Genomic DNA, 45,087 nt, shown 5'->3' on the forward strand with positions numbered 1-45,087 from the left:
CGTTTTACTGTTTTTTGGTTTATTCAACCGTTCTTAAAAATGTAAAGAATTTTCGAGAATCGTATGTGTTTCACTGTTTAGTTATCAAGGTTGTCTGTCTTGCGACAGCTTGTTTACTTTATCACATCTCTTTTTCTTTGTCAAGAACTTTTTTCAAGTTTTTTCAAAGTTTTTCGAACTCTTCCGAATTTCCGAACTGTTCTTCTGATCTGTGATTGTCGGCTCTGTTCAAGCGACTTGATTACTTTAACACGTTTGTTTCAAGTTGTCAAGCACTTTTTTAAATTTCTTTTTTCTTTCAGAAATCTATCTGAATTGTTTTTATCTAATAAACAATTATTTCCGACAACTCATCTAATATAACACCGAAAAGCCACAATGTCAACAGTTAATTTCATAATTTGACAAACTTTTTTATTTCTGCCTTACTACGGCAACCGAATTCGGGCAAAATATACCGCAAAGTGGGGCGTACACATTGTGGAAATGATTTTTTAAACACACTCCTGGATTCATCCAGTCCACATCAAACATTCATCCCATCCGACACCTGGATTCTATCCATCCACCTTCATCCTCCCCCGCCCTGCACACAGCACTCACATACCATATATACACAACGCCCCAGCTTTTCCGTCCCCTTCATACTATATAAGAAACTTTTCTATTCCACAAAACTAACAGATCACCATTCCTCTTCTCCCTCAGCCGCCCAGTCACAGCCAACTGCCAGCAAAGCCCAATAATTCCTATCGAGCGACATTTGCAGGATCTTTAGAAAATCTTAGCCCCGCAAGATCAGCGTTATTCGCAGATCACTCACTGTCTGAGCGCAGCGAGTTTGAGTTATCTGCGAATGCTTTTAGCTGATCTTGCGGGGCTTAGCTTTTCTTAAGGTCCGAAACCGAGCCGATAGGAATTATTGGGCTTTGCGTCCCCCTTTTAACTGATTTTATGAGAACTACTATAATCCCTGTCTGCTTTGTATAAATAAATCAACCTTTCAGTCTGCACACCATATCCCACAGTGCTTTTGCAGAGTTAAAATTCTCCGGGATAATATCTGCAGGAGTGATAGTAATGTCATAAGTATCCTGCAATTCACTCACAATAGACAGGATTGCAAAGGAATCAAGGATTCCATCGTCAATCAAAGTATCACAGTTTTCAAAGTCTGCATCCGGCTGGATCTCTTCCAGTAATTCAATTAATTCTTCCATTTTTTCATATCTCCTTATTTTTTGTTTTTTCAGCAATTCCATTATTTTTCGGTATTGCCATGGTCTTTTATTTCTCTGAATTTAAAAGATCTGTATGTACACCATCCCGCACCATGCGCAGTCCCTCTCCCTCTGTCCAGAAATAGATTCTCGGAAGAGGACGGCTCAGGAATAAATAGATTCCTTCTGTAACGGAATAAGCACCTACCCGTTCAAATACCAGTATATCATGAAGCTGCGGTTTGTGAAGTGGAAATCGCTTTACGACCACATCGCTGACCGTACAGAGTGCACCGCAAAGATTCCAGGATTCTTCTTCTCCCCCGGTCTTCTCATTACCATCTGTATCAAGCTGTGTACAGTATGGCTGCTTCATAGCCATTGCCTGACCATAATAATTCAGGTGATTGATCCCACCGTCCATGATCACATATGGCTGCTCTTTATTCACCTTCATATCCACGATTGATGTCACATAATATCCACAGGCTGCTGCCAGAAATCTTCCCATCTCAAGAACAACCTTACCCTTGAAATTAAGACTTTCCAGAAGTGCTCTGAACTCACTCAGAATATTCTCCACGTCCTCGCTCTTATCCTTCTTAAAATATGGGACAAAAAATCCCGGACCATACTCAAGCACCTGTGCTTCAAATCCACTCTCAGATTTCAGCTCCCCGATAAATTCATCCAGATGCTCCAGCTCTGTTTTCATCTGACTGAGATCTTTCTTCTGAGTTCCGGAATAAAACTGAAGTCCCTCTATCTCAACCCCCGGATAATCTGTTCTGTCAGAAATGATTTTCCTGATATCTGCTTCATCTACGCCAAACTGATTTCCGCTTGTCACGCGGATCAACACCGTAATCTTCATGCCAAGTCTCACTGCAGTATCATTCAGAATCTGTAAATGCTGCAAAGACTCTACAGTATACACTCCCTTTCCTCCATATGTAGAAAGTACATATTCCATATCTTCAGGGTTCTTATACACACCCGAAAGAACAATTCTCTCCATCGGCACACCAACACGCTCACAAATTCGAAATTCACCCGGTGAGCACACTTCAAATGTAGGAACCACATCCATCATGGGTCCTGTAAGAAAAGGGTTTGCTTTCATAGCATAACATAACTGTGCGCTCTCTCCAAGACAGCTCTGCACTTTTTTTACAAATTCCTTCATCTTATCCAGGTCAAAAACATAAGCTGGAGTTGGAGTATGTTCTTTCTTAATCAGTTCTTTTATAAATCCATAGGAACTCATTTCTTTTCCTCCTGATACATAGCTGTAAGAGCTTTTCTGTCAATCTTTCCATTCTTTGTAAGAGGCATGCTCTCCACCTGGCGGAATACATTCGGAACCATAAAAGCAGGTACATACTGCCCCAACGCTTTTGCCAGCGGTCTTCTCTCAATATCTCCTTCATAAAAAGCTACGATCTTGCTCTTAACTGTATCAAAAATACAGCAGCTTCTCACAATCTCCGGAACCTTATCCATAGCAGCTTCGATTTCTCCAAGCTCAATACGATGTCCCATATGCTTAATCTGGAAATCCTTACGTGTTGCAAAGCACAACTCACCACGTTCATTATAATAAGCAAGATCACCGGTTCTGTACATTGGCTCCAGATATCTGTCATTCAGTGGATTCTGAACAAAGACCTTCGCAGTCTGTTCTCTGTTTTTGTAATATCCCAGTGCAAGTGCACTTCCTGTTACACAGAGTTCACCATTTTTATTTTTCTCTGTGATCAGCTTGTCTTCTTCATCCAGAAGGAATACTTTTTCATTTGGAAATGCCTTGCCCATAGGAAGTACATCTCCAGGCTGGAACTCCCTGTCTACAATATAATACGTACAATTACATGTGATCTCAGTTGGTCCATAAATATTTACATACATAACATCCGGCAGATATTTTCTCCAGATATTCAGATGTTTCACAGGCATAGCCTCTCCTGAGAAAAGAATCTTCTTAATCTTATCCGGAACTTTATATTCAAATCCGTTCAAAGTTGAGATAATACACAGCGCAGATACCGCCCACACCAGCGTGGTCACTTCCCTCTCGATCAGATAGTCAATCAACTTCATCGGGAAAGAGAATAGCTGCTTCGGAATAATCTGGACAGTTGCTCCTGTCTTCAGTCCGGAATAAATATCTTTAACAGATACATCAAAATCCCAGGGTGCCTGATTTCCCATCACATCTTTATCTGTAATATCAAAAAGCTCTGTAAAACAATCGATAAAATCAAGCACCGAACGATGACCTACCACTACTCCCTTGGGAACGCCTGTTGACCCGGAAGTAAAAATTCCATACAGCGGGTCCACATCCAATGCCTGTTCTCTGATCTCATTCAGCACAGCTTCATTCTCCTGCTCAGCTGCAAGATCCGGAGCCATCAGAACCTTTCCTTTGAACTCCAGCTTCTCCAAATCCTTCAGATATTTCTCAGATGTAACGATCACATCACTGTCCAGAATTCCAAGGATCTGCTGAAGTCTGCTCGCCGGCTGTTTTGTATCCATCAGTACATAAAAGCATCCTGCATAAACAGCGCCCATGAAAACCCCGATGGTTTCTACGCTCTTCTCCATAAATACAGGCACCGGATTTCTCGGTGTGAAATGTTTCGCAAGTGCAGTTCCTGTTCTGCGTGCAGTCTGCTCCAGTTCCTTAAATGTGCAGGATGTATGTTCATCTGCAAAAGCTGTCTTATCCGGATATTTCCGTGCGGATTCTTCAAGATATTCCAGAATACTTGTCTTCATATGTAATTCCTCCCCTCTGTACTTCACAAGGTTTTTTATTCATTTTACTACTGTCTGTCCTATTTTCACAATATCAACAAGTAAATATTTACAATTAAAGCAGGATACTTATTCGATTCAAACTAAATCTGGTAAGTTCCTGCTTCAATTACCAGTAACGATAATCAGTAGTTACTATTAACTGATCAATTTTTCTGTCCAGTGCTCTCTAAAACTTGTGCCAGCACTTCAGAGTATTCTTTTGCAGCATCCCCATTCATATGTCCGTCATAATCTGTATATGCTTTCAGGTCATGTGTAAATGCCTTAAAATACTGCGTATTAAAGTTAAGATACTCTACGCCCTGTTCTTCAAAGAACTGCCCGAAATATTTCCATGCTGCATTATAACTGTCACTGTAATCCTTCAGAGTATTTATTGGAATTGGCGTAGTTACTGCAACAAACTCTATATCATTTTCCTTGCAGAATGTGATCAGCTTCTTCAGATATTCCATGTTCTCTTCGTTTACCTTACCCTCTTCATAGAGCTTAGGTTCTGATTTCTTAAGCTTTGTCACATCCACCGGATATCTCTCAATAAATCCACTTTCATGATATTCCTGAGAATCACTCTTCAGATGAGATACGTCATAATCACCCGTTACTTTCTGCGTAAATGTATCTTTGACTTTCGGCAATTCATAGCTGAGAGAATATTCATACCATGGGAAAAGCACAGTACGGAAATTACATTTCGCAATAGAATTCCAGAAATATTCCACCTTTGCTTTTGAAAATGGAAACTCATGATAAAAAAGCAGGTAGTTATTTCCTTCTTCCTTTTCAGATACAAAATATCCCGGGTCAACCTCATAGATAATTCTCTTCGGATTCTGTTTCTCTTTGATCAGTTTAGTCAGATAATACGCATCGATTCCATACTCGCCGCCAACGCAAAGATTATGTCCACTGCGTCCGGTAACTTCCTGCATCACCTCCGGATCAATATCCATCTTTCCATGGGAAGTTCCCACGATAATGTCATCAAACTGCTGTGTCACAACTGCATGCACATCATTTCTCATAAATGTACATGGATAAAGTGCCAGGTCAAGTGCTACCAGAAGAGCCACACACACGACCAATACCAGGAACGTTTTTAAAACTTTCTTAAAATTGTGCATAAATAAATCCTCTCGCTACTGCTGTTGATCCAAAGAATCCGATGGATGCCAGCAGACAAAAATAAATTGCTACAGTAATTGGCAGACTCAGTCCTGCAAGTGATTCTCTTATCTTCATGCCACGTTCCTGAAGGACACTTACAATAAACAGAATGATGCAGCCTGCTACCAGGATTGCCAGCGCATAAGGGGTAAAAGCAGTTCCTTCTTTACCGGCCGGGATCAGCAGTAACTGTGACGGTGCAAACTTTGTGACAGAAAGCTTCATCATATGAAAAGCCTGTCCTACTGTGTCCGCTCTGTCAAAAAACCAACTGATATTTACAAGGATAAAAGTACGGATGATCATAAATACATGATACCAGTTCTCTTTTCCAGTGATGTTGAATTTCTTTTTCCAGTTTCTGTAATGCTCTGCCATAAGTCCGCTGAAAGCAATGATAATACCATTGTACATACCGTATACAATGTACTTCCAGGCAGCACCATGCCATACACCAACAACGAAGAATACGATCAGATTCGCCAGACAGATTGGTAATGTACGTCCGGTCTTTTTGCCAAATACCTTCTTGCCCCATTTGCCAAATTTTCCCATCCACTTGGATAATGTCACAGGATAGAACACATAATCCTTCATCCAGGTACCAAGAGTAATGTGCCAGCGGTGCCAGAAATCTGTAATGGAAATGGAGAAGAACGGACGCTTGAAGTTCTCATCCAGCTCAATTCCAAACATAGACGCAATACCAATTACCACATCCATACCACCGGAAAAATCTGCATATAGCTGAACTGTGTAAAATAATACACCAAAGATTGCCAGTCCGCTGTACTGATCCGGATTGTCGAAAATCGCATCTACAAACACTGCTGCCCAGTCCGCCAGGATCATCTTCTTAAAAAATCCCCAGAGAATGCGCTCAAAGCCTCTGGTAATATTCTTACCTTCGAATTTATGAGGTTCATAAAGCTGATGTGCCAAACGACTGTATCTTCCGATTGGTCCCTGCAGAATCTGTGGAAAGAAAGAAACAAACAATGCATATTTTACAGGATTCCTCTCCGCATCACATCTCTTCCAGTACACATCCAGAAGATATCCGGAGGATTGGAAAGTGTAAAACGATATTCCCAATGGAAGCAGGATTTCCATTCCTCTTAAATTCATATGAAACAAAGCATTGAGGTTCTCAATCATAAAATTTGTATACTTTATCACTCCAAGCATACCAAAATTCAATATTAATCCAAGCACCAGAAAATTTCTTGCACTTTTGTGGCTTCCACCTGCCTCTGCCTTTTCAACTGCAAGTGCAATCCCCCAGGTAACCAATGTGGAAAACAGGATAAAGCCCACGTAACGGACGCCACCTGCCAGATAATATATATAGCTGAAACATAACAAAACCAGCCACTGAAATTTGTGCGGCACAATATAATAAACAAGCACACTCACCGCCACAAACAGTAAAAACAAGTTTGAAACTAATGACATGATCTTTCTCCCTAAATATGTACAATTCTTCAGTTGTACTTATAATAAGGGCACTGCACTATGTTATTTCCTCAGATAATGCAGTGCCCTGTTTTATTATACTTTTTAATGCATTTTCCCTTTACAACTGCTGAATCTGATTAATTTAATAACCCATCATCCAGACATCCGTCTCCACCGTCATCGGAACCACTATCATCAGAACCATCATAATCACCGGAATCATCATTACCATAATCATAATCATTACTGTAATCATAGTCATTATTGTAATCATAATCATTGCTGTAATCATAGTCATTGCTGTAATCACTACTGTTATCATAACTCTGAGTTGTTTCAGAAGCTGCCTGTGTAGCTGCCTCAGTTGGCTTCGGAGCTAATGCTTTCTCTGTTTCCAGAGTATTGTATTCTTTCTTCTGGCTGATACTGTCAAATACCAGATATGCTACTTCACCTTCCAACTTAAGTTCTGCTTCCTCTGTATCGCCAAATGGGAAAGTATGGATCTCAGCGGTTGTTCCATCCTCGAAAGTTAACTGAATGTTATATTTCGGGATTTCCTTCTCAGCATCATCCTTATCTTCGTCTTCTGCTTTTTCATCTGTTTTGGCATCTTCTGTTTTTGTTTCTTCAGTATCTGTGGTCTCTTTTGTATCATTTGAAGAATCCTTGTTTTCCTCATCTGCTTTATCTTTAGCACTCGGATCAAACCAGAGAACTCTTTCCTCATCTGCTTCGAACTTATCTTCTTCTTTCAGGAAATTATCCGGATATTCTTCGTCTTTTTCATTCTTAACAGTAACACCTGTGATAACTTTACCTGTAAGATTTTTCAGCTTTACAGAAAAAACACCTTCTGTGTCCTCTTCCGGTTTCTCACCAATTGTCTTTAAATCTTCTTTCTCTTCATCAGCTTTATCTGCATCTTCTGCTACATCTTTATCTTCAGATTCTGTGGCATCCTTATCCGCATCTTCTGAAGTTTCTGTTTTTGCTGTAGTATCTGCTGCCATAGCTGCCTGGCTGAATACAAGGCTGCTTCCAAGTGCTGCCATCATAAATGCTGTTACAACTTTTTTCTTCATTGTCTTTAAATCCTTTCTGGTCATTCTTTATAGTTCTTGTTTGCCTTACTGTTAAACAGATAAAATCATTCACTTCGTTACTTGCTCGTAACCAAAGTCAAAAACATTTCAATGCTTAGTTAACTCTCTTATAATTTACATATTTCAGAGTACGTTTCGCACCATATGTAAGTTTATAACCATTCAGTTTGTATTCCTTCTGGAAATTCGGATCATACACATAAGTTTTCTTTTTACCATTCACCTTCTGATCTATTTCAACCCACGCATGTGCTCCCTTCTTACCACCGGATTTCTGGAAATATCCTTTTACATAATGAGCATCATATCCTGCGACTTTAGCCATCCAGTAGAAAGTAGCTGCCATTACATAACAATCGCCACTGCCTGTTTTAAATCCATATAAACCATATTCTGTAGGTGTTTTTTTAGAAACCTTTACATTGCCTGCATACTGCAGAGAAACAGACCAGTTGAATGCCTTCTTCAGATTTCCTTTACACTTCTGAAGTCGGACTGCGGCCATTGTTTCAACTGTTGACAGCTTTGTTGCCTGTCCATTCTTTTTGATCTTATAATATGTTTTTGAATTGACCTTATAATACGGTTTATTAGTTACAAGCTTTCCGGTTTTATCAAAACAATAAGTGTATTTACCAATCTTCTTTACCTTATTTGTAATCTTCTCACCATTTACATAGTAATATTTAACTCCATCAACAGTTTCCCATCCTTCCTTCTTCTCCGGAAGTGGTGTCGGAGTTACATCTGGTGTCTCAACTGTACTATCAGTTGTTCCATCCACATAATTAACGATCGTTGACTGTTCTGCCATAGCCGGCATGGCAGGTGTAAGTGCCATTACTGAGCTAAGTAATAATGCTGTAATTTTTTTCTTGTTCATCACTCTGTTCCTTTCTTTTTTGTTAACTTACTATCTACAAATTGCTTCAGCTGCTTTATAATTTTTCACAGCCGAAGCAACCGATTAACCTGGATAATTATCGTCTTACCGTGATACTCGCAACAACTTCTGCGCTGCTTCCTTTTCCTGTAGGACGCACAACATTTAACTGTACATAATCGTATGTGTAGGTGACATCCTTGCCGTTTCCATCAAGCATACAGGTATTGCCCTTACTTATTGTACATTTTTTATATTTTCCCAGAACCTTCTTAATCTTTGACGCATTGTTCTGTTTTGCCAGAGTAGATGTTGCCGCATATTTTCTGTATAAAGACGTCTTCTTTTTATCTACGGCTCCTGTTTTTGGATTAAAGTAATACAGCTTCGGAATCTCATACATGCTGACACTTCCTACACGTATTCCCTTTACTGTATGACCACTTACATCAAACCCATAGTACTTACCATCAATCTTCTTCAGCAGAATACCATACTTACCAACCATATCCTGATCAGCCTGATAAGCAGCTCCGTTTTTTCCGAAATAATAACGGAAACCCTTTGCTGTTACTCCCCACTGCTGAGTAACCTTTTGGTTATTCTCATCATATCCATATCTCTTTCCTGTCTTTTTGTCCAGTTTTACCTTAACAGTCTGCGGTCCTGCCGCCTGTACTGTCACTGTTTCTGCTACAACAGCCAACGGTGTCAGCATAAGAAGCATACAAAGCACAACTGCAAGGAATCTCTTTGTTTTCTTCATTCTCCATACTCCTTTTCTTAAAATTTAATTTTATGTTCTATTGTATATGCAGGACGTGTAGCTGCGCCAAACAACGTTCCGTACATATTATCATAATAGAGCCCGTTAATCATAACAAAACTGTGTCCATCCGGAATTGTAATAACATAGGGTTCGTATCCCAGTTCCTTCGCGATTGCAGCCACACTGCTGGCAATTCCATAACAGTTTCCTGTAAGACCGTTCTGGAACATCTGAAGGGAATATTTATAAACCCAGTCTTTTGTCTTAAACTCCTGAGGTGTAGGATCCATGTATCCTACAAAGTTTGTATAGGCCATAATATAATAAAAGCAGGAACGGAATTTTTCATAATTACTTGCATTGGCATTACTGTGACGTGCAATAAAGTTCCTCGCTGCAAGCTTGCATCTCGCCTGTGTCAGATTTGAAGCATATCCGTTCTTATTAAATTTAATTCCACCTACTGTCTCATTTGTTGCGCATTTACCGTTCTTATATACATAGTACATTTTTCCATTTAGTTCATTCCATCCGGCAACAGCTCTTCCTTTTGCATCAACGAAATATTTGACGCCATTAACCTTTACAACTGCCTTCTTCCCCGGGGCCACTCTCCGGGCATATTTATCAAACACATAGTAAACACCTTTTACTTTATAATATCCATCATGAGCTGCAACTCCATTGGATTTAAACCAGTAGTATTTACCATTAATCTTTTTCCATTTATTTCTGACTGGTTTATTATTTACGTAATAGCGATATACTTTCCCTTCCTTCAACAGTCCATTTTTAGGCACGGGTGTTGGTTTCGGTGTTGATGTCGGTAATGGCAGTTCCGGTGTTACCTCCGGTGAAGGTGTTATTGTAACTGTCGGCTCACTTCCACCCTCCTGTGACAGGTCAGCCGCATAAGCACTTCCTGCTCCAGATGTAAGTGCTGCCGTCAGCATCATCGCTGTGAGTGTAACCTTCAGTGCTGTAAATCTTTTCCTCTTCATTTTCTATTCCTCCTGAGAAATTTTGCTCGAAGTTTCCTCCCTTCCTTTTGAAATATACTCTTCAGAGTACATTTGAATTTTATATTACAATTATAGTATATTGAAGAGTTCATTTCAATTAATACGACGACTTTTTATACAAAAACTTCCAGTTTTTTATAATCAACCTTTCACAAGATTCCACCACTTTTTTCTCTGTCTTTGTACAATTCTTCCATTGGCGCTAACTCCCTTTCAAGATATATCATAGTCCTGTGTGGAATCTTTACCTGTCCGCATATGCAGCTACTTTCCATAACGGAATCGTTGATCTTCACCAGATTCTTATGATCAAAGGAATTAATAATAATCTGCCAATGACACGCTGATACTAATTTACTAACAACTTACTAAAAAAAGAGGCTTCGTTACCACAAAGTTTAACGAAACCTCTTTTTTATATTGCCAAACATATATTCTCAATCGCCGCATCCATCCTGTCACAGTAACAGTCGCAGACTTCTTTCATTTTGGAAATATTCTTCCTGTTTTCTTCATCATAGACACCAATAACCACAAATCCTGCTTTTTTTGCAGTTTCCGCTGCGTGAAGCGCATCCTCAAATACAAGTGTCTCATTCGGTTCTGCCTGCATAGATTCTGCTGCCTTCAGGTAGATCAACGGTTCATCTTTTCCTGCACCTGTTTCTGTACAGGTGTAAATCTGCTCAAAATAATCCAGAATCCCGTTTCTCGCAAGTGCTGCTTCTGTCAGTTCCCGGTTTCCAGATGTTGCAACTGTCATCTGTATATTTCTCTCTTTAAACCATTCCAGAGTTTTCTTCACTCCTGGTTTCAACGGTGCTTCAAACCGGTAAAAATCACTTACAATTTTCAGAACCTCTTCTATAATCTGTGAAATGGACTTATCCAACTGATATTTTTCTTTCATCCAGGCGGCTCCCTGCTCCAGACTCATGGTGTGCAGAGCAGCCCGGAGATTTTTCTCCGCTGTGATATTCTGACTCGTAAGATAACGTTCTCCAATATCCTCCCACACAGACATAGAATCCAGCAGCGTTCCATCTACATCAAAAATCGCTGCCTTCATCAGTCTTCCATCATATGAATCGCATCTACTGTATTATTGTACTGCTCTTCCACTTTTGCCAGAAGTTCTTCACAGCCTTCAGTATCTCTTCCTCTGAGCTTCTCTGTAATATCAAAGCTTGCCTTATACAGATTATCAAATCCAAGGTTCTGGCATACACCTTTTAAGGTATGAGCTGCACGAAAAGCTTCTTCCCCATTTTTCTGTACCAGATTATCCTTCAGACTCCGGAAACTTCCATCATCCAGAAATTTCTTTGCAAATTTCTTAATAAGAACCTCACTTCTCAGTCTTCCAAGTACACCTTCATAATCTGCACCCATCTGTTCATAACATTCTTTTACTGTCATATTTTTCTCCTCTTTATCCCCATCTGCACTGTTAAACCTGCGTTTTCGCAATGATATTATTATATCACGCCATATAGCTGTTCTCAAGTGCTCTTTCACAAAAGCACCTTAGAATCTTTGTTACTGTTCACACACCACTATCCCGAGACATACAAGCCAAAATTCCATTGCCGCAGGCAATCTGGAATGAATTTTGGCTACGTTACTGTGAACGGAGTGAACAGTAACGAATCTTTTCCAAAATATAATCAACCCGCCGCAGTGTGATTCTGCCCGGAGGGCTTTATTATGCTATAAGAATATTATGGAATGGTTTCCCATAACATAATAAAGCACTTTCACATGTAATTCTCTCACATATGAAAGTGCTGATATCAGGCAGATGAAATCATCCGCATCACTACACACTATCACAGATTTTATATCCGGATATCATATAATTTTATTTTCTGCCGGTATTATCTGAAAAATCCCTGATTCTCAAAGTACTGGATAAATGGATTCTCACTTTCCTCTGTATCATCGGAGTCCATACTATCCTCACTGTCTGTATCTTCGTCTACATCTTCATCAGCATCTTTTGAGGATTTCTTAGAATCCTTTTTAGATTTCTTACTGTCTTTATCGTTATCATCACTGTCATCAGCATCTGTATTCTCATCCAGAGTTACTTTAACAGTCTCTTCTTTATAACTTGTTCCATGAGGAACCTGCACAGTCAGTTCTACCTCTTCATCTGGTTCATAATAGGAAAGATATTCGATCAGCTGATTAATACTTGAAACAGTTTTTCCATTAAATTCAGTAATAACGCTGTTTGCTTTCAGACCTGCTTTATCAGCAGCTCCACCTTCTGTTACTTCTTTTACAAAAACTCCTGCTGGAATGCCATACATCTGAACTGCCTCAGAACTTACAGAAGAACCTTTGATTCCAAGTACACCATGTTCAGAATCATCCAGTTTATCTCTTGATGTCTCATTCATCAGATTCTGAAGAATGTCAGTCACGTCTGAGATTGCAATTGCATAACCCATACCTTCTACTTCAGTAGAAGCAAGTTTTGCAGAGTTGATACCAACAACCTCGCCTTCCATATTCAGAAGAGCACCGCCACTGTTACCAGGGTTGATAGCCGCATCTGTCTGGATCAGGTTTACACCGTCACTGCTGTCATCACTTCCATCTGTTACTGTGTTATTGTCAGAATCCATTCTGCGGTTCTTGGCACTTACAATACCGGTTGTAACAGACTGTCCATATCCAAGAGCATTACCGATTGCAACTACCTGCTCGCCCACTTTCAGATCATCAGAACTGCCAATATTCGCAATTGAAATGGCGTCCATTGTATCATCTTCAACATCATCCAGAGATACAGATACAACTGCAAGATCTCTCTCTTCATCAAATCCCTTTACGGATGCCTCCACTGCATTTCCATCTGTAAATGCAACTGACAATGTATCCGCACCTTCTACTACATGATAATTTGTAGCAATCAGAAGTTCATCATCATTCTTACCAACAATAATACCGGAACCACTGCCCTCTACTTCCTGTTCCTGCTGCTGTGGCGCATATCCATACATTCCATACATTCCGAAGTAATTCTGTACCTCCTGAACTGACTTGGTTGTAATAGATACAATAGATGGAAGTGCTTCTGATACGATTTCAGACACATCAAGGCTTCCTTTTGCTGTGCTGCCTGTATCTTTGCCGGTATCTGATTTGGAATCACTGGCATCTGCATCCTTCTTCTCGGATTTTGCATATGTCAGGGTTGTCTCGTCCTTATTTGAAGCAGCTTCTACCGTTGTGGCTCCGCTCCATCCTGCAAGTTTATTTACTCCCTCAAAGCTTCCTGCTGCCAGTCCTCCTGCAAGTACTGCACATAAGCTGAATGTAAGGCCTTTCTTTGCAATCTTTCTGATTTTATCATTTCTGTTATCTTTGTTCATCATAATAAAGTCCCTCCATGAATCTATGTCATTTATCTATGTCATTTATTTATCTCTGTTTCCTTTTTATGCTTCTAAGTATAGGAATGATTTGTGTTCTTTGTGTGGGAAAAATGTGTTTAATTTGTGACAATTTTATACATTTCCAATATGACAGCAATTTTTAAAAACAGTCCTGTCTGTCAGTTACATCACTTTCGATACATGGAGGAAATTTTTCCGGTACTATATCCCGGAACCAGTGATTTCCAGTTTCCAACCTGACTTTTTAGTACCTTTTCTGTATATTTCAGGGAATTGGAACTATCCATATTTTTAAAGACATTATACGCTGTTTTCTTTTTCCCATTGGCATCCTTCAATCCCATTGCCAATCCCTGAGCCACCTCATGGGCTTCATCTTTATAGCTTCTTATAATAAATGCATCAATCATTGGATTGCAGGCAGCCTTATAATAGGCCAGTGCAATTGCTGCCGCCTGATTTGCCTGTCCTCCATAAGTGGAAGAAAATCCCTGTTCCGAAAGAATGATCCTTGTATTGGAACCAAATCTATTTTTCACATAATCTGTAAGTGTCTGGATATTACGCATAGTGATAAACGTGGTGGTGTTCGCATCACTGGTAAACATGGATGCATTTGCACCTGACCAGAACTGTGAATCTGAAAGCGGCTGATTATATGCATGATATGCCAGATTCCAGTTCACATCTTTCTGCATATCAGAAATTTTCGCCGCAAAGCTTTCCAGAGTTGATCTTGCACTATAGCAGATAGTAAAGGCATTTTTCTGATTCCAGCAATTATCCAGACAGATAAATACTTTGGAACTTCCCCGGCTGCTTTTCACTGCATTGTAAAGGCAGCGAAAAGCTTCACTGTACATGGAGATAAATTTTGAAAAACTGACATTCCCTACATAATAATATCCGCTTGCACTGTTTACTTCATTTCCCAGGATCCAGTTACTTATATAACAGTTATTTTTTCCAAACTTCTCTCCCAGATATGCAAACATTGCTTCCATAGTCTGTCTAGTTGTGCTGTTATCTGTGTTCCATCCATAATAAGCTGTTTCTGCATAAGGACTGTTTCCCGTAATAAAGCTCTGCGTACTGGCATTCCTGTCAATACTGATCTGTGCCGTCACCTGGATTCCCTTTGCATTACATTGCTGAACAAGATATACATATCCGTACAGACCATTAAAATGATATGTTTTCCCATTATATTTATATGTTTCCACACCACTGTCTTTTCGCATCAGGTCTGAAATATATAAGTTAAAAAATACTGTTTTGGATTTTGTATCTGTCAGCTCGTTGATATCTGTAGCCTGAATTCCTTTTTTGGTCCCCGGAACAAAATATGCTGCTGTATTTGTACTGAGTTTCTCCGGATTGCTGACATAGCTTTTCGGACTGATCACACTATACGCAGATTTAGATTTTTTTATCCCTATGGCAAATTTTCCCTGTGCATATTCCGGATGTCCGGAAATGTTCAGCTTAAATGTGATCTTCCCTTTTGCCTTCTCCGGCTTCTTTACTTTACCCACCGTTTTTTTCACTTTACCGGAATTAGAATCTACATACACCAGATAGTAATAACCATCCGAACTTTTCACATAATTTGAAACAGTTGCGGATACAGTGATGGTATTCGCCTTTGTTCCTTTTAAATAATCCAGTGATGCAGCTTTCGCCGAAGGACTGATTTCCTTTGTCCATTTTGCATATAAAGTAAGGGAACCTTCTGAACCCTTTTCAATCACGCTTATCTGATTTTTATACTTACTGTCTGTATACCATCCCACAAAATGATATCCGGAACGCGTCGGCTTTTTAAATTTAATCTCATCTTCTGAAGTATAAGTTTTGGGATTAGCAGTATTATTTTTTCCTTTATTAAGTTTATATGTGATTTTATATTCGGATGCTTTCTCCCAGATTGCATACAGGGTTATTGCTGTTGTATCTCCTGCTGCAATAGCCTTATCTGTAGATATATCCGGACTTGTTCCATCATTTTCTGTGTCTGATATCTGCATTTCTGCCTTATCAGTCTTTTCTTCCCATGATGCGCTGTCCGTCTGTGCCACATCATTTTCTTCCTGCATCACATCTTTTTCTGGTTTTATTTCTTCTCCGGCTTCTGTCCTCTCACTGGTTTCCTGAGCCTGCTTTGCCATATCTGCTGTTTCAAGAAGTTTCTTAATAGAGTCTCCCGGTTTATAGGTTTCACCGGTTCCATCTTCTTTCGTATTCCACTCTTTAAAAATGTACCCTGTCTTTCCCCTCAGTGCTTCCGGTACTTTAGCAGTATCCGCATCTGCATAGGGTATCACATATGTTTTTTCCAGTTTACCATCACTGTAAAGCAGAATGTTATAACCTTCCGCACTCTGTCCGGCATTTACTGAATCTTCTGTCTCCGACTGTTCCGGTTCCTGATCTTTTAACTCTCCTGTTCCAAACTCATCTCCACTGTTATTCTCATCAGATATTTTATTTCCTGACTCATTTCCTGTCTCATATCCGGCACCATCTTCAAAAACATCTGCTGCTGATTCAACACTTCCTGCCGAAAACTCTGAAGCCCACAATGTCTGCGGTATACAGGACGGAACTGTCATAGATACCGCCAGTCCCATTGCTATAAACTTTTTCCATCTTTTCATATTCGTCTTCCTTTCTCTTTTTACATTTTACGGAATTGTTGTAACTATCCAGCATTCCATTTTCTTTATTTTCCTCCTGTCTTACAGTATAACATTTGAAAAATCCACAGACAACAAAAGACTGTCAAAATCAGGACACTAATATGTGATTTTCCTGATTTTAACAGTCTTTTATAAAATTTCCAAACTGCCTGTAACTACCCGGCAGTTTAACCGAATCAAGTAAGTCCCCTGCGGAGGTTGCGAAAAGCAATAAGCAGTGGGTGGGACTTGCTTTTATCAGGAGGAGTGCAAGCTCCTTCTGATAAACTGCGAAGCGGATGATTTTATCCGCTTGACTTTTGAAAATATGGAACCGTCACGATTATTTTACAGTTCCTATCTTATTTAACGGCCAGTAACGAACTGCTACTTCTGCCTCTATTGCATCTTCCTCTACAAACGGATTTTGCCAGTATCTGGAATCCATACTGTGGTTTCTGTTATCTCCTAACATGAAATAACATCCCTCCGGAACTGTATACGGTCCAAAGCTTCCTTCCGGTGTTTCCGGACAAAAGCTGTCATCCAGCGGTTCTTCGGAATCATTGATATACACTTTTCCATCTACAATGTTTACTGTTTCTCCCGGAAGACCAATTACTCGTTTTACAAAAAGCTGAGATGGATCATCCGGATATTTAAATATTACAATATCAAATCTCTCCGGATCATCTTTTATATATGCCAGACGATTTCCAAATACTCTGTCACCTGTCATAATTGTTTCTTCCATAGAACCTGACGGCACTCGTGCATTAATATATACAAAGTGTCCCAACAGAAACGCTATAACAAAGACTGCAATGATAATCTTTGCATAGTCCCACAACTCCCTCCACACAGACCTGCTTTTGTCTGACTGTTCTGTCTGGTTTTTTTCCTCATTTTCCATTTTTCGTCATACCTCCAGAAATTTATATCACAGCATCATTTGATGATATCAGGGGCAAAATACTTTTAAACCTAACCTCATTTACTGTTATCAGAATAATAACTATTTCGCAAATAACGCATTAAACATAGTTTATCACATCTGATAGTTATTCACCACTTAATTTTTTATAAAATTTTGTCACCATTTGATTCTTGGTTACTGTTCACTCCGTTCTCAGCAACACGCTTCGCGATGCAGGAAATATGAACCTCCTTGTGCAATGCCCAAGGAGTATCGTTTGCTTCGCAAACTTAATTTATGCTAATCGCATAAATTCGCGCGGTATGTCTTGGGTTTTCTGTGACCTTCGCTCACAAAAAACACCTCGCGGGATATTACCAGTGAACAGTAACGATTCTTGGACAATCTTGTCGGCACATTATGTTTCACGTGAAACAAACATATTGTCTTCCTGTAGTAATTCCACAATTTAACCGAATCAATTAAGTCCCCTGCGGAGGTTGCGAAAAGCAATAAGCAATGGGTGAGGACTTGCTTGTATCAGGAGAAGTGTAAACTCCTTCTGATAAACTGCGAAACAGTTATTCGGTTATGAACAAGCAGCGAAGCGGATGATTTTATCAGCTTGACCCGAGTCAAACAAATCTACTGCAGCACAATTATTCTATGTAGAGCTGCGTAGCAAAATGGATAATTTTATCCGTTTGACCAAAAGTTTTTATAATATCAGGAAATGGGTACTATGTTTCACGTGAAACATAGTACCCATTTCTCACTGACAGATTATATTTCCTGCTGGTAATATTCCAGAAAATCTCTGATTTTGCCGGCTGCTTCTTTTAATACTTCTATTCTTGGTAAATAAACCACTCTGAAGTGATCCGGCTGATGCCAGTTAAATCCACCGCCATGTACAAGCAGAATCTTCTTCTCTTTTAATAAATCTAATGCAAATTTCTCATCATTTACGATATTAAATTTCTTTGTATCAATCTTAGGGAACATATAAAATGCAGCTTTCGGTTTCACAGCAGTAATTCCCGGAATATCTGTCAGCGCATTATAAATAAATTCTCTCTGCTCATAAATACGTCCACCAGGAACAATATAACTCTCCACACTCTGATGTCCGCCCAATGCAGTCTGAACAATTGACTGCGCCGGTACATTAGAACAAAGTCTCATATTAGAAAGCATCTTGATTCCTTCTATATAATCTTTTGCAACTGCCTTATTGCCACTAAGAATCATCCATCCGATTCTAAAGCCCGCAATCATATGTGATTTGGATAAACCGCTGAATGTTACACAGAATAAATCCGGAGCCATTGAAGCAATGGAAATATGTTCTGCTCCGTCCATTACAAGACGGTCATAGATTTCATCAGAGAAAATGATCAGATGATGTTCTCTGGCAATATCTACTATCTGTTGTAATACCTCTCTCGGATACAACGCACCAGTCGGATTATTCGGATTTATAATAACGATTGCTTTTGTTCTGCTGGTAATTTTCTTTCTGATATCATCCATATCTGGATACCATTCTGCCTGCTCATCACAAATATAATGTACTGCTTTTCCACCAGCTAAAGTTGCACATGCAGTCCACAACGGATAATCCGGAGATGGAATCAAAATCTCATCTCCATTATCCAACAGAGCTGACATACAGAGATTAATCAGTTCACTGACACCGTTTCCTGTATAAATATCCTCAATTGATACATTAGGGAGTTTTTTCAACTGTGCATACTGCATGATCGCTTTTCTGGCAGAAAACAAACCTTTTGCAGGAGAATATCCCTCACACTCTGTCAGCTGCTGTCTCATATCATAAATCACTTCGTCCGGTGTTCTGAATCCAAATGGTGCCGGATTTCCGATATTCAGTTTCAAAACCTGAGTTCCTGCGTTTTCCATACGTGCAGCTTCTTCTACAACCGGTCCTCTTACATCATATAATACGTTATTTAATTTAGATGATTTTTTAAATTCACGAACCTGTACTTCCTCAACTGTCTCCCTGGTATTTTCTTTCATATTATTATAATTGTAATCAAATTTCATATTTTCCATTTGAATTCCTGCCTCATTTGTCTCTTTCTTTAAAGTGTCTACAGATACATCGGTTCCTTTCAGCCATTCAGTTTCTACTCCTAATGTTGTCGCCAGAAAATTAAGAATTTCTGATCTGGGAGTTGTTTTTCCACTCAGATACTGGCTCACATGACTCTTTCCAAGTTTCACGCCCTGCTCTGCCGCCTTTTTTACAAGGTCAATCTGCTTCATATTCTTCTGTTCCATTGCTTTTTTTAATCGTTCAGCAAATATATTATTCATAAATACTATCTCCGTTCTCTGTAAAAAACAAATTACACTGTTATAATCAATGGTTATTGTTATATTTCTTAATTCTTTCGCATATATGTTATAGAAAGAACAGATATATTTGTTTATACGGGAATCAAAATACATTCAGACATACAAACATTAATTAAGTTCAAATGTATTTCTTTCAGCATCATACACGAATATATGTTCTGTTCATTTTTAAATCCCGCATTTTATCAGCTTTTTCAAGTTTTTTTCTTTGCTATTATACTATAATTGAACTAATAATTCAACGGTAAATTTTATTATTTTCAATTTCATCAGTAAAGTTCAACTTTTAGTTTATTTTATAGTTCATTATTAATTGAACCATATTGAACATGTTAATTGTTTTCGTTACATCGGTTCAATTAGTTTAATTTATATTTTGAACTATACATCGAACCAGAATTTAACTTTTCTTATTTTAGTTCAATATATGTTCAATTTAAGTTTTGATGTTTTTGAAATTCCTTTTATTTATGCGGCTTTCTCGTCATTTCGCAGATTCTATTTGTTCAATTTTAAGTTCAAAAAACACATGTTTTCGTCGGAGATCAGACTCACACTGGACAATCTGTCTGAGAAACTTTTTCTATGCAATCAAATTTACAGGCTTTTCCACGCCTTTTCTTTCCTTATTATCCCGTCAGATGATTTATTATGTGATATGAAACATATTACAGTGTCATTCTCTGACACAAGAAAAATCCTGCAAGCAAGATTCTCCGTCTGCGGCAGGTAACTTCAGCGATATAATTCCTTTACACCGCAGTGCGCTCCTGCCTGGAAGGCTTTACTTTCTCTGCACCTTTATGTATGTTATAGGAACATTACAAAGTAATCTCCTATAACATAAAATAAGTCCACTGCTTACTCCTTTTATAAATAATGCAGTGGACTTATCTGTTAATTTTATTCTTTTGTTATTCTGTAGTTTCGTTGCTCATCTGTACAATTTATATCGCATTGGTTTTATTGTACGTTTTATTTCTCTGGATTTACAATTTTACCAGCAATTGCACATGCTGCTGCTGTTTTTGGTGATGCAAGGTAAATCTCTACCTTAGATGTTCCCATTCGACCAAGGAAATTTCTGTTATTTGTAGCTACTACACGTTCACCGTCGGTAAGGATACCTCCTGCACGTCCACAGCACAATCCACATCCGGGATGTGTGATCATTGCACCTGCTTCTGCCAGAGTATCCATAATTCCCTCTGCAATTGCCTGACGGTATATTTTACGGCTTGCAGGAGTTACAATCAATTTAACGTAATCTGCTACCTTTTTGCCCTTTAACACCTCCGCTGCAGCTCTGAGATCCTCCAGACGGCCATTTGTGCAAGAACCGATAAATACCTGATCTATTTCTGTTCCTTCAAGTTCACTTACATTTTTAATCTTATCTACCTGAGACGGACATGCCATAACCGGTACAAAATCCTCTGCGCGATAAGTGATTGTTTTCATATAGGTTGCATCTTCATCTCCTGTAAGGCTCTTCTGGAACTCATTCAACTCTATGTCACAATATTCTGCAGTTTTTTCATCCGGTGTAAACAGTGCACATTTTGCACCTGCCTCAATCGCCATATTTGCCATAGTCATACGGCTTGCTACTGTCATATTCTTTACTGTACTTCCGGTAAATTCAAGTGCTCTGTATGTTGCTCCATCAGCTCCCAGATCACCGATCAGACGCAGGATGATATCTTTGGACATAACATTTTCCGGAAGTTCTCCCTCGATCACAACCTTAATTGTCTCAGGAACTTTGATCCACATAGTTCCTGTTCCCAGAATACTTGCCATCTCTGTATATCCGATACCGGAAGAGAAAGCGCCTACACATCCGTAGGTAGTGGTATGGCTGTCTGTACCAAATACAATATTTCCCGGTTTTACATAACCTGCCTCTGTCATTAACTGGTGGCAGATTCCATCACTTCTGTGAACATTTTTCATGCCATATTTCCTGGCAAAAGCATCTCCCGCATGGAAATGTCTGGTATCATCTAACTGACTTGCAGGAACCAGATGGTCATATATGAGTACTGCTTTATCTGGATCCCAGAGCTTCGTAAAGCCCATTTCTTCAAACTTTTCTGCTACAAATGGAATAAATATATCATGAATCATAACCCTGTCTACATTGACCGTTACAATGTCTCCAGGCTTTACTGTTTTTCCAACATTGTTTCTTATAATTTTCTCAATAACTGTCTCGCCCATTTTCCTCTCCTTTCCAAATCAATCCAGCCCATTCAGTTTGCGCATGGCTTTTACAAGTCCGCCAGCCTGAATAATGCTCATCAGATTTTCCGGAAGAGAAGCAATCGGGTACTGTTTTCCATTGTAATCTACATGTTCATTCATTACCACAGTGACTTCATCACCTTCTTTGATATCATCATGAAGATCTGGCTGCTCGATCAGTAACAGACCATTATTAATAGAATTTCTGAAGAAAATTCTCGCAAAAGATTTGGCAATTACACACTGAATTCCCAGTGCTTTGATAATTTCCGGTGCCTGTTCTCTGGAAGAACCACATCCAAAGTTCTTTCCTGCAACAATAATGTCGCCTTTCTGAATCTGTCCTGCCAGTTCCGGACGCAGAGGACTGAATCCGTACTGTTTCATATCGTCGATTGTTTTCAGTGCGAGATATTCTGTTGGAATAATAATATCTGTATCAATGTCATCATCCAGAACCCACACTTTTCCTGTGAATTTTTCCATAATCTTACCTCTTATCTTCTATCTTCACTTGTAACTGTTCAGTACTTTCACAGTCACAAGTTAAAATTCATTCAAATGAATTGTGAATATCCGCTTTGCTACGCGACTCTATACCATACCGAATAACTACTCCGCAGTTTATCAGGATGAGCTTGCTCTCCTCCTGATACAAACAAATCTCCACCTGCTGTCTATTGCTTTTCGCAACCTTCGCAGGAAATTTACTTGATTCGGTTAAATGTTTCACGTGAAACATTTATAATTAGCATCACACCTCACTTGCCAGCGCAATCTTTCCTGTAATGGCAGATGCTGTAACAGTAGCCGCTGATCCCAGATATACTTTGGAGCTTGGGTGTCCCGCACGGCCTTTGAAATTACGTGTTCCTGTACTGATCAGAACTTCATTCTCACCGATTACACCCTGACAGCTTCCCCAGCATACGCTGCAGTTCGGATTCATAACAATGGCTCCAGCCTCCATAAACGTGTCAATAAGCCCTTCTTTTAATGCCTGACGGTAAATAGTCTGGCTTGCAGGCACAACCAGGAATCTGACGCCCTCAGCAACCTTCTTGCCCTTGATAATTTCTGCACCGACACGCAGGTCTTCAATACGTCCGTTGTTACAGGAGCCCAGAAATGCTTCATTGATTTCGATTCCGCAGGCTTCTTCTGCAGGCACAACATTGTCTACAAAATCAGGTTTCGCAACTACAGGACGGACTTTTGATAAATCAAATGTATATTCTCTCGCGTAAACTGCATCCGGATCACTGTGATATACAGCCTTTGGCTCACGTCCATGTTCTTTCAGATATTCAATAGCTTTTTCATCTGCTTCAAAGATACCTGTCTTTGCACCGGCTTCTACTGCCATGTTGCAAAGCGCCATACGATCGCTGATACTGAGTGTTTTCGCACCCTCGCCTGTAAATTCCATCGCCTGATAGTTACATCCATTTGCACCGATTTCCCCAATAATTGTAAGAATCAGATCTCTTGCATAAACTCCTTCCGGAAGTTTACCTGTCAGATTAAATTTTACACTCTCAGGAACCAGTACCCATGAAGTACCTGTTACCATACCATAAAGGAAATCTGTACATCCTACGCCTGTTCCAAATGCACCTAACGCACCGTATGAACAGGTATGGCTGTCTGCACCAAAGATTAATTCACCCGGACGGACATAATTCTCAATCATAACCTGATGGCAGACACCTTTTCCTTCCCAGAAATCAATGTTATGTTCTTTTGCAAAATCCCGCATCTTCTTCTGGGATGCTGCTGTTTTCGGGCTGTCAGATGGTACATTATGATCCACGATAAACACCAGCTTGCTTGTATCTGCAATGTGCGGATTTTTCAATTTATTGTTATACATATCAACCGTAAGATGTGTAGTTCCATCGTTACTCATGAGACGATCAAGTTTAACTGTATGGATATCTCCCGGTTTTACGCTGTCAACGCCTGCTGCCGCAGCAATAATCTTTTCTGCAATTGTCATTCCCATTTTACTTCTCCTCCTTGTTCAGAGATGCGATCAGACCACCCTGATTCAAAATATTCTGCATATATTCCGGAAGCTTTGTACAGGAATATGTTTTTCCGTTAGCTTCAACTGTTCCCTCTGACATATGAAGAACCATCTTATCTCCGGTATTTACTTCGTCCGGAAGATCTTTGCAGACAATTACCGGCAAACCAATATTAATAGAGTTTCTGTAAAAGATTCGTGCAAAAGATTTTGCTACAACTGCCTGTACTCCTAACGCTTTCAGAACACCAGGTGCCTGCTCTCTGGAAGAACCACATCCAAAGTTTTCTCCACCTACCACGAAATCTCCTGGTTTTACTTTCTTTGAAAAATCCGGATCCAGAGATTCAAATGCATGACCTTTCATCTCATCCAGATTCGGAAGTAACAGATACTGTGATGCTATGATCTGGTCTGTATCCAGGTCATTATGAAATTTAAAAATTGTTCCTGTTTCCATAAAAACTGTTTCCTTTCTGTATCATTTTATCTTTTTACAATTTATCACTTGTCTCTCTTTAACGATTTAGTCAGATAAATTCTTTTCCTATTTTAGCACAAAAGACAGGAGATTGAAAACGCCTGTTTTCAATATTCCTGTCTTTTTTTACAATCGTTATTACATTAACTCTTTTAAAACAGAATGTCCAATTGTTCCCTCAGGCATTGGCACTCCAAAATTCTCCGCCACAGAAGCACCGATCACAGCAAAAGTATCTTCGTCTTTTATCGCACCGCCATTTTTCATTCTCTTTGAGTAAGCAATGAATGGTACATATTCTCTTGTATGGTCAGTTCCTGTATAAGTCGGATCATTTCCATGATCTGCAGTGAGAATAAGCAGATCATTCTCTCTCATTTCTTCTAACAACACACCCAGATTTTTGTCAAATTTCTCAATCTCTTTTCCGTAACCTTCCACATTTCTTCTGTGTCCCCATAATGCATCAAAATCTACAAGATTAACAAAACATAACCCTCTGAAATCTCTCTTGCAGATTTCAATTGTCTGCTCCATTCCATGTACAGAGCTGTTTGAATGATGAGTTTCTGTAATGCCTTCTCCGCAAAAAATATCATGAATCTTTCCAACACCGATCACATCAAATCCATGATCTTTCAACACGTTTAACGTGGTAAGTCCGGTGGGTTTCAATGCATAATCATGACGGTTACTGGTACGTTTAAATTCACCTTTTTTCTTACCAATGTACGGTCTTGCAATAACTCTTCCAACTCTCCATTCATCCTTCATGGTAATTTCTCTTGCAATTTCACAGCAGCGGTACAGATTCTGAAGATCAAAAGTTTCTTCATTTCCGCAAATCTGAAGAACAGAATCTGCTGAAGTATAAACAATCATTGCACCCGTCTGAATCTCCTCTTCGCCCAGTTCCTCAATAATCTCCGTTCCGCTTGCGCTCTTGTTTCCTATCACTCTTTTTCCGCATCTTTTCTCCAGTTCTGCGATCAATTCCGGCGGGAACCCTGTTTCTGTAAAGGTTTTAAATGGTTTTTCTGTTTTGATTCCCATCATCTCCCAGTGTCCGGTCATGGTATCTTTTCCATTGCTAGCTTCACCCAGATGCGTATATCGCCCCTTGGGATTCTCAACACCCGCCATTTTTCCTGCCGGATGAAGATTCAGCATTCCCAGTTTTCTAAGATTTGGAATCTCCAGAGAACCCATTTTCTCAAGAATATGTCCAAAAGTATCCACCCCGATATCACCAAATTTTGCTGAATCCGGCATTGCCCCGATCCCCAGAGAATCAAGTACAATTACAAAAATTCTGTCGTAATTTTTCATTTATGTTTACTCCTTCTCTTACATTTTATTAATCGCTGACCTTTTCCTGTTCCCTTTTATTCGTCATTCACTTTTTTTACTTTTCGCAATTAAAAATCACTTGCAATGATGGGCGTTTACCTTATATTTCTCGGGAATTTATCAGATTTCGTAGTCCAAATCCCAGCGGTAGCAAATCCTTCAGTGTGTAGATATCATAATGCTCTTTATCTATTGCCAGAATAATCCGAAATGTCTCCGGATCACAGAACTCCATCATTACCTGACGGCAGACACCACAGGGAGCTGTATACTCTGTCAAAATCCCATCTTTTCCACCCACAATACAAATTGCGTCAAACTCCCTGACGCCTTCGCTCACTGCTTTAAAAATTGCGGTTCGTTCTGCACAGTTCGTAGGTGTATATGCTGCATTTTCAATGTTACACCCTGTATAAATCTGTCCGTTTTTTGTAAGTAATGATGCACCAACCTTAAAATTTGAATAGGGTGTATAAGAAAATTTGAGCTGTTCCATTGCAGTCTCAATCAGTTTGCTGATCATTGATTTTTCCAGATTCTGCATTCTCTGTCACCTCCGTCCTTACAGAACTTGTCCCTGATCTTCTTTAATCATTCTGCGGATTGCCTCTACAGCTACCCGGATTGCCATGTCTGTGTCATGTACAACCGGATTCTCAAGACCCAGCTTCTCTCTCTCCTGATTTGCCAATACCAACAGACAGGAACCCATCCTCGCCCTGAGTTTACCGGCTACGATGAAAAGTGCCGCGGATTCCATTTCAGAAGCAAGACATCCCATTCGTTTCCAGGCTTCCCATTTATTGATCAACTCATAACCTGCCGGCATTGCTTCCGGCTCATGCTGTCCATAGAAAGAATCTTTAGACTGTACCACACCTGTATGATATATAAATCCTTTCTCCTTCGCAGCTTCAACAAGAGCATTGGTCACATCCAGATTTGCCACTGCCGGATATTCAATTGGCGCATATTCTCTGCTTGTTCCTTCCATACGTACTGCTGCTGTCGCAATTACAATGTCTCCACTTTTTATTTCCGTCTGCATTCCACCACAGGTTCCGATTCTGACAAAAGTATCCGCTCCGCAGCGATACAGCTCTTCCATTGCAATGGACGCTGATGGGCCACCAATACCGGTTGACGTTACACTGACCTTCACTCCATCCAGTGTTCCTGTATAAGTGATATATTCCCTGTTGTCTGCGATCAGCACAGGATTATCAAAATACTGTGCAATCTTTACACATCTTTTCGGATCTCCCGGAAGGATCACATAACGGCCCACTTCATCTTTTGCCACTTGAATATGATACTGTCTGTTTACATCTTCTGAGTAATTTTTCATAATCATCCCATCCTTTTCGTTTTCACGTGAAACATCGGTTGCCACTGTTTAACAATCCTCTTAATTAATGCATTTAAGACAGTTCAACAGGATTTCATGTTCTGATGAGCTGAATCAATATACATTATTTACAAGAATTACTATAGTATCTTCCTTTTATTATGATTATAAATCATATACCTGTATGAGAAAAGTTCTTTTTTAGACCTGAATCCAATATCCGTCCATCTGCAAATATCTTCCTTGTTAATTTACGGTTATAAAAAAACTGAGGTCGTCGCTCCACGATAAGGAACTCTGACCTCAATGGATTTGTGGCTGTTTTATAAGTTAACTCTCGAGAGGTAATTAATTCTCATATTATTAACTACATATCTTGAATAAACCGCATAAATAAGCCATTCTTTTGAATCGAGAGTTAATTTTACAGGAAGTTAAGAAGAGTATTTCCATCCGCATCCTGCTCTATCTTTGGATACAGCGCAACTTCAACTGTATTGGCACCAAGCCCTGCAAGAGCTACCAGTGCACGATAAGCATATTCTGTATTGAAATCTCCGATCGGTTCACCAAAATAGTCCCACTGACCAAGCTTTTTTGAGAATTTCTGGCCCTCTTTGATAAGCTTTAGCTGAATTTCTGTCAGCATTGTCTTCCAGTTTTCTGCAACATCACCGGTAAGAACAGAAGTGTCAAATTCCATACCAGGACCTATATTCACAGCTGCTATTTTTTCAAGCATTTCCTTATCCGCAGCTGCCGGAGAATTCTTTACCATCAACTCATTGGCCTTATTAAAAAATGTGATCGGATCCACATTAGGAGTCACCACAGTCCTGAATTGTGCTTCCGCCCCAAAGCTTTATGGTTCAATAATATTAAAATATTTATACTCTGACGTGATAGTAACCGCATCCATCAATCGTGTCAGGCAGGTCTCATCACCCTCCTGTTCGATCAAGGCAGCAACATTCTCAGCGTTTTTCTGAACAACAGCCAACAGTCCGGCACGTTTGGTATTCCATGTCACATCTGCATCCGGATCCTGTGCATCCTTCTGATAAAGAAGTACGCCATTTTTTACGCGGAGTACATAATTACCTTCCGGCAATATAATATTTGCTGTAAAGGTCAGATCTGGAATCTTCGTCGTATCTACAAAAATTCCCAGATAATCCAGAATCATATCCGGTGTCATATGTAAGAAAACATCACCGTTACCGCTACTTCGCGTTGCATCATCGGTATTTGTACCATTTCGCAGTTCCTGTGCAGCACAAAGATAAGCACTGCGCCATGGACCTGATTCTGCCTGATATCCCAATTGCTCCAATGCATCCGCACACAGATAACGTGCATCCGTATTTTCCGGATCAGCAAAAACCAGCGTATTGGTAATCTGAGCCACCCACTGATATTCTCCCTTTGCAAAATCTTCTTTTGCTTTTTCAAGAACAGCATCTGTATCACCGAAATATTCTACCAGCTTTTGGGCATAATCCGATGGTGTAAGTTCAGCAAGATGGACAGGATTACCGTCATACCAGCCCATATATTTCTCATATACTGCCTTCGAATTATGAGAAACTGTACCGTAATACTGACGAGTATACCAGACTTTCTCCAGTTCCTCCGGAAGCTGGATCATATTGGCAATCTCTGTTTCCGTATAACCTTCATTAATGTAGAGCAATGTCTGGTCGTTAATAAACTTATATACAGCTGCTGTATTGGTCATATATTCCTGAATGGTATCATTTCCCCAATGTGGCCAGTTATGGGACTGGAATACCACATCTGCCTTATCACCATAGAGAGCCAGAGATTCCATGATGTACTCTGCCCATGCGTTTCCGTCACGCACCTGGGCTCCGCGGAGTGTATACAGATTGTGGAGTGTTCCTGTACAGTTTTCAGCCATCCACAAAGCATTTTTGGATCCAATCCAGAAGTTCATCTCTGCCGGTGCTTCGGTGCCCGGAGTAAGCTGAAATTCAATTTCCACTCCGTCAATGGTATGCTTCTCACCAGTTTGTGTGATTTCAAGTGTAGGAGAAATATAACTTGTGCTGCCCTTGGACTGTCCCATACCAATACCAATGGCAAGGGATCCTGTTTCACCACCCTCAAGCATTGTTCCATACTGATAACTTGCTCTTCGTCCCATAGCAGTACCTGCATAAATATTCTCGCTGACAGCATGCTTCTCAAAGCCTTCCGGTGCAATTACCTGCACATTACCGGCTTGTACCTCTTCTTCCGAAACAATTCCCTTGACTCCACCGAAATGATCAACATGAGAATGGCTGTAGATCACTGCCTTTACAGGAAAAGTGCCCAGATTCTCTTCCACCAGGGCAAGAGCCGCTTGTGCACACTCTACACTCATCAATGGATCTACTACAATCCATCCTGTATCGCCTTTTATGAATGTGACATTTGACATATCATAGCCACGCACCTGATAAATTCCATCCGTTACTTCAAAAAGACCATAAATGTGATTCAGCTGTGTATCTCTCCAAAGACTGGGATTCGCTGTATCCGGAGCATCCTGATCCAGAAAAGCATATACCGTCTGACTCCATACAAGCTTTCCGTTCTCATCATAAATATCCAGAGTATCCGGAGAAGCGATCTGACCCTTTGTAGCATTCTCAAACTCTGCAGTATCCTCGAAATCCAGCAATGCATAAACTTCCTGGTTTGCATCAATCGTATACTGAGTGGCCGGTTTACTTTCCGCTGTTAATTCTGATGCTGCAGCTGCGGTTAAACTGCCACAGACAGTCATGGTAAATGTCAATGCGGCGGTAATCAAAGCAATTACTTTTTTTCTTTTCATGCTATTTCCCCCTTGTTCTACAAGAATTTTGAATATTCTCTGCTGTAAATCTTAATTGATCACAAGAGCTATATTTAACCGAATCAAGTAAGTCCCCTGCGGGGGTTGCGAAAAGCAATAAGCAGTGGGTGGGGACTTGCTTGTATCAGGAGGAGTGCAAGCTCCTTCTGATAAACTGCGGAGCAGTTATTCGGTTATGAGCAAGTAGCGAAGCGGATTGCGAATATCCGCTTGACTAAAATATAGCATGAATATATCAGGGAAACAATCAAGCTGTTGCAAAATGACATTTTTATTACGGTAAATCAACACAATAAGCGGTAAAACAACATTTCTTTATATAGTGGGATTACTTTTCATAGCAACTGCAGCCAACCTGACCAGATGATTTTCTTCACTTATAGATTTCATTTGGTCTGCATTAAACAAAATGCATCCACAGTGTCCCGGAAATGTGGGAAAACATATAATTTTCAGATTGGTATCTATTTCCGGACTATAGTCCATGATTTCAAGTGTTTCGCCGTACAAGGTGGCACGTTCATAAACATGAAGCCATTTTGCGTCCATATTGGAGAAAAGGCTGGAAAAGGAATTTCCGATCATCTTGTCCAACGGCAGCTTTTCCAATGTAGCCAAGGCTTCATTCCCATATCGAAAGATCCAGTCCACTGCCTTTTTTTCTTCATTAAATACCATTTCTATATCCGTAAATGCAAACGGGAGACTATCACATATTTTATAATATTTGCCATATTCTTCCGGGGTCAGCGGCAGCTTTTTTTTACTGATCTTTGCAATCATTAGCTCCTGTTTTTTCTGCAGTTCTTCTCTGAGAGCCTTTTTCTTTCTCTTTGTATAGCAGATTTCCTCTCCATTAGACAGTAAAATTTTATCTCCAATATCACTGATTGCAGACACAGCGATCATACAGCCACGTTTTACCTCCATAAACCCTTCATTCAACTGCTTCTTCAATGCTTTCAGTGTCATTCGGCAACGATAAACACTTCCATCAAACATATGAATCGTACAATGATCATCTGACATGATCACATAAAGAATGTCTGCACACCGGATAGCAATCTTAGTACGATTAAAAGTTACTGTAATAAATTCCTGCTGCATAGCTGATTCTCCTCTTATAAGTAAAAATCTACGATTACTCTTTCTTCTTCATATATATTGTTTTACATCCTGCACTCAATTCGTATTATAACACTTTCATCGGTCAGTTCTGAGTATTTTTACATCTCTGAATAAGGGATAACACCAGAACGAAACCCAAATGTTAGCTAAAAAATACTTCTTTTTTGTGAAAAATCATTACACGAACGTGATCAGAAAACAAGAAAGAATCCTGCTTGCAGGATTCTCCGCCTGCGGCGGGTCGCTTCAGCGACATAATTCCATTCCGCCGCAGTGCGATCCTGCCCGAAGGGCTTTGTTATGTTATAGGAACATTACGGAGTAATTTCCTATAACATAACAAAAGCGTTCGTTGTCAGCTAATCCAGCTAACATTTCGAACGCTTTGAAGCCCGTCCATAAGAGGATTTGAACCTCCGACCCCTCGCTTAGGAGTTCATCCTGGTACAGAAAACAGCTTGCATTCTATGTCAATCAAAGTCATTCAAAGCCTTGATTTTACTGCTTTTTCTGTCAATTTCAGAAAAGATAAGAAAACCTGTTTTCATCTGAGGAATTACAGTTTGGGTGGAAAAATGGTGGATTTTCCACCATTAGGGTAAAGCCAACCTGTTCCTTCCAATTATAAATGATGACTACCATTACCTGACATTTTACAGTAATGATTATTTGGTTTTCTTATTAGATCTATGTCTATTATACCGTGCTTGCGGTCAACTGTCGATAACAAATTGACCGCAAATGTATTATTTTTTCTTACGTTTACACTTTGTATCACAAAACTTCTACACTTCAAATACTCGGAAGTGTTTCTGAACAGATTCATATTTCCCTGTTTCGTAATTTAGTATTTTCCATACCGGATTTAATTGCTCGTCCGTTAACGGAGTAACCTGATTGTCTTTATCCAGCCATGCAAAAATTATCTGTTCTGATTCTATCCAGGTTAAGTTTTTATCCTTCTTTATCTCATCAATATTCTCCTAAATATTTTTCTAGTCATTGCAATATAAAATTGCTTATACAGTCTCTCCCTTAAGAGTCCTGGTATTCTGGATAATATACAGAGAGACCGATATGACCATCATTATAGCGCACAAACCAATCAACAGATCTGATACCATCGGTGTAATGTGGAACCATATAATATGCACCGCTGCAGTTCCATATAATAAAAAGGTTACTATCTTTCCATGCCAGTCTGCACCATGTACTTTTCCTGTCTTTTGTATCACAAGACATCCACTGACTACCATATACAGCTCCTTACCTGCCATTATTACGATTAAAAGAAGCACATGCGGAAAACGAGTAAACAGACAGATTAACATCGCTGCCTGTGTCAGCTTATCAGCCACCGGATCAAGTATTTTTCCTAAATTACTAATTCTATGGAATCTTCTTGCGATATATCCATCAGCAAGATCCGTAAGACCAGACAGCAATAAGATTTCACCAGCTAACAGAGGATTTTTCTTTACACAATAACTCCATATAATTACCGGAATCAGACAAAGCCGAAAAAAAGAAAGAAGATTAGGAACCGTAATAATTCTATTCAAATTTTCTTCCTGATTCACTTCACTCTGCATGTACGGTCACCTCACTTTCCTTTTTTTTAGACATAAACCAATAAAATATAACACAAAATGCTAAAGCAAACACAACACCAAAAACATTTTGAATCACTCTAAGACTAACCGCTCCTTGTAGTCCATAAGTCTCTGCAGCAATGGCTAAAGCACCAAATGTGTTAAATACTGCCTGCCAGCCATATTGTGCTGAAAATCCTACACCGATTCCACCAAGAATTCCTATATATGCATAGATTGACGAAGGAAGCAGAAAATATAATACTGTAAAACATATAACACCTGCAATATTTCCGACAATCCTTTTACGGACTCTGTAGTGCATATCTTCCATAAACGGCAAAATCGTGGACATGGCCGCAATACCAGCCCACATTGCACGTGGCATATTACAAAGTTCTGCAATGCAAAGGACAATCGGTACGCATAAAATCTGACATATCTGCCATTTTGTTCTGGAAGAAGTGATATCAAATTCTTGTATCAGATCTTTCAGATTTCTTTTATAAGTTCTGTTTTTATGATTTCGATAAAATACGAAGCAGGTAAGTGCTGCACCTAAAGCCATTCCGACTAATCGCATCTGATAGCTTTTTCCCGTAACATCATAACCATATAGTAGCAGATACCCAAGAACCAATGTAGATTGATTAAACATGAATGGATTATGGCATCCGAACAGAATCAACACAGCCAGTGCCGCAATATTTAACAGCATTCCCAATACCGGTGAAAACTGATTTGCTAAATGCGGACATACAGTCATAATTACAAAGAACAAAGCCAAAAGCATCGTAGATTGTCCGGTGTGGATCCCCAGATCCGCATTTCTAAACACCATGAGACATAATAAGACTACTACACCTACAATGCTGTTCTCATTTCCAAATAGGATGCTGAAAATACTAACAAAGAAAAAACAAAATGCCATTGTAACAGCTATCTTCACCAGATATACCCACATATGATATAATTTTTCTTTTAGTGTTTCACTCTTTTTCAACAGGTTTTTAGAACCTGTCTGATTTAACTGCAACTCCTGATAAAATGTCATATAAATCCTCCCATCTTCTAATTTATCTTAAAACTATATAATCTCATCTTTCTGCTTTGGCAGCTCTATAACAAATCTGCATCCACCATATTCACGGTTTTCTGCTTTGATTGTTCCTCCGGCACTATCTACAATCCGTTTTACAAGTGCAAGACCTAGGCCATTTCCTTCTGCTTTATGAGATCCATCTACCTGATAGAACTTGTCAAATATTCTGGATTTTACATCATCCTCTATTCCTGGTCCTTCATCTTCCAGAATGAACTTAACAGAATCCTGTTCTTGTTTCAGAAACATCGTAATTGTCCCCTTTGAAGGGCTGAACTTAATCGCATTATCCAAAAGATTTATCCAGATATGCATAAAAAGTCCTTCATTCCCAGTATATTTAACTTCCTCCAATTCTACCTGAAAACCAATTTCTTTTTCTGTCCATTTTGTTTCCAATGAAAGAAATGCCTGGCGGATCTGTTCATCCAGACGATATTCTGTTTTTTTCATTGGTATATTCTGATTCTCTAACTTGGATAACAGCAAAATATTACCAACCAATCCGGAAAGTCTTTGGGTGTTAAATAAGATTTTTTCTACATATTCCTCTTGATCCGGAGACAGTTCTTCTCCCTGAAGCAGCATTGTATATCCTTCAATGGCATTAATCGGGGTCTTAAACTCATGAGAAACATTAGATACAAAATCCATCTGCAGCACCTCTGTTGCACGAAGTTCTTTTGTCATAACATTAAAACTTTGATAAGATTCTCCAACTTCTGCTATACGGCTGTTCGTTTCCAAATGCTGTTCAAAATCTCCCTGAGAAACTTCCTTCATTGCTTTACTAAGTCTGGTAATTGGTTCCAGTAACTTTGCATTGATAAAGGAAGTGATCAGCCCTGCAATCAATGTATTGAAAATCAAAAGCCAGCCAAGCACAGGTATGCTGCCCGGCAGATTAAAAAAATGATTCAAAAAAGCAAATAATAAAGCAGATATGACTGTTGAAAATACAAGTGCCAGCCAGATTGCACCAGTCAGACAGGATCGGATCCGCAATACTTTTTCTTTCTTTTGTTCCATTATTTTTTCACCACCTTGTATCCAATTCCACGCATTGTTACGATTTCAAAATCAGGGTTATCTTTAAAACGCTCTCTGATTCTTCCTATATGTACCTCTATCGTATGTGGGTCTGCCTCCGTCTCGTATCCCCATACTTCATCCATCAACTGTTGTTTTGTAAATGTTCTGCCTGGCGAAGCTGCAAGCTTATATAAAAGCAGGAATTCTTTTTTAGGCAAAACAAGACTTTCCTTATCAGTTGTAACCGTCATTGCATCATAATCAAACTCTGTTGAACCGATCACAATTTTGTGTTCATTCAGTATCTGTGCACGGCGAAGCAGTGCTCCGACTCTTAAAACCATTTCATTCACATTTACCGGTTTTACCATATAATCGTCACTTCCCGAAAGAAATCCCTGGCGCATATCATCAAAGGAACCTTTCGCAGTGATCATAAGCACTGGTATCTGATATCCTGCTGAACGAAGTTCTGACACCAGTTCATAGCCATCCATAACCGGCATCATAATATCAGAAATGATCAGATCAATATATTCCTTATCCAATACTTCTAATGCCTGTGCTCCATCCGATGCACTTTTGACTTGATATCCATTCTTCTCAAGCACTTTTTGGAATAGCTGGCTTAATTCTTTATCATCTTCTACAATCAATATTTGAAACACGTTTTCCTTCCTCCTTAATTAAAACAGATACCTTGCCCATCCAAGCAGATGCTGTACCAAAAATATTTTTCTCTGACGTTTCTTTGTTAATTCGATTGGCTCTACATGATATGGATCATTATAAGTTCCGCCTTCTAATATCTGGCGGGACACTTTTTCATACTCCATCATGCCCTCTTCCAACTGTTTATTAATATCTTTACTGCGAATTACAAGCATCAGTTCCGTATCCAGATATGCACTTCTCATGTCCATATTAAAGGAACCGATTACAGACAGATCATCGTCAATCAGAATACTTTTTCCGTGGTATGAATAACCGCCTTCATATTCCCAGATATTAATTCCTGTACTTAAGATTCTATTTCTGTTTTTCGCATAATCGGCAGACCCAAATGGATTCCCATTATTCGCAACTGAATTTGTCATGATAGAAAAATCTGAAACGTTCTCTGCAATCTCCTCCCATGTATTATACATCATATCATTACAGATAATATATGGCGTGTGGATCTTCACACGATTTTTTGCATTTTTCATCAATTCTCCCAACTGATACCACACTACTGGTTCTTTGGAACCTGTGTGAATAGGATTTGACACTAATGTAATCTTTTCTGTCTCAAAAGTTTCGTCCGTATAATCGGTCTCGCAGATTCTTTCCTTATTCTCTTCAAAATATTTCTGATAGCTGTTCTGCAGCTCTAAAACTGCGTTCTTTACAGATTTTCTATTTGCCAGTTTTTTATTGTTATGAAAATAACCACTGTCTTCCTGATTCCATATGGTTTCAAAATACTCTGACAACTGGTTAACTGAATTTTCTTTCTCAGGTTCATCGCAAACCACTAACACGTCTCTGTCATAGTTTTTATGTCCCGGAAAATCACCCAGGAAATAATTGTATGTATTTCTTCCCCCAAGAATATATCTCTTTCCATCTGCAATCAAATATTTATCATGCATTCTACCCATCATTTTCCACGGTTTCAACGGATTGGCCTTATTATACAGTTTAATTTCAACATTCTCATGGGAAGATAATCCATAGAAATACGGATTTCCTTCCATATCAATCCAGCTCTCCATTCCATCTACTAACAGACGAATATGTACACCTCTGTCTGCCGCATCATGCAGTGCTCCTAAAATCAATTTTCCACTTTCATCGGATTGAAATGCAAAAGTAGAAAGAATAATTTCCTTTTTTGCATTCTTGATCAAACGCACTCTTTGTAAAAGCGCTTCTGGATTCTTTTCTATGATTACTGCCCGTTCTGTATTTTCACTGCATTCGTTCCATGACCCATTTTTTGTTTCTTTTTTGGTTGTATTGGACACTTCCGGCTGCTTTTTATATGCAACGCAGATTCCGAGCAATTCATAAAAAGCCACACATAAAAAAATTGCCAGTATAACAAGAAGGATTTTACATATTTTATGCTTTTTCATTGTACATCACCTGATTCCTTTTTATTTCATACTTATACAATACAAAGTCAATCTCAATTTAACCTCAACAAAATTTATTTTTCATAAAAAAATATGACCGGCTTCTTTTTAAAGAAACAGTCATATTTTTATTCTAATATATGAAGGAGCTTTTCTTACTCCGTTGTATTAATCACTATTTTATTTCTTCCATAAGCTGTCGGATTTTTCTCAATGTACACCGTGTAACTGCCAGGTCATCTTCTTGTATATTCGATATGATTTTTTCATAAGCTTCTATCATTTTTTCTTTCTGACAATTACTTAATTCAATTGCCTTGTTCGTCAAAACAAGGTATGTTCTTTCTTTTTTTTCATCTAATTTCCAGATAATATATCCTTTATTTTCAAGACTTTTTACCATCTTAGATGTTTCTGGAATCGATAATTTCATGTATTCTGCCACTTCTGAAAGATATACTCCTTCATGACAGTCTGATTTTTCAACACATTCCTTTATACTACACCACTTTACAACTTTTTCATAAAAAAATATCGTACAGGACTTTCTGATGTATAATGAATTTGACCCAAAACATTACAAAGGAAAGTGACCCTGTACGACAAAAACATTATACAACGAAAAAACACTGATTGGTAGACTTCATCAATATTTTTTGATTTATTTTGAAACTTTTTCTGTTCCGACAGCAGATACCTTATTTCTGCTGATATTATCCATACTGACCTTAGAATCTGCACATTCCATCCGGTTTCTGTATCAGCATTTTTTATCCGGAATAACGGAGAAATCACTGAATGTATTTTATTATGTATGTTCCTATGCAAAGGTTGATTATTCCAGATTTACGAATACCACTGTCAGGATTACTTTGAAGCTGATACCGGATTCATTGCAGACGCAGCCTGTATTTCTGTGCGTGGATGATACGATGGTATCTAAATTTGGCACAAAATTTGAAAATGTTTCAAAACTGTTTGACCATGCTGCACACAACGGTTCCAACTATCTGAATGGACACTGCTTTGTGAGTGTCATGCTCTGCGTACCTGTCTGGAATAGGGATAAAGTATCTTATCTTTCCGTTCCTCTTGGCTATCGTATGTGGCAGAAAAAAGAATCTAAACTGGAACTGGCAGCCTCCATGATCCGGCAGGTTATGCCTGAATTTCACAGCAAAGATCATGTCATCATCCTTTGTGACAGCTGGTATACAAAACAAAATCTGGTATCCATCGTTGATGAATATTCGAATCTGGATCTGATTGGCAATGCAAGGATTGATTCTGTCATGTATGATCTTGCACCTGCACAGACCGGTCGTCGGGGACGTCCTGCCAAACATGGAAAACATCTTTCTGTTGAAACAGATTTTACGTTTTCCAATGAAAAGATTGGTGATTATTATACCGGTGTCCGCCGGGTTCTCGCTAAGATCTTTGGCAATAGGGAAGTCCTTGCCTATGTCACTGCCACAGAAAAAGAACATGGTACAAAACGACTGTTTTTCAGTACCATTTTCCCGGAAGATCTGCAGATTTTCTGTGCATGGCAGGAAAAAGCACCATTGAACCAGACCGGAAGTGACCGTATGAAATACATTCCACTGTTGCTATATTCGTTACGCTGGAATATTGAAACAAGCTACTATGAACAGAAAACGTTCTGGTCTTTTTGTAACTATATGGTGCGAAGCTGCAAAGGGATTGAAATGCTGGTCAATCTGATTAACGTCAGTTACTGTGCCATGAAGATTCTGCCCTATCAGAACGAACATTTTTCTGAGTACCGTACAAAAAGCGTACAGGAGTTTCGTTTTGAATTAAGTCAGGGCATTCGCAGTCAGATATTTTTTGCCACTTTCGTGAAAAATATCGAAACACATATAAAATCAAATGCCATGACAAAGGCCTTAAAACAGCTGATTCATCAACAAGTCTATCATTTATAAAGTTGTAAACTGGTGTTTATACTATAAAGAAACAAATAATCTGTTCTTTCAACAAATTCAAATATACTTTCAACATTGATGCTCTTTAAAAAAAACTCCTCTGCACTGGTTCCTGCTCCCATATTATCGTTCCTCTCTTTCTATATATTCTTTTTTGCTGACTAGACTCTTATATGCCGGGCGAATGATCTTATCTGTAGTTATCAATTCTTCCAGGCGATGTGCACTCCAACCAGCAATTCTTGCTATCGCAAATAATGGCGTGTACAATTCTCTTGGAATATTCAACATGTCATACACAAAACCACTATAGAAATCTATATTAGGACTTACTCCTTTGAATATCTGACGCTGCTTTGCAATCAACTTAGGTGCAATCTTCTCAATATTGTTATAAAGGGTCATATCTTTCTCACGTCCTTTATCCCTTGCGAGTTGTTCTACAAAGCCTTTGAACACCCTTTCTCTTGGATCTGAAATAGAATATACAGCATGTCCCATTCCATAAATAAGTCCTTTCTGATCAAACGCCTCTTTCTTCAAAATCTTACTCAGATATGATGCAATTTCCTCTTCGTCTTCATAATCTTTCACATGACTTTTAATATCATCCATCATATTCATTACCATCAGATTTGCACCGCCATGTTTTTTTCCTTTTAAGGATGACATTGCTGCTGAAATAACAGAATACGTATCTGAACCTGAAGATGTTACTACCCGTGTAGTGAATGTAGAATTGTTACCACCACCATGTTCCATATGTAACAATAATGCTATATCCAGTACTCTTGCTTCCAGTTCTGTGAATTTTGTATCTGGTCTTAATAGGCGCAGGAAATTTTCAGCAATAGATAAATCTTTTTCAGGTCTATGAATATACATACTTTCGTTTTTTTCATAATGACAATAAGCATGGTATGCATATACTGCTAACATAGGAAATGCTGCGATCAACTGCATACTCTGCCTTAGCACATTCGGAATTTCAAGACTTTCTTTCTCCTTATCGTAAGAGCCCAATGTAAGAATACTTCGAGTCATAGAACCCATAATATCTGATGTAGGTGCTTTCATAATGACATCTCTGGTAAAGTTAGTCGGTAGTTCCATACAATCAGATAGTCTTCCCTGAAATTCCATTAACTGTGTATCAGTTGGCAATTCTCCGAATAAAAGAAGATATGCTCCTTCTTCAAAGACAAACCTTTTTCCTTTACTTCCTGTTACTAAATCTTTTATATTATAACCACGATAAGATAACTCGCCATCACATGGACTCTTTACTCCATCACGATATTCAAAAGCTTTTATATCAGAAATATTTGTAAGCCCCGTCAACACACCTTGGCCTTTTTCATCTCGTAAGCCTCTTTTTACACCATACTCTGAATACAGATTCTTACTAATGCTATCATTTTGTTCACAAAAAATTGCTTGCTGTTTCATATAATTTTCCAAATTGCTCATTTGAATCGCTCCTTTCATTCTGTTACGAACTTACATACTATACTCAGATATTCTTGTTTCCAGAGCATTCAGCATTGTCTGTTCTTATTCTTATTCATTAGCAATACAATACAATGAAAAACTCAATTTAACCTCAACAAGGTTTGTTTTTTCATCCATGCAAAATCTTCTTTGTACAACAGACTGTTAGATATAGCAAAAACGGCCTTTCAAAAACAGTTAACTTCTAAATCAACTGTTTTTTGAAAGGTCGTTTCATCAGATTCTTATAGCAATCCAGCAAATAATCTCATAAATAATTGTCCCAGTCGCAAATATGCACTTCGTCCGGTTTGATATTGGTCTGTCACATCACGACATTCTCCCATCGTTCTTATCAGATCATTTTTTATTTCCACAACTGCCTGACAATCTGCCATAAAACAGCCGTTTTCAAAATGGTGATATAAACTTCGATAATCCAGATTAATTGTTCCACAAGTTGCCATACAGTCATCTGCTACACTCATTTTTGCATGACAGAAACCAGGAGTCCACTCATAAACACGAACACCATGTTTAACTAATCCATGATAAAAAGAACGAGTTATATTATAAATAAATTTTTTATCAGGGATACCAGGTGTGATAATTCTTACGTCTACCCCTCGCTTAGCAGCCAGACATAACGCATGCGTCATTTCATCTGTTATGATTAGATATGGAGTCATAAACCAACAGTATTTTTCAGCTTTATTTATCATACTGATATAAACTTCTTCTCCTACTTGCTCATTATCCATAGGGCTGTCTGCATAAGGTTGAACAAACCCAGTTTGCTGTGCCGCATAATCATAGTGGAAAAGGTATTTACTAAAATCAGAATCATTAGCATCCTTATCACTTACTGCATTCCACATTTCCAAAAATGTCACCGTAAGCGACTGAACAGCATCTCCTTCTAAACGAATACCTGTATCTTTCCACTGTCCATACGGGTGTGTGTAATTAAAATATTCGTTTGCTAGATTATATCCACCTGTAAATCCGACTTTTCCATCAATAACTGTTATTTTTCTATGATCACGATTGTTCAAAAACAGATTTAAACCTGGCATAAACGGATTGAATACACGGCAATGAATTCCTATTGCCTCCATCTTTTTCACAAAATCTGTGTTAATAAAGCCTATAGAACCCATATCATCGTAGAATACTCTAACTTCCACACCTGCTTTTACTCGCTCTTCCAGAACATCTTGAATCTTATGCCATGCTTCAGCGTCTTCTATCGCATGATATTCCATAAAGATAAACTTCTGTGCTTTCTCCAAATCCTTAAGCTGTGCCTCTAATCCTTTCACTGCTTCATCAAAATACACAATATCCGTATTCTGATAGATTGGATACTGCGAATTTCTTTGTATGTAACTTGCTATATTTCCTGCTTTCGGAATTGTTTCTTTTATTCTGCTCAAACACTCCTGACTGTCCGGAAGCATTGGTAACAATTTGCTATCAATTTCTGCATATCGCTCACGCATTTTATGTGTGCCACCATTCAAACCAATCAACAAATACAGGCCTACACCCATAATTGGGAAAATTAGAATTAAGATGACCCAAGGCATTTTCATAGAGGATGTCTTATTTGATGCGTACAATCCCAAAACCAAGATTCCACTCAAAATCCTTGTAAATAAATTTATGATTTCTGCATATTCATTCAAGCGTGTTACGATAGTAATAATAAAAATCACTTCTAGAAGAATGCAGATTATGGAAAAACACAGCCGTTTTACCCCATTTTTTGTTTTTGCTTTGCCCTCTAAAGTATCTTGTTTCATATATATTCCACCTTCCTATTTGCTCAGTTTTCTCCCTAAATTTCGTGGAACATACCAATTTTGTCTTTTATTCTCTGCATTTCATTATCTGCTTCAATGATAGCTCTTGCAGAATGAAGTAATTCTTCACTTATCTCATCATAGCCAGGCATTTCTTCAATTCCTTTTTTATAGCGAAGTTGATGTTCCAATGTTGCCCAGAAATCCATACCATTGGTTCGAATCTGTAATTCTACACGCATAGGTGTTTTACCCTTAGCAAAAAATACTGGTATTTCAACAATCATATGATAGCTTCGATAACCATTCGATTTTGGATTTTTTATATAATCTTTTATTTCAATAACTTTAATATCATCCTGTTGGGTAATCAAATCTGATATCATATAAATATCGTCAATAAACGCACAAACTATTCGAACGCCTGCTACATCATTGAGATATGTCTGTATATTTTCTGTTGTAAATTCATATCCCATCTTCTGCAGTTTATCGTAAATACTATTGGGCTTCTTAATTCTTGTTTTTATAAAAGAAATAGGATTTCGATTGTTCTCAACTGAAAATTCATCATCCAAAACCTCAAGTTTAGTTTGTATCTCCCGAATAGCACAACGATACATCATCATTAAATTATAAAATTTTGTAGCATTATTTAAAAACTGTAGTGATTCCGGACTGTTCATCCTGAGTTTTTTTACTTCATCTTTTGTCATGGAACTTTCCTTTCTACCTCATCCCTGATTTCAAAACATTATTTATTTTGATAGTTGATTCGTTCTCCTTGAATTACTGGATAACAAATCATTTTATCACTATCCAGATTTTCTACATGCATATCTACTGCACTGATCTGATGGTTTTCATAAGTATTGTAATAATAAATACCTTTTGTAACATTACAACACGACGTATACAATGTGATTTCATATTTTCCATCCGCTACTTCGCAACATCCTCGTTGCTGATCCACAGATCCGAGAATGTGGAAGAATTGGCTAACGCTTTCTTCCTCTGATTCACCTGAAATTGCATTTACCTTTGTAAAAGCTACACGTACAAAGCGTGAGGAAGATGAGAGATCTCCCGGAAGACCTAATCCTCCCGTACCTCTACTATATGCATCAAGAGCCAAATTTTCGCAGAAAGTATTTCTGGGCTGTTTAGGAGATAAATACATATAATTATTTAGTTGAAACATCTGCTGTGGAAATGGCGGATTATTCGTAAGCACTCCTACTGGATTATCATAAATATGCAAACCATCTGACATAGATTCTACCGTAATTGACTCATTCTCATCAGAAATGATCCAGTGTAATTGTGCTAATGGTAATTGCTCGCTGAAAGGAGTATTAACAATATTAATTCGTTCAAGAAGCTCGCGAACTTCAACTAAAGAAGAACACTGACTTAAAATCCACGGAATAAATTCAAACTGTGCAATATTTTCCACATCTGGCTTAATCGCGGCATAAACAGCATTTCCGACAAAATTCAGTCCTGCCATTGCCACTCCTTTTTCATTCATAGCATCATAATACAAAGGATAATCCTCTGCAACATGAGCCATTCCAATAATTGCATAATGATTTTTCATATCGCCAACATGGCGAAAATTAAACGCATAATTACGTGGTGTAATTACTATCTGATCACCATAAGAGAATTCATAATCGAGGGTTCGTCCAAAGTAAAAATCTTTTGTTTTATAAGTTGCTGCTGTACACATGATCGTTTATCCTCCTAAATAGATTGAAATATGTCAATGAGTTTTTTTCTTGAACAATATTATAGCACAATTCTTTTATTTTGTTCTAACTTCATACATGATCATAACATGTAAACTTTAAACTATTTTCCTAGATTATTTCTCCATCAGTTTTTCAAACCAGGTATCCATAGCTAGGATGAATTGACCTACGTCTGGCAATTCTTGCAGCATTTCGTTTAGGGTTTTGTGCTTCACATATTTCTGCACATACACCCAACAGGCAACGCTACTGGCTTCTGATACAATGTCAGCTATGGTTTTGCGCATAAGCTCTTCAAATTCAGCAATTTCTTCTTTTGGGACAACATCATACAGTGTTGGTGCCTGATGACTTAATTTTACGCCATTTTCATTTGCATCTTTAAGCAGATTCTTAACTTTTTCTCTTGAGTTCTCCGGTACTTTCATGTACTCCCAGATAAATGCTACCACATCGGACGGTGTGTCTTTTTTTAGTGGTGGTAACTGAATATAATCATTGTTTTCGCTCATTTTCATATTCTCCTCACGATATAATAAAATCAATAATACGTTCTCTTGTCATGTCCAGTACAGTATCTACAAACACTCCTGCAAACAGGATCAGATACAGAATTACACTCAGCGAAAATAGAAATGCAACCTGTACCCAGTCATGATAACAGTATGCAGTCGCTATAATCAATAAAGTGAATATAAATCCAAGGATCCCTCTGACAACCGCATAAGTCTGTACTGTCATTTTTACTGCCAGGCCGATCACAAAAAGGATCAGCCATACCGGCAGTAATAATATCTTTCCAGCAAGTTTTAAAATAAACATGTGCACCTCCTATCTTACCAGTCCTGGCATATCATGGTTCACCTCTGCCTGATAATATCCGTTCATCGTTGACGGTGCATTAAACAGGGCTGCTAATAAATATTTCTTGATGTTCTTCACCTTTGTGGTGT

Annotated in this window: 40 protein-coding genes; 1 reads left to right on the plus strand and 39 read right to left on the minus strand. The window is 38.7% G+C overall.

Annotated elements, in window-relative coordinates; all coding sequences use genetic code 11:
* Window positions 1–414: 414 nt before the first annotated feature.
* The 32 genes from I4V44_RS18595 to I4V44_RS14025 form a co-directional block, all read right to left on the minus strand.
* Complete coding sequence (locus tag I4V44_RS18595) at window positions 415–534, minus strand: DUF6783 domain-containing protein (protein WP_420314762.1); 120 nt, start codon at window positions 532–534, stop codon at window positions 415–417.
* A gap of 461 nt (window positions 535–995) precedes the next feature.
* The gene (locus I4V44_RS13875) at window positions 996–1,220 is read right to left on the minus strand and encodes an acyl carrier protein (RefSeq protein WP_008708237.1); all 225 of its coding nucleotides are present in this window, start codon (window positions 1,218–1,220) and stop codon (window positions 996–998) included.
* Window positions 1,221–1,287: 67 nt separating this feature from the next.
* On the minus strand, window positions 1,288–2,487 hold the full coding sequence (locus tag I4V44_RS13880; protein WP_196002861.1) for a diaminopimelate decarboxylase family protein: 1,200 nt from the start codon (window positions 2,485–2,487) through the stop codon (window positions 1,288–1,290).
* Window positions 2,484–4,004, minus strand: coding sequence for an amino acid adenylation domain-containing protein (locus I4V44_RS13885; RefSeq protein ID WP_025580631.1), 1,521 nt, complete (start codon window positions 4,002–4,004; stop codon window positions 2,484–2,486). The genes I4V44_RS13880 and I4V44_RS13885 overlap by 4 nt, the downstream gene beginning before the upstream one ends.
* A gap of 185 nt (window positions 4,005–4,189) precedes the next feature.
* Window positions 4,190–5,170 carry a hypothetical protein gene (locus I4V44_RS13890; RefSeq protein WP_120062272.1) on the minus strand — a complete coding sequence of 327 codons (981 nt, stop codon included), beginning with the start codon at window positions 5,168–5,170 and terminating at the stop codon, window positions 4,190–4,192.
* The gene (locus I4V44_RS13895) at window positions 5,157–6,668 is read right to left on the minus strand and encodes an MBOAT family O-acyltransferase (RefSeq protein WP_118587979.1); all 1,512 of its coding nucleotides are present in this window, start codon (window positions 6,666–6,668) and stop codon (window positions 5,157–5,159) included. The genes I4V44_RS13890 and I4V44_RS13895 overlap by 14 nt, the downstream gene beginning before the upstream one ends.
* 140 nt (window positions 6,669–6,808) lie before the next feature.
* The gene (locus I4V44_RS13900; protein ID WP_243097799.1) at window positions 6,809–7,756 is read right to left on the minus strand and encodes a hypothetical protein; all 948 of its coding nucleotides are present in this window, start codon (window positions 7,754–7,756) and stop codon (window positions 6,809–6,811) included.
* A 115-nt stretch (window positions 7,757–7,871) separates the two neighbouring features.
* The gene (locus I4V44_RS13905) at window positions 7,872–8,660 is read right to left on the minus strand and encodes a transglutaminase domain-containing protein (RefSeq protein WP_118587983.1); all 789 of its coding nucleotides are present in this window, start codon (window positions 8,658–8,660) and stop codon (window positions 7,872–7,874) included.
* A 97-nt stretch (window positions 8,661–8,757) separates the two neighbouring features.
* Window positions 8,758–9,426, minus strand: coding sequence for a hypothetical protein (locus I4V44_RS13910; protein WP_118587985.1), 669 nt, complete (start codon window positions 9,424–9,426; stop codon window positions 8,758–8,760).
* Between the two features lie 17 nt (window positions 9,427–9,443).
* Complete coding sequence (locus I4V44_RS13915; RefSeq protein WP_243097798.1) at window positions 9,444–10,430, minus strand: hypothetical protein; 987 nt, start codon at window positions 10,428–10,430, stop codon at window positions 9,444–9,446.
* Between the two features lie 436 nt (window positions 10,431–10,866).
* Window positions 10,867–11,520, minus strand: a complete 654-nt coding sequence (locus I4V44_RS13920; protein ID WP_243097797.1) for an HAD family hydrolase — start codon at window positions 11,518–11,520, stop codon at window positions 10,867–10,869.
* Window positions 11,520–11,870: an Hpt domain-containing protein gene (locus tag I4V44_RS13925; protein ID WP_025580620.1), complete on the minus strand. Its 351-nt coding sequence runs from the start codon at window positions 11,868–11,870 to the stop codon at window positions 11,520–11,522. The genes I4V44_RS13920 and I4V44_RS13925 overlap by 1 nt, the downstream gene beginning before the upstream one ends.
* Before the next feature lie 458 nt (window positions 11,871–12,328).
* Window positions 12,329–13,837 (minus strand): S1C family serine protease, encoded by a 1,509-nt coding sequence (locus tag I4V44_RS13930; RefSeq protein ID WP_062807465.1) that lies wholly within the window; start codon window positions 13,835–13,837, stop codon window positions 12,329–12,331.
* A 188-nt stretch (window positions 13,838–14,025) separates the two neighbouring features.
* Complete coding sequence (locus I4V44_RS13935) at window positions 14,026–16,515, minus strand: DUF5722 domain-containing protein (RefSeq protein ID WP_118569884.1); 2,490 nt, start codon at window positions 16,513–16,515, stop codon at window positions 14,026–14,028.
* 364 nt (window positions 16,516–16,879) lie between these two features.
* Complete coding sequence (lepB, locus tag I4V44_RS13940) at window positions 16,880–17,449, minus strand: signal peptidase I (protein WP_008708256.1); 570 nt, start codon at window positions 17,447–17,449, stop codon at window positions 16,880–16,882.
* A 786-nt stretch (window positions 17,450–18,235) separates the two neighbouring features.
* Window positions 18,236–19,795 carry an aminotransferase class I/II-fold pyridoxal phosphate-dependent enzyme gene (locus tag I4V44_RS13945; RefSeq protein WP_025581324.1) on the minus strand — a complete coding sequence of 520 codons (1,560 nt, stop codon included), beginning with the start codon at window positions 19,793–19,795 and terminating at the stop codon, window positions 18,236–18,238.
* Between the two features lie 1,017 nt (window positions 19,796–20,812).
* Window positions 20,813–22,060, minus strand: coding sequence for a 3-isopropylmalate dehydratase large subunit (locus tag I4V44_RS13950; protein WP_026650143.1), 1,248 nt, complete (start codon window positions 22,058–22,060; stop codon window positions 20,813–20,815).
* 18 nt (window positions 22,061–22,078) lie between these two features.
* The gene (locus I4V44_RS13955) at window positions 22,079–22,570 is read right to left on the minus strand and encodes a LeuD/DmdB family oxidoreductase small subunit (protein WP_022380260.1); all 492 of its coding nucleotides are present in this window, start codon (window positions 22,568–22,570) and stop codon (window positions 22,079–22,081) included.
* 268 nt (window positions 22,571–22,838) lie between these two features.
* Window positions 22,839–24,089 carry a 3-isopropylmalate dehydratase large subunit gene (locus tag I4V44_RS13960; protein ID WP_008708262.1) on the minus strand — a complete coding sequence of 417 codons (1,251 nt, stop codon included), beginning with the start codon at window positions 24,087–24,089 and terminating at the stop codon, window positions 22,839–22,841.
* A 1-nt stretch (window position 24,090) separates the two neighbouring features.
* On the minus strand, window positions 24,091–24,573 hold the full coding sequence (locus I4V44_RS13965; RefSeq protein WP_008708263.1) for a LeuD/DmdB family oxidoreductase small subunit: 483 nt from the start codon (window positions 24,571–24,573) through the stop codon (window positions 24,091–24,093).
* Window positions 24,574–24,732: 159 nt separating this feature from the next.
* Window positions 24,733–25,923, minus strand: coding sequence for a phosphopentomutase (locus I4V44_RS13970; protein ID WP_118593562.1), 1,191 nt, complete (start codon window positions 25,921–25,923; stop codon window positions 24,733–24,735).
* Window positions 25,924–26,044: 121 nt separating this feature from the next.
* Window positions 26,045–26,488: a cytidine deaminase gene (gene cdd / locus I4V44_RS13975; protein ID WP_055058233.1), complete on the minus strand. Its 444-nt coding sequence runs from the start codon at window positions 26,486–26,488 to the stop codon at window positions 26,045–26,047.
* An 18-nt stretch (window positions 26,489–26,506) separates the two neighbouring features.
* Entirely contained in the window at window positions 26,507–27,292 is a 786-nt protein-coding gene (udp, locus tag I4V44_RS13980; protein ID WP_118576288.1) for a uridine phosphorylase, read from the minus strand.
* A gap of 424 nt (window positions 27,293–27,716) precedes the next feature.
* Window positions 27,717–28,109, minus strand: a complete 393-nt coding sequence (locus I4V44_RS13985) for a hypothetical protein (RefSeq protein WP_118576286.1) — start codon at window positions 28,107–28,109, stop codon at window positions 27,717–27,719.
* 45 nt (window positions 28,110–28,154) lie between these two features.
* Window positions 28,155–30,137 carry an alkyl/aryl-sulfatase gene (locus I4V44_RS13990; protein WP_118759564.1) on the minus strand — a complete coding sequence of 661 codons (1,983 nt, stop codon included), beginning with the start codon at window positions 30,135–30,137 and terminating at the stop codon, window positions 28,155–28,157.
* Window positions 30,138–30,473: 336 nt separating this feature from the next.
* Window positions 30,474–31,265, minus strand: coding sequence for a LytTR family DNA-binding domain-containing protein (locus I4V44_RS13995; RefSeq protein WP_118587993.1), 792 nt, complete (start codon window positions 31,263–31,265; stop codon window positions 30,474–30,476).
* 1,040 nt (window positions 31,266–32,305) lie between these two features.
* Complete coding sequence (locus I4V44_RS14000) at window positions 32,306–32,878, minus strand: CDP-alcohol phosphatidyltransferase family protein (protein WP_118569864.1); 573 nt, start codon at window positions 32,876–32,878, stop codon at window positions 32,306–32,308.
* The gene (locus I4V44_RS14005) at window positions 32,868–33,932 is read right to left on the minus strand and encodes an FUSC family protein (RefSeq protein ID WP_055060228.1); all 1,065 of its coding nucleotides are present in this window, start codon (window positions 33,930–33,932) and stop codon (window positions 32,868–32,870) included. The genes I4V44_RS14000 and I4V44_RS14005 overlap by 11 nt, the downstream gene beginning before the upstream one ends.
* 33 nt (window positions 33,933–33,965) lie before the next feature.
* On the minus strand, window positions 33,966–35,009 hold the full coding sequence (locus I4V44_RS14010) for a HAMP domain-containing sensor histidine kinase (RefSeq protein WP_118587994.1): 1,044 nt from the start codon (window positions 35,007–35,009) through the stop codon (window positions 33,966–33,968).
* The gene (locus I4V44_RS14015; protein WP_003698938.1) at window positions 35,009–35,680 is read right to left on the minus strand and encodes a response regulator transcription factor; all 672 of its coding nucleotides are present in this window, start codon (window positions 35,678–35,680) and stop codon (window positions 35,009–35,011) included. The genes I4V44_RS14010 and I4V44_RS14015 overlap by 1 nt, the downstream gene beginning before the upstream one ends.
* An 18-nt stretch (window positions 35,681–35,698) precedes the next feature.
* A complete protein-coding gene (locus tag I4V44_RS14020; RefSeq protein WP_055249576.1) occupies window positions 35,699–37,132 on the minus strand; it encodes a phospholipase D family protein in 1,434 nt (477 codons plus the stop codon).
* A gap of 175 nt (window positions 37,133–37,307) precedes the next feature.
* Window positions 37,308–37,577 carry a hypothetical protein gene (locus I4V44_RS14025; RefSeq protein ID WP_226816238.1) on the minus strand — a complete coding sequence of 90 codons (270 nt, stop codon included), beginning with the start codon at window positions 37,575–37,577 and terminating at the stop codon, window positions 37,308–37,310.
* Between the two features lie 211 nt (window positions 37,578–37,788).
* Between I4V44_RS14025 and I4V44_RS14030 the strand changes: the two genes are divergently transcribed.
* Window positions 37,789–39,084, plus strand: coding sequence for an IS701 family transposase (locus I4V44_RS14030; RefSeq protein WP_330610643.1), 1,296 nt, complete (start codon window positions 37,789–37,791; stop codon window positions 39,082–39,084).
* A gap of 123 nt (window positions 39,085–39,207) precedes the next feature.
* Here I4V44_RS14030 and I4V44_RS14035 read toward each other — a convergent pair whose 3' ends face one another.
* The 7 genes from I4V44_RS14035 to I4V44_RS17660 form a co-directional block, all read right to left on the minus strand.
* A complete protein-coding gene (locus I4V44_RS14035) occupies window positions 39,208–40,572 on the minus strand; it encodes a citrate/2-methylcitrate synthase (RefSeq protein WP_172679323.1) in 1,365 nt (454 codons plus the stop codon).
* A gap of 248 nt (window positions 40,573–40,820) precedes the next feature.
* Window positions 40,821–42,380, minus strand: a complete 1,560-nt coding sequence (gene cls, locus I4V44_RS14040) for a cardiolipin synthase (RefSeq protein ID WP_014080824.1) — start codon at window positions 42,378–42,380, stop codon at window positions 40,821–40,823.
* A gap of 35 nt (window positions 42,381–42,415) precedes the next feature.
* The gene (locus I4V44_RS14045; protein WP_005347231.1) at window positions 42,416–43,096 is read right to left on the minus strand and encodes a GTP pyrophosphokinase; all 681 of its coding nucleotides are present in this window, start codon (window positions 43,094–43,096) and stop codon (window positions 42,416–42,418) included.
* 38 nt (window positions 43,097–43,134) lie between these two features.
* The gene (gene bsh / locus I4V44_RS14050) at window positions 43,135–44,112 is read right to left on the minus strand and encodes a choloylglycine hydrolase (RefSeq protein WP_196002862.1); all 978 of its coding nucleotides are present in this window, start codon (window positions 44,110–44,112) and stop codon (window positions 43,135–43,137) included.
* Window positions 44,113–44,247: 135 nt separating this feature from the next.
* Entirely contained in the window at window positions 44,248–44,652 is a 405-nt protein-coding gene (locus I4V44_RS14055) for a hypothetical protein (RefSeq protein WP_006427147.1), read from the minus strand.
* A 7-nt stretch (window positions 44,653–44,659) separates the two neighbouring features.
* Complete coding sequence (locus I4V44_RS14060; protein WP_005334864.1) at window positions 44,660–44,956, minus strand: hypothetical protein; 297 nt, start codon at window positions 44,954–44,956, stop codon at window positions 44,660–44,662.
* A 9-nt stretch (window positions 44,957–44,965) separates the two neighbouring features.
* Window positions 44,966–45,087 (minus strand): DUF6017 domain-containing protein (locus tag I4V44_RS17660; protein ID WP_243280283.1); only part of this gene is annotated, 122 nt, incomplete at its 5' end.

Source organism: Blautia sp. 1001283B150304_161114_C9, assembly GCF_015668165.1.
In the GTDB taxonomy this organism is placed as follows: domain Bacteria; phylum Bacillota; class Clostridia; order Lachnospirales; family Lachnospiraceae; genus Blautia_A; species Blautia_A wexlerae.

Excerpts from the sequence above, each read along its gene's own strand:
- I4V44_RS18595 (WP_420314762.1), bottom strand. The coding sequence starts at position 534 with ATGTTTGATGTGGACTGGATGAATCCAGGAGTGTGTTTAAAAAATCAT.
- I4V44_RS13875 (WP_008708237.1), bottom strand. The coding sequence starts at position 1,220 with ATGGAAGAATTAATTGAATTACTGGAAGAGATCCAGCCGGATGCAGAC.
- I4V44_RS13880 (WP_196002861.1), bottom strand. The coding sequence starts at position 2,487 with ATGAGTTCCTATGGATTTATAAAAGAACTGATTAAGAAAGAACATACT.
- I4V44_RS13885 (WP_025580631.1), bottom strand. The coding sequence starts at position 4,004 with ATGAAGACAAGTATTCTGGAATATCTTGAAGAATCCGCACGGAAATAT.
- I4V44_RS13890 (WP_120062272.1), bottom strand. The coding sequence starts at position 5,170 with ATGCACAATTTTAAGAAAGTTTTAAAAACGTTCCTGGTATTGGTCGTG.
- I4V44_RS13895 (WP_118587979.1), bottom strand. The coding sequence starts at position 6,668 with ATGTCATTAGTTTCAAACTTGTTTTTACTGTTTGTGGCGGTGAGTGTG.
- I4V44_RS13900 (WP_243097799.1), bottom strand. The coding sequence starts at position 7,756 with ATGAAGAAAAAAGTTGTAACAGCATTTATGATGGCAGCACTTGGAAGC.
- I4V44_RS13905 (WP_118587983.1), bottom strand. The coding sequence starts at position 8,660 with ATGAACAAGAAAAAAATTACAGCATTATTACTTAGCTCAGTAATGGCA.
- I4V44_RS13910 (WP_118587985.1), bottom strand. The coding sequence starts at position 9,426 with ATGAAGAAAACAAAGAGATTCCTTGCAGTTGTGCTTTGTATGCTTCTT.
- I4V44_RS13915 (WP_243097798.1), bottom strand. The coding sequence starts at position 10,430 with ATGAAGAGGAAAAGATTTACAGCACTGAAGGTTACACTCACAGCGATG.
- I4V44_RS13920 (WP_243097797.1), bottom strand. The coding sequence starts at position 11,520 with ATGAAGGCAGCGATTTTTGATGTAGATGGAACGCTGCTGGATTCTATG.
- I4V44_RS13925 (WP_025580620.1), bottom strand. The coding sequence starts at position 11,870 with ATGACAGTAAAAGAATGTTATGAACAGATGGGTGCAGATTATGAAGGT.
- I4V44_RS13930 (WP_062807465.1), bottom strand. The coding sequence starts at position 13,837 with ATGATGAACAAAGATAACAGAAATGATAAAATCAGAAAGATTGCAAAG.
- I4V44_RS13935 (WP_118569884.1), bottom strand. The coding sequence starts at position 16,515 with ATGAAAAGATGGAAAAAGTTTATAGCAATGGGACTGGCGGTATCTATG.
- lepB (WP_008708256.1), bottom strand. The coding sequence starts at position 17,449 with ATGGAAAATGAGGAAAAAAACCAGACAGAACAGTCAGACAAAAGCAGG.
- I4V44_RS13945 (WP_025581324.1), bottom strand. The coding sequence starts at position 19,795 with ATGAATAATATATTTGCTGAACGATTAAAAAAAGCAATGGAACAGAAG.
- I4V44_RS13950 (WP_026650143.1), bottom strand. The coding sequence starts at position 22,060 with ATGGGCGAGACAGTTATTGAGAAAATTATAAGAAACAATGTTGGAAAA.
- I4V44_RS13955 (WP_022380260.1), bottom strand. The coding sequence starts at position 22,570 with ATGGAAAAATTCACAGGAAAAGTGTGGGTTCTGGATGATGACATTGAT.
- I4V44_RS13960 (WP_008708262.1), bottom strand. The coding sequence starts at position 24,089 with ATGGGAATGACAATTGCAGAAAAGATTATTGCTGCGGCAGCAGGCGTT.
- I4V44_RS13965 (WP_008708263.1), bottom strand. The coding sequence starts at position 24,573 with ATGGAAACAGGAACAATTTTTAAATTTCATAATGACCTGGATACAGAC.
- I4V44_RS13970 (WP_118593562.1), bottom strand. The coding sequence starts at position 25,923 with ATGAAAAATTACGACAGAATTTTTGTAATTGTACTTGATTCTCTGGGG.
- cdd (WP_055058233.1), bottom strand. The coding sequence starts at position 26,488 with ATGCAGAATCTGGAAAAATCAATGATCAGCAAACTGATTGAGACTGCA.
- udp (WP_118576288.1), bottom strand. The coding sequence starts at position 27,292 with ATGAAAAATTACTCAGAAGATGTAAACAGACAGTATCATATTCAAGTG.
- I4V44_RS13990 (WP_118759564.1), bottom strand. The coding sequence starts at position 30,137 with ATGAAAAGAAAAAAAGTAATTGCTTTGATTACCGCCGCATTGACATTT.
- I4V44_RS13995 (WP_118587993.1), bottom strand. The coding sequence starts at position 31,265 with ATGCAGCAGGAATTTATTACAGTAACTTTTAATCGTACTAAGATTGCT.
- I4V44_RS14000 (WP_118569864.1), bottom strand. The coding sequence starts at position 32,878 with ATGCAGAGTGAAGTGAATCAGGAAGAAAATTTGAATAGAATTATTACG.
- I4V44_RS14005 (WP_055060228.1), bottom strand. The coding sequence starts at position 33,932 with ATGACATTTTATCAGGAGTTGCAGTTAAATCAGACAGGTTCTAAAAAC.
- I4V44_RS14010 (WP_118587994.1), bottom strand. The coding sequence starts at position 35,009 with ATGGAACAAAAGAAAGAAAAAGTATTGCGGATCCGATCCTGTCTGACT.
- I4V44_RS14020 (WP_055249576.1), bottom strand. The coding sequence starts at position 37,132 with ATGAAAAAGCATAAAATATGTAAAATCCTTCTTGTTATACTGGCAATT.
- I4V44_RS14035 (WP_172679323.1), bottom strand. The coding sequence starts at position 40,572 with ATGAAAGGAGCGATTCAAATGAGCAATTTGGAAAATTATATGAAACAG.
- cls (WP_014080824.1), bottom strand. The coding sequence starts at position 42,380 with ATGAAACAAGATACTTTAGAGGGCAAAGCAAAAACAAAAAATGGGGTA.
- I4V44_RS14045 (WP_005347231.1), bottom strand. The coding sequence starts at position 43,096 with ATGACAAAAGATGAAGTAAAAAAACTCAGGATGAACAGTCCGGAATCA.
- bsh (WP_196002862.1), bottom strand. The coding sequence starts at position 44,112 with ATGTGTACAGCAGCAACTTATAAAACAAAAGATTTTTACTTTGGACGA.
- I4V44_RS14055 (WP_006427147.1), bottom strand. The coding sequence starts at position 44,652 with ATGAAAATGAGCGAAAACAATGATTATATTCAGTTACCACCACTAAAA.
- I4V44_RS14060 (WP_005334864.1), bottom strand. The coding sequence starts at position 44,956 with ATGTTTATTTTAAAACTTGCTGGAAAGATATTATTACTGCCGGTATGG.